Below are 55956 nucleotides of genomic sequence, written 5' to 3'. Positions count from 1 at the left end.
TGAACATCTCCGTGATCTGGTCGTACTCGCGTCCGTTCCGGGCACTGTGGATGAACTCGGCGCTGACCGGCCGCGGGCGTAGCCAGTTGTGGCGCATCACCGGGCAAGGGAGAGGGCCGCATGACGGCTGGGGAGAAGACGCCGGTGGAGCAGGCTCTGGGGCGCTCGTACACCACGGTCGACGGAGTCATGTTCAACGTCACGCGACTGTCCGTCGAGCACCACCCCGACCGCACAGTGACATTCGTGTTCGGGCTCACCGTGGAACGACCAGGGCACCCGGACGAATGCTGGGTGGTCACTCTTCCGTGGGACGACAAGTCCTTCTCGGACGTACTCGCCTCTCCCGCACCCCCTCCGGACCGGTTGCGGCAGATGGTCAACATCGTCCACGCCCTGCTGGAGGAGTGGTGGGCCACCAAGGCCCGCAACAGGCACTCCGCGAAGATGGGCCGGCGAATCTCCTGAGCGGCCACGTCCCGAGTGTGCCCGTGGCCCCGTGGGAGCGCCGGCCGGGGCGTACGGTCCGGGCGCTCCGGTAGGTGGTGCGCGGGTCGCCGGTCGCGTTCACGAGGAGGGCCGGCAGGTCGCTGCGGATCGTGGTCGGGCGCTCGCGCGGCGGGGCAGCGGGGCCGGTGAGCCTGCCGGGATTGGAGGTCGGTAAGAAGGTCGGCATGCGGCACCACGCTGGGCAGGGCTCGCCGCTCGATCACTCCGGCAGGCAGGTGCTTCGTACTGAGGCCAACCCGAGCGGACGGCCGGGAGCAGGCCCCCTCGACGGCCGGATGTCCCGTTGGCAGGAGCGGGCCACGGTACGAGAGGGCCCAGTGTGCGCGGACGACCGGGCGACGTGCCGCCGGGGAAATCCGTCGTACGGCCCGCGGTGTGAGTGCTCTCGTCCGCCGCTCCGGCCGGCCGGAATCTGGACAAGTCGAGAGAAAACCGGGCGCTGTCTGTCGCTGGTGGCGGGTATCGCATGCCAAGGACGCAGCGGCCGGATCCGCGCAGGCGCATACTGGAGGCGATGACTAAGCCAGCCGCAAAGCGCTATCTGCCGACCAGCCCCTTCAAGGTCCCGGTCACGCCACCTGTCAGCGAGTTCGCCGTGGGGGACCGGGTCACGCACGACGTGTACGGCCTCGGCCAGGTGATCGGCATCGAGGACGGAATCGCGGTGCTCGTCGACTTCGGTTCCGTACAGAAGCGGATCATGAGTCCGTACTCCAAGATGAGCAAGCTGTAGGACCCCGTGCCCGTTCACGGCACGCCGACAGCCCTCCAGACCACGCACGAATACGAATGGGAGATCCCCCGTCGAATCGACCTCGCTGTTCTCCGCTCCTGAGGGAGCGCCCCGCACCGCCGACGCGGGTTCGCCGCCTCCTGCGACGAACCCCTTCCAGGCCCCGGACTTCGGGGAGGACGGCTCTCACGACGAGACTTTCCTCACCGACGACGCGAACGCGCCCGTCCCGGGCATGCGTGCGACCCATGGGCGCTGAGCACCCAAACCGCGGTCAGGGCCGTCCCTCGGCCCCGTGCCGGAGAGACCCCCAGGCCGTGAACCTGGGGGTCTCGTGCGCCCCGTCGCCGTCGCCTCGGGACCGGCGACAGCCGAAGCCGTGACCGCAGGCGCGGCCACAGCGACGGTGATGCGGCGGCCGTAGCCGCAGCGCGGGCATGGCCGAAGCGGCCGTGACCGTAGGCCGCGGTGCAGCCGAGCCGTTGCTCAGCCATGGCCGTTGCCGGGTAGCGCGGCCACAGCGGCTGAGCAGGTAGCCACCGCGGCGGTCGTACGCAGCGCCGGCCGTCCGCCGACTCGGTCCGTCCACCCCAGGTGTCCGCCTTCGCAGTGGCAGCGATCAGACGCACACCCGCGCATCGGCCCGCCCGCAGCCGCCGACGCCCTGCTACGCCCCCGGCGAGCACCCCCCTAGCACGCGCCCCGGCCCGCGCCTGCGGAGTCCGCGCCCCGCCGGCCCGCGCCCCGCGCGCTCCTCTCCGAGTACACCGAGCTGCGTCCGCCCGGGGAGAGTTTTCGGATGGTTTGCCCGCCCCCGGGCCGTGGTCGCCTCGCAACTCTCCGGTCACGGTGCTTCGTTGACAGGGAGCGCCGCCGGGCGTTGACTGGCGGGACGGTGGAGACCGGCCGGGCGGGCCATGAGCGTCGAGGCCCCGGGTCGGACCGGGCGCCGCGAGCCCGGCCTGACCCGGCCGAGGGGCCGGGTGGCACTCGGCCGACGCGACGCACAGGAAGTGGCACACGATGATGTACGACCAGGCACGCGCCCAGCAGCCCCCGGACAAGAACTCGGGAGCCGCCGCGCGCCGGACCCAGGGGCCGGACTCCCTGATCCCCGCCGAGGAGCGGGACCGGGTCTCCCAGCGCCTGCGCCAGGCCCTCCTCGACTTCGCGGAGACACCGCGCGAGGCGCTTGAAGACGCCGAGAGTGCCTTCGACGAGGTCACCGCACAGCTCGCGGACGCGCTGGCGGAACGGCGGCGGGCGCTGCGGGCGGGCTGGCAGGACCAGGACGCCCAGGCGCAGGCGGAGGAATTCCGGAACGCGCTGCGGCAGTACCGGGAGATCACGGAGCGACTGCTGCGCCTGTGAGGCGGCGGCGGGCTGCGAGGACCGGCACCGTCCCGTTCGTACGGGCCCCGGTCGTACCGGTCGCAGTACGATTGACGCGGGTGGCGCACGCTCACGTGCGACTGCCCGGAAGGGCGACTCCGGCGTGTCCCGCCGGAGTCGTTTACGCGGCGGGTGCGCGGTTCATGTGGCCCCCGAACCGCACACGGGCCGGACCGGCGCTCCGCTCAGGGAGGACACCGGCGGGCGCACCCGGCGGCAGCGCGGCGCGGCCCGGCCGCGGCTTTGCGGGTCAGTCGGTCAGGCCGGGGAGGCGCTCCGAGTCGCTGACGAAGGCCAGGGCCAGATCGGCCAGGCGGCGGTTGTGCGCACGTGCGTAGCTGCGCAGTGCGGTGAACGCCTGTTCCATGTCGACGCCCTGCCGTTCCGCCAGCTTCCCCTTGGCCTGTTCGATCAGCACGCGGCTGTTCAGTGCCGTCTGGAGCTGCTCGTTCAGGGCGGTGCTGCGGTGTGCGGAGCGGTGTTGCAGCAGGCTGATGGTGGCGACGTCGGCCAGGGCCTGGGCGAGGGACGTGGCGGCCGGATCGTAGGGGCCCGGGGTGGCGCGGAACAGGTTCAGCGCGCCGACGACCTCGTCCCGCAGCCGCATCGGCAGCGCCTGGACCGCCCCGAACCCGCAGAGACGGGCCGCCTCGGTGAAGTGCGGCCAGCGGTCGGCCTGCGCCGACAGGTCGGGCACCGAGACCGGCGAGCCGGAGCGGAAGCAGTCTAGGCAGGGCCCTTCGTCGCTCTGCAGCTGGAACAGTTCCAGGAGGCGCACCTGTTCGTCGGAGGCGGCCATCACGCGGAGGGTGCCGTCGAGGTCCGCCAGCAGTACGCCGGCGGCGCTCGCGTCGAGCATGCTCACGCAGCGGTCGGTCACCAGGCGGAGGAAGTCCATCAGGTCGAAGTCGGCGACCAGGTTGTCGGCCAACTCGACGAAGGTCCTGGCGAGGAGCCGCTCATCCATCGTGCACACCTTCTGTCGGAATCGGTCCGCCGGGGAGGGGCGGGACGTACGGAGAGGCAGCCATGGCCGTCCGTCCCCGGGCGTCAGTCGTCACCATCGGGCCCACCCGCTTCCGGCCCCGGTGCCGGCCTCGGTCCCGGTTCAGAATGCGGCCCCGGTCTTGGCTCCGGTCCCGGATGCGGCCCCGGTCTTGGCTCCGGTTCCGGTTCCCTATGCGGCTCCGGACCCGCGCCCGGACTCGTGTCGTACGACTGCCCGTCCGGGGTCATGTGCAACCGGTGGGCCAGTACGTCGGACGCGACCTCGGCGAGTCGGCGCCCGTTCGCGTACGCATGGGCCCTCAGTCGTACGAACGCCTCCTCGATGCCGACACCGAGCTGGACGGTGAGCATGCCGCTCGCCTGGTCGATCGCCGCACGGTACGCGCCGAGGTCCTCCAGGCGCCCGTCCCACGAAGGCCCTCCGCCGGACGGGACGCCCGGCTCCCCGGCCCCGCTGTGCAGCAGCACCAGCGTGGCGGCGTCGGCGAAGGCCAGCGCGTCGGCGAGTTCCTCCGCGTCCAGTTCGACGGGGGCCGCCGCGTAGAGGTCGAGCACCCCGGGACTGATCGCCCCGATCTGCAGCGGCAGGGCGAAGACGGCACCGGCTCCCGCGTCGACGGCCGAGACCGCGAACACCGGCCAGCGGGCGCGGACTTCCTCGGCACGCAGATCCGGGGCCAGTACGCAGACGCCGAGCGCGAAGGCGTCCAGGCACGGACCTTCACCGAGCGTCAGCTGCAGTTCCTCCAGCTGCTCGCTCACCTCGTCGGTGCTGCACAGCGGATGACAGGCCTCGGTGTCCGACATCGCCGACACCCCGGCACCGCCGACCGGGAGAGCGGCCACCGCCGCGGTGCACACGTCGACGACAGCGACCCGCGCGCCACGTATGGCCGCCTGTTCGGCCACGAGCGAAGTGATCCGTGCCGTCCGTCCGGCGTTCATCAGTCAGGGGCTCGAGCCGTACGGCGAGCGCGTGACGAAGGGAGCATGACGCCTCGGTTCGCGGGAGGACGCGTCCGGTGACCGGACGTCAGGTCCGCTCCCCGTCGGCATCGTGTCCAACTGGAGTTGTGCCGCCGGGGTCTGGGACGTCCACACCAGCAGCATAGACCGCGCGGGGACGGGCCGAGCCGCCGCAGCCGCCCCTCTCTGACTCCGACGCCCGGTTTACCCCGCGGGCCCGCACTGCCACGATGCCGAGTCCGGGGGGTGTCCGCCCGCGGCGGGGGAGGTTCGTATGACCGAGGTGTACTTGCGCAGACTGTCCCGGTGGCAGGCCGAGCAGCAGCGGGACGGTGTCGCGGACGTGCACGTGGCGGCGTACCGCGGTGCCGCGGGTGCCGAGTACCGCGACCGTCAGAGTTTTCTGCGGGAGTTCGAACAGCACGTGCGGCAGCGGGACTTCGACATGGTGGTCGCCGACACGAACGGCCTGGTGGGCTGCGCCTACGGCCACCGGATCGACCGCACCGGCGACTGGTGGTCGGGCTTCCGCGGCGGCCTGCCGCCGGACATCGAGGAACTCACCGCCTCGGGACGGACGTTCCTGCTGGCCGAGCTGATGGTCGTGCCGGGCCTGCGGCGCCGCGGGATCGCGACCCGGCTGGCCGAGCGGCTGCTGGCGCGCCTCGACACCGACCTGGTCGTCGCGACCGTGGACCGGCCGGACGAGAACGGCCACGCGAACGCGGCGGCCAGGACCCTGCACACCTGGGGCTGGTCGAGGCTCGGCGAGGTCGGCCCGCCCGCCGTGCCGACCGCCGGAATCGGCGCCGGTAGCGGACCCCACGGCGGGGGCCGGCCCGGCAGCGGCGTGGGTCCCGGCCACCACCAGACGGTCACCCGGGAGGTCTGGATCCGCAGACCACCGCGCTGAGCGGCCACCGCCCGCGGGCACGAAGGGCACGTTCGCCGGGTCAATGGGCGCCGGCCGCCGCGGCCGTCATCAGCGGTTCGGCGTCCGCCGCGTCGGCCTCCGGAGGCACGACCAGCAGGTCCCAGCGGCCCCGGCCTGGGCTGAGCAGACAGACGGTGTGCGTGCCGTGCGTGCGCGCGGACCGGCGCACTCGTACGACGTGGTTGGCGACGAGCATCCGGCCCGGACCCGCCGACCACATGGCCGTGTCCACGGTGACGCCGGTGATGTGTCCCCAAGCGGCGGGCAAAACGCTGAGCAGCAGCGGCAGTTCGGCCAGGAGATCGCGCGAGCGGGGCCACCATGCCCCGTCGATGGGGCGCGGCGAGGTGCTGGGCGGTGCCAGCCGGAGGCGGGCGGCGGGCTGGGCGGGCACGGGCTGGAGGGCGGTGGCCATGGAGGCGCTCCTGTCTGGGGCACGCCTCGGGCGTGCCATGGGCTCGGGTACGGCGTGCCTCGGGGCGGGCCGGGCGAGCGGGGCGGAGCGGTCGAACCGGTCGACAGCCACGCCTCCCCGACCTCGAGGCGCGTGGTCCGGCCGGGGTCTCGGGCTGTCCTCGCGTACGGGTGTGCGCTGCGTGATCGCGTGGAGCGGCAGGGAGAGTGGATCGCGTGGAGCGGCAGGGAGAGTGGGGCGACCGTCGGGTGACGACCTCACTCCGCTCGGCGCCGGGTGCCGAGCCGGTTGCCACGCAGGGCACAGGGGTTGTCCGGTCCGGTGCCCGAAAGGGGCTGTCCTACACGTCGCTCGGTGCGCGCGACGCGTCGACTGCGCGCGGCCGTACGGCAGTTGGCGTACGCGGTGGACCAGCGGCCTGAGCGGTACTCGCCCCGGGGGAAGGGAGGTCCGGCGTCGTCGTGAGCCGAGGACGAGACCGGTCCGATCACCGGCGTACGACGAGTCCTCGGCCTCCTCACCCTACTCCGCCTGCCGGACGCCGGGCCTGGACGACCACCGCGTGGACGCCCCTTCCGCCCGCGGCACGGCACTCGCGCGCATCTCGCTGAATATCGTTCGCCAATCGCCAGAAGTCGAACAGCGATGGTCACTTGACGATCTCATTCGGGCAGATCGAGAGGAGCACGGCTCGCCCTCCGTCAGAGCCATACGCTGGTTCTGCGGCAGCCCGTGCCCCCGGCCCTCTCCGCAGTTCCGTTCCGCGCAACCGAGCCCCTGCGCAAGGCGAGGTTCCTCCCGTGGGGGACGGGCCGGACCGATGGGGAAAGAGGAGTTGGGGCGATGGCCGCTCAACCCGACCTGTTCGACGAGTGCCGCATGATCCGGGCCTGCGGCGAGCTGGACCTGACGACCACCCCGGACCTCGCCCATGATCTGGAGGACGCCCGGCAGGGCATCGGACGCCTCTTCCTCATCGTCGACCTGCGCAGGGTGACGTTCATGGACGGCAGCGTCCTGGACCCGCTGTGCTCGGCCTGGGAGGACTGCCGGGGACGACGGGGCTGGGCACGCGTCGTCTACACCCGGCCGGGACTGGGGCTGGTCCTGAGGGCGGGCGCGCTCCAGGCGCGTTTCCCCCGGTACGCGAGCGCCCAGAACGCCTGGCGGGGCGTGCCCGCCGACTGCCTGCGCGGCGGGCCACGGCCCTGGGACACCGGGGCGGCGGGCGTCGGGTGAGGGGCCCGCGGTCGGGAGGGACTGGGGACTGCCGACGTCGGGTGATGTTTGCAGATGCCAGGTTTTCGCGCCTATGTTGGCGCGTATGCAGTCGTACACCATCGGACAGGCGGCCCGTCTGCTCGGCGTGAGCCCGGACACCGCACGGCGCTGGGCGGACGCCGGCCGTGTGGCCACCCACCGGGACGCGGGCGGCAGGCGGCTCGTCGACGGCCGGGATCTCGCGGCGTTCTCGGTCGAGCTCGCCCGGACCGGGGACGACGAGGAGAACGTCGCCCACACCTCCGTACGCAACGCCTTCCCCGGCATCGTCACGGCGGTGAAGCTCGGGGATGTCGCGGCGCAGGTGGAGATCCAGGCCGGACCGCACCGGCTGGTCTCCCTGCTCACGCGCGAGGCCGTGGAGGAACTGGGCCTCGAGGTCGGCATGGAGGCCACGGCCCGCGTGAAGTCCACCAGCGTGCACATCGACCGCGCGTAGCTGCCGCCGTGGTGACCGCGCGTAGCGGCGCCCGAGATGACCGCGGGTAGCGACCGTCGCGTGCCGGACGGGACGAACGGCGGAGTCGTAGAAACGCACATGCGCGTATTCAGCTCCGATCCGACAGCTCATGCGATGCGACAGGAGACTTATGACTCGGATCTGCGGAAGTATGATCGGTGTATGCCCGGCTGACTCGTTCAGCGCCGGGCGCGGCAGCTGCCCCGAGGAGTGCACCGTGATGACCCGTTCCGCGCGCCGGACGCGCCGCATTCGCCGGACCCTGCGGGTGGCGGGTGCGGGAGCCGCCGTACTGCTGAGCGTGAGCGCCTGCTCCTCGGGCACCGGCTCGGGCTCCGGGGACGGCGGCGGGGCCCCGGAGTCCCGGAAGATCTCCGGGACGGTGACCGTTTTCGCCGCCGCCTCGCTGAAGGAGAGCTTCACGACGCTGGGCAGGCAGTTCGAGAAGGCCCACCCCGGTACGGACGTGGCCTTCAACTTCGGCGGCAGCGACACGCTGGCCGCCGGAATCACCGGCGGCGCACCGGCCGATGTGTTCGCCGCCGCCAGTCCCAGGACGATGGCACTCGTCACGGACCACGAGGACGCCGCCGGCACCCCGGTCACCTTCGCCCGCAACCAGCTGGAGATCGCGGCCCTGCCGGGCAACCCCGACGAGGTCTCCTCCCTGAAGGACCTCACCCGGCCCGGCCTCAAGGTCGTGCTGTGCGACAAGACCGTGCCGTGCGGCGCCGCCGCGCAGAAGGCGCTGGACACCGCCGGCCTGAAGCTCACCCCGGTCTCCTACGAGCAGGACGTCAAGAGCGCCCTGACCAAGGTGGAGCTGAAGGAGGCCGACGCCGCGGTCGTCTACAGGACCGATGTGAAGGCGGCGGGTGACAAGGTGGAGGGCGTGGAGTTCCCCGAGTCGGCCGAGGCCGTCAACGACTATCCGATCGCGCTGCTCGAGAACGCGCGCGAGGACGCCGCGGCGAAGGCGTTCATCGAGCTGGTGCGGTCCGCCGACGGTCTGCGGGTACTGACCTCGGCCGGGTTCCTGGCGCCGTGACCCGGGCGGGGCGCGGGACGGCCGGGACCGGGACGCTGGGCCGGGCCCCGCTCGCGCTGCTCCTGCCCGCCCTCGTCGGTCTGACGTTCCTGCTGCTGCCGCTGGTGGCCCTGCTCGTACGGGCCCCGTGGCGCAGTCTCCCGGACCAGCTGACCAGCCCGGAGGTCTGGCAGGCCCTCCAGCTGTCCCTGATCTCCGCGACCGCGGCCACCGCGGTGAGCCTGCTGCTGGGGGTGCCGCTGGCCTGGCTCCTCGCGCGGACCGACTTCCCCGGACGCGGGTTCGTACGGGCGCTGGTGACGCTGCCCCTCGTCCTGCCGCCGGTGGTGGGCGGTGTCGCGCTGCTGCTGGCGCTCGGCCGCAACGGCGTCGTCGGGCAGTGGCTGGACTCGGCCTTCGGGATCACGCTGCCGTTCACCACGGCGGGGGTGGTGGTCGCCGAGACGTTCGTGGCGATGCCGTTCCTCGTGATCAGCGTGGAGGGCACCCTGCGGGCGGCCGACCCGCGGTACGAGGAGGCGGCGGCCACGCTGGGCGCGTCCCGCTTCACCGCGTTCCGCCGGGTGACGCTGCCGTTGATCGCGCCCGGGATCGCGGCGGGGTCCGTACTGGCGTGGGCCCGCGCGCTCGGCGAGTTCGGCGCGACGATCACGTTCGCCGGCAACTTTCCCGGCCGTACGCAGACCATGCCGCTGGCCGTCTACCTCGCCCTGCAGAACGAACCGGCCGCGGCGATCGCACTGAGCCTGGTGCTGCTGGCGGTGTCGATCGCCGTCCTCGCGGGCCTGCGGGACCGCTGGATGACGACCACATGACCACCCCCCGACCTCACCGCCACCGAACGGCCACCACATGACCGACGCCGAACCCACGAGGGACGCGGACCCCGCCGGGGACGGGACCCCCGCCGCCTCCGGCACGCCCAACTCCGGTAGGTCTGAAGCCGGTGCGGCCGACGCCGGTAGGTCAAAAGCCGGCGCGGCTGACGCCGGCACGCCCAACACCCGTACGGCCGCCGAGGAGACCGCCCGCGGTGAGGGCGCCGCACCCGGTCTCGACGCACGTCTTGTCGTGGAGCGCGGGGACTTCCGGCTCGACGTGGCGCTGCGGGCCGCGCCCGGTGACGTCGTCGCGCTGCTCGGGCCGAACGGGGCCGGGAAGACCACCTCGCTGCGGGCACTGGCCGGGCTCACCCCGCTCTCCGACGGCGGCCGGCTGCGTCTGGACGGGGTGCCGCTGGACCGGACGCCGCCCGAGTCCCGTCCGGTGGGCGTCGTCTTCCAGGACTATCTGCTCTTCCCGCACCTGTCCGCCCTGGACAACGTCGCGTTCGGGCCGCGCTGCCAGGGCGTCCCGAAGGCGGCGGCCCGGGCGCAGGCCGCCGTGTGGCTGGAGCGGATGGGGCTCGCCGACCATGCCGGCGCCAGGCCGCGCCGGCTCTCGGGCGGCCAGGCCCAGCGCGTCGCCCTCGCCCGCGCCCTGGCGACCGGCCCCCGGCTGCTGCTCCTGGACGAGCCGCTCGCCGCGCTCGACGCCCGAACCCGGCTCGACGTCCGGGCCCAGCTGCGGCGTCATCTCGCCGACTTCGAGGCCGTCGCCGTCCTCGTCACGCACGATCCGCTGGACGCGATGGTGCTGGCGGACCGGCTGGTCGTCGTCGAGCACGGTCAGGTGGTGCAGGAGGGCACCCCCTCCGACATCGCGCGCCACCCCCGGACGGACTACATCGCCCAGCTGGTCGGCCTCAACCTCTACCGGGGCCGGGCCGACGGCCACACCGTGCGCCTCGACGCGGGCCCGGAGATCATCACGACCGAAAACCTGTCAGGTCCCGTCTTCGTGGCCTTCCCGCCCGTGGCGGTCACGCTCCACCGGGACCGCCCGACCGGCTCCAGCGCCCGGAACCTGTGGCAGTGCCGGGTCACCGGTCTGGAGACGCACGGCGACCAGATCCGCGCGGACCTCACCGGGGAACTTCCCCTCGCCGCCGACCTGACCGCCGTCGCCGCCGCCGAACTCGGCCTGCATCCCGGCGCCCCGGTCTGGGCGACCGTCAAGGCCACCCAGACGCACGCCTATCCGGCCTGACCGCCGGGCTCAGGGCGCGACGAAGGCGTACATCCCGGCGACGGGCCGCGGCCGCCAGGTGCGGGCGTAGGGCGGGGGGCGGCCGTCGGGCGCGGCCAGCGCGGCGACCGGCATCCGCCGCGCGGCCCGCTCGACGCCCGCCCGGGTGATGTTGGCGTTGTGGCCGGTGACGTTGGCGGAGGAACACCCGGCGTAGAAGGCGACGGGGATGGCCTCCTCGCCGGTGAGCAGGCACGGCGGCCGTACGCCGATCCGGTGCAGCTCGGCCGCCGTACGGGCCCAGTCCCGGTGCGCGGCGGTCGTGCGCGCGACGGCGCGCTCCAGCACCGCGTACTGCACGGCCAGATGCCCGGCGAGACCGAGTGCTACCAGCGTCGCGGTCACCGGCCGCACGGCCCGGTCCGGTGCGGTGATCAGGTGGACGAGCCCGTCGGCGACGGGGATCGCGAGCAGGGCGTAGACGGGGAGCAGGAAGCGCGGCGCGGCGTATCCGATCATGAAGAGGTAGGGGACCCCGGCGGTCGCGGCGCAGACGAGCGGCAGCAGCGTGCCCGGCGTCCGCCCGGCCCGGACGGCGACGACGAGACCGAGCGCGGCGAGCAGCGGCAGGACGAACCACCACAGCACCACCGCCGTGCTGGGCAGGGGGCCGTCGCACGGGCGGCACAGGGCCTGCCCGTCCAGGCTGCGCAGCTGGTCCAGGACGGCGATGTTCCAGCCGAGGCCGCCCTGGATGTCGGCGGCCTCGGCCAGCCGCGCGCCCAGCCCGCCGAAACCGGTGTACGCCTCGACGACCCACTGGCCCGCCCCGGCGGCAAGCCCGGCTCCGAGTGCCGCCGACAACCTCCACCTCCGGACGCACACCGCCCAGATGAGCAGGGGTGCGGCCGTCCACACGGCGTCGGTGGGCCGCATCCACGCCATCAGCGCGACGCTCGCCGCCACGCCCCACGGCGCGGCCCGGTCGAGGCGGCCCGCGCGGGCCCGCAGGAAGAGGCCGACGGCCGCGAGGGCGCCGACCGCGACCCAGTAGTTGGGCATGGCCTGAGGGCCGTAGAACAGGGTCACCCACAGCGTCGCGAACAGCGCGCCCGCCAGGGCGAGGACCCGCGGCGGGAACAGTCCGCGCCAGGCACGCAGGGCCAGGAACAGCCCGAGCCCCGACAGCACTGCCAGATGGACCCGCAGCAGCGCGGTGGACGACGACCAGGTGGCGACCGGCGCCACCAGCAGGGACACCCCGCGGGCGCGCGGCGCGCTGAAGAAGGCCGCCGGACGGTGGGCGGTGACCTGGCTGACGTACACCACCTCGTCCCAGCCGAGGCCCATCCAGGGGTGTACGAGGATCAGCTGGGCGAGGGTGAAGCCGCCCGCGACGAGGGCCGGCCAGCCGCGGCCCGCCGTCGGCGGCCGTGCGGCGGCGGGCCCCGGTGACGGCGCCCGCCGCCCGGTGCCGAAGGTCCGGACGCCCAGGGTCCTCGCCTCGTCCACCCTTCACCACCCCTGCCGGCCAGAACGCACGGATCTCCCGAAACACCGACAAATTACCCCGCTCTGTGCGGTCGTGCCGGGTGAGTCCGGCCGACCGGCCGCCCGGCCGACGGGTCGCGGGCCGCACGGGCGCCGGCCACCGCCGGGGACCGGGAAGGGCCCGGCGCCCGATGAGCGGGAGCGCCGGGCCCTTGGGGCGGGGACGGGGAACGCGGGGCAGGGAGCGGGAACGCGTGGGTCAGGAGCGGGACTTGGCCGTGCGGCGACGGGTGGCCACGGCGATGGCGGCACCGGCGGCGAGCAGGGCCGCGGCTCCGCCCGCGATCGGGAGGGTGTTGCCGCCGCCGGTCTCGGCGAGGTCACCCGCCGGGGTGGACTCGCCGCCGTTCGGGGTGGGCGCCGCGGCCGTGGTGGACTCCGCCGCGGACGGCGTGGACTCCGTCTCCGGCGCCGACGGGGTCGTGGACGCGGGCGGGGCCGACGCGGGGGCCGTCGACGCCGGGGGCGTGGAGGCGGGCGGGGTGGTGGCCGGCGTGTCCGGCGTCTGGGACGTGCAGTCCTTCGTGCCGCCGTTCCACGCGGCGATCAGCTTGTCCTTGATGACCGGGCGGTCGGGCCCCTGCGGCACGTCACCGTGCTCGAAGCCGTCGTTCGCGTCGGCCCTGCCGTCGAACCTGACCTTGCCCCGGTACAGGTCGACCTGCGCGAAGCAGCCCGCGTCCGGCACCGAGATGTCCAGCGAGTCCGTCTCACCCTGCTTGACCGTGACCGTGTCGAAGTCGTGGAAGACCTGGACACCGGACGTCTTGAAGGTCGCGCCGTGCGTCCGGTACGCGGCGAGCGACGCGGTGCACGTCGTCGCGTCCTGTGCGGTCCGCACCTTGATGTGGACCTTGCCGTCCTCGGTGGGCCGCAGGTTCAGGTCGTCGACCCGGACCGAGTCGGCGAACTCGGTGCCGTCCAGGGAGAACTGGCAGCGATCCGTCTCGGTCACCGTGCCGGGACCCTGCCCGGACGTGTAGGCGCGACCGGACTTCTCCCAGCCGTCGCCGCCCGGCGTGCCGGAGGCCCACGCGCTGGTCGTGCCGGCGGAGAGGGCGACGACGACGGCGCCCGTCCCCAGCAGGCAGCGCATCGTGACACGTCTCGCTATGGACATGCGGATCCCATCGTGAGTTGCGAGACCCGGACGACGGCAGCGGGCAGCACGAAGCAGGCCGGAGGCCGGCCGCACCGGGGATCGCGGGTGGTGGAAACACCGGGCTCACTGGTCACGTGTGCCGCAGTGCGAGCACATCGTCGATCACCGCGTGATCACTGTCAACCTTGTTGAACGCGCATGTACTTCACGCGTCATCACCTGAGGTCCGCACAGGGAACCGATTGTTCCGGGGCTCGCGCGCTCCGGACGCTCCCCCGTGCGGGCGTTCCGTTGCTCCGGTGGGCGGGCACACCGGGCCGCGCGGTCAGCGGAAACACGCCGACGGTGCGTCACGTCGGTGGTTCGTGGTCAACGGGCCCTGCGCGCGGGAAACTGCACCGCTGCACGCGGGCACGGACCGATCGGGGAAAGCCGTCGACGCACCGGCCGCCGCGTGGGCGGCCGCCGCGTGGGCGGCCGCCGCGTCCGTACCGGCGGAGGTCGCTGCTCGGGTTACGCCGTCTCGGTCCAGCCGGGCGCCGCGGGGGCGGCCGGTGCGGCGGCGGGGCGGCAGGTGAATCCCAGCCGGGTGAGCGCGCGGGCGACCTCGGACTCGGTGAAGTCGCGGCGGTCCTGCCTGGTGATCACTTCCCCGACCTGCTTGACGGGGTACGTGTGCGAGCCGACGGTCACGGACGCGCCGGTGACGGGCTCGGGCCGGACACTCGCCATGGAGTGCTCCACCTCGCTCTTGATGAGATCGAAGGGGAATCGGGCGATCACACAACGCATGGTGCCTCCGCGGGGCGAAATTCGGTGCTGATCCGGACACCGGAACGGAACCGGCGGGATGGGACCGACGCCGGAATGCCGCACTCGGAAAGGCCCGGCAAACGAAAAAGCGGGTGGCCGGGACCCGCACCCCTTGGTGCAGGTCCCGGCCACCCGAAACGCTTCAGCCGACCCGGGGGTCAGGCGTCAGCCGTGTCCCAGATCAGGCGGGGACGATGTTCTCGGCCTGCGGGCCCTTCTGGCCCTGCGTGACGTCGAAGGTCACCTTCTGGCCTTCCTGGAGCTCACGGAAGCCCTGGGTGGCGATGTTCGAGTAGTGGGCGAAGACGTCAGCGCCGCCGCCGTCCTGCTCGATGAAGCCGAAGCCCTTTTCAGCGTTGAACCACTTCACGGTACCAGTAGCCATGTCAAATCTCCTTACGGGAGCAGTGCTCGAAGGCCCGCACTGTGCGGACCCGCGGTCGCCGCGATGATTGCCCCGTCCGGAGATAAAACACCGGAATGCAGAAGCGAACCGCCCAGTATTGACCGGAAGGTTGCGCTCCAAGACTTTGGGAACCACAACTGCAACTGAAATCGACAGTAGCACGGCAGCAGCCGAGGAGGGCGGACCACTATGTCACCCCGTCCGGACAAATAACAAAACCTATCGGCGCATCCCGTCGATTTCTGCTTTCGTCGCGACAGATATTCAGCGCGCCTCGCCGGAGGCGCGCCCGCGGTCCCCAGTTGCCGCAACGCCGAGCGCGGTGCGGGAAGTGCGGGACCGGACACGGGGCCGGGTTCCGGCGGTGTAGCCCACGTCACTCGTACATCACCCGTACGGACCGGCGCGGTGGTGGGTGCGCACGGGGAGTGGTGCCTTGAGGCAGACGGGCACGACCGGTACCCGGGGCGTCCGGGGCGTCCGGACCGGGCGGTCCGTCCGCCCGGGACGCCCCGCCCGTCCGCCCGGGACGCAACCGCCCGGAACCGCGCTGGAGGTACCGCCATGCACCGACTTCCCCGCGTTCTCGCCGCCGCCCTGGCAGCGGGCGCCCTGCTGACCTGCGCGGCCTGCTCGGCGGGCGGCGGCACCGGCAGGGGCGGCGGTACGTACGCGGGAGCGGGTGACCCGGCGGTCTCCGCGTCACCCGCCGGGAAGAAGGATCCCGCGGCTCCCGCCGCCGCGGGCGCGCTCACCGACGTGCAGGCCGCGAACGCGCGGCTGGTCCTCGGCGACCTCGGCACACGGTGGGCGCCCACCGAGGGCGCCGCGACCTGGCACGACGCCCTCCTCAAGGGCGCCGTCGACGAGCCGGACTGCCGGCGGCTCCTCGACGGCCTGTACGAGGACAACCTGCTGGGCGAGCCCTCCGGCGGGCGGGCGGTCGCCGGATTCGACGACACCGAGAACGGTGCCCAGCTGCGCCACGTCGTCGCGGCGTACGGGCGGGGCCACCTGGACACCGCCATGGACTGGCTGCGGGGCCTGCCTGCGCGGTGCGGCGAGTTCACCGCCACGGACGGCAAGGGCGCCGGGAGGGCGGTCCAGGTCGCCGACCTGCCCGTCCCCGGGCTGGGCGACGCGCGCCAGGGCCTGCGGATGACCGTGGCCGGGGACGTCGAGCAGATCCCCGCCACGCTCACCCTGGACGTCGTGGCGGTACGCGTCGGTGACAGTGCCCTGGTGCTCACCGACGGCGGCCTCTACGGCACCGACGACGCGTCCACCCGGCAGGCCGCCGAACGCGGCACCCAGCGACTGAAGGACGTGCTGGCCGCGCGGTCGGCCGGGGCGCCGTCCACGCGTCAGCGCTGACGCCTCCGCCGGTCCCGGGGGCCTCCGCCGTCCCCGGGGGGCCACCGAGCCCCCGCGTTACTCGCGGTGGAACCGCTTCCGGTGCGCCAGCACCTCGCGGGCCGCCGACCCCGCCGTACGGCTGTGGGCGAACGCGTACCCGCGCAGCCTGGCCAGCGCGTCGTCGGGGCCGATGCCGAGCTGGGCCATGATCATGCCGATGGCCTGGTGGATCTCGTCGTGGTCCGGGGTCAGCCGGCTCAGCCACGAGTCCTCGCGGACCGCCGTCCACTCCCCGCGGGGCAGTGACATCAGGGCGACCGTCACGACTCCGGCCACGAGGTGCCCGGTGTTCAGCTCGCGCCGGGTCGGCTCGCCCGGGGAGTCGCGGTAGAGGTCGAGTGTGCCGACGCACACCTCGTTGTCGCCCAGTGGAAGCGAGTACACCGCCTGGACGCCCTCACCGGTGGCCTGCTCGGCGAACACCGGCCAGCGGCCGGCGTCGGCACCGCCCGTCAGGTCGCGGGCGATGACGGCGGCGCCGGCCGAGGCGGCGTCCAGGCAGGGGCCCTCGCCCAATGTGCCCTGTACGTCCGCGACCCGGGCGGCCGTCTCGTCGCTCGCGCCCAGCCGCACGGGCAGTCCGTCGCTGCGCAGCGACATGCTCGCGCCGCTGACCGGGAGCAGCGCGACCGCCGCCGCGCACAGCCGCCCCGGAAGCTCCTCGAGCGGCACGTCCCAGACGGCGTCGGCGATCGCCACGGCGACCTCGAAGTCGGCGTCCGCGGACTCTCCGGCCGAGGCCGCCCCGAAGTCCGGCGCGGCACCCGGCCGCCGACCGGGGTGCCCACCCGGGTAGGATCCGGCTTCCGGACCTTCTTGGCGGGACGGGGGCGCCGACTCGGACCCCGGGCCCGGAGCCGACTCGGGGGGCGGCTTCAGGAGTGACTCGGACGCCGGGTCCAGGGGTGACTCGGGGGGCAGGTCCAGGAACGACTCGGACGCCGGGTCCAGGGGTGACTCGGGCAGCGGGTCCAGGAACGTCCAGGCCTGTGACCCCGGATCGGAGCCGGTGCCCGGCGTCGCTCCCCCGGCCGTGTTCCTGCCGTCGTCGTGGGTCCCGCCGCCGGGGTCCATGTCTCCCCCGGGTTCCGGGCCGGGCCGGGAGGGCGCGCGTGCCCCGCGCTCGGCGCCGGGACCGGGACCGGGACCGGGACCGGGACCGGGGGATGCTCCGGTCCCCTCGCCGTAGGGGTCGCCGCCCCACTGCCGGTCACGGACGTCGGGACTCTCGCCGTGGAGGTCGTCACCCTGGTGCCTGTGACGGACGTCCGGGGAGTCGTCGCCGGAATCCGACGCGCCGCAACCGTCCTTGCTCGACCGCACGACCACCGCCTCCTTCCGCCCTGTACACCGACCAGCCACGTCTCGTGGAGTGCGTGTCTGCGTACGGGTACCCACCGGCACAGATCCAAGCCGGACGGATGCGGGGCGCGCGACCGGAGATGCACGGACCCCGGCCGGACGTCTCCGACGTGTGTCTTCGCGCTGACCGGACCGCACGGCGGAGACCTGCCTGCCTACCCGGCGATAGCGGCCTCCGCGGGCTGCCGGGTGCGCTGCGGGCGGCTGTCCAGGTGGGCGATGACGTGGGCGTGGAAACGGTCGACGGCTTCGTCGACGCTGCGGATGAAACCGGATTCGGCACTGCCCCGGGTGTTGCCCATGCCGCGGAACAGGGAGAGCCGGAACCCGGTGATCTGCGCGCCGTTCTTGGGAACGATGTCCGCGGGCTCGGGACGCAGACGCTCCAGCGTGCCGCGCGGCCCGCCCGTCTGTCCCTCGACGAGGGTCTCGATGTGCAGGTCGGCCGGGGCGGCGGCGAGTTGCCGTACGAGGCGCTTGGCCCAGTTGAGGGGATACCCCTGTTCCGGTGCGGCGATCTCGATGGACGTACGCAGCCTGCCCGTTCGCAGGTCCGCGCAGAGCGCGAGGATGCCGGGCGTGCCCTCGATCCGGAGTTCGGCGTCGAGCCTGCCGTCCAGGCAGAGGCGGTCGGCCAGAGCCGCCCGGCGCACCCGTGGCTCGGTCCCCCGCTTCGTGCGCTGCACCGGGAGCACCTTCTGTCCGAGCTCGCCGCCGAGCCGCAGACACACCTGGCGGACCAGCCGTTCCCAGCTCTCGACCACCTCCGTGGCCCGCGGGTCGCCCTGGCACAAGGTCTCGCCGTCGATGCCGTTGCGCACCGGCACCCAGGCCGGGCCCATGTTCTGGAAGCCGTGGCAGCCGGAGTTGTCGTGCTGGAGGTAGTGCAGGAGTTCCTCGAGGAGCCAGGCGTGGGCGGCATTGCCCAGTCCTTCGTGCCGGATCAACATCTGTGCCTGATGCGCCACTTCCGCCCAGGACAGATGCCGGCAGGCCACCTTGTTCTTGCGACGGCCGTCCAGCTTCACGTCGACCAGCGGACTGCCGTCCAGCTCCACGTCGTTGGAGAGCGTGATCACCGCCTCGTATCCGCGCCGGGCGGCGATGTCGGCATACGCCTGCACTTGTTCGGGCTTGAGGGCGTTCCCATTGGTCTTCGTCTCGACCAGCGCGGTCCACAGCTTGCCCGCGCGCTCGACCCGGATGACGCCGTCCGGCCGTCTCGGTGACTCACCGTGCGGAAGCGAGACCTCGGTGAACGTCTCCATGCGTCCGGCGGGCGCCCCGAATCCGGCGGTCAGGCGCCGTCCGAACTCGGGTACCTGCGCCATCACGGACAGCAGTACGGACGTCGCCCGTGTCTCCCGCTCCCGGTCGCTCTTGAGAGCGGCGGCCGGAAAGAGCCGCGCCGTCCGCCACGCGTCGTTCTCCGCCAGGGATGTTCTGGCCACCTTGGGCAGGGTGACCTTCTTCTTCGCGGTACGCGGACGGCCGGGCCTCTTCTTCACGGTCTCCGTCGGTCCGCTCACCGGCTGCGCGGGAACGGTCACCGCCATGACCGGGGTCTCGGACTCGACGACGGCCACCGCCGCCTCCGGCGTGACGTCCTCCTCCGGTTCCGACGCGTCGTCGATGTCGACCCCGAAGTCCGCGGCCAGGCCGGCCAGGCCCGACTCGTAGCCCTGCCCGATCGCCCGGAACTTCCAGTCCCCGGATCTCCGGTAGAGCTCGCCGAACAGCAGCGCGCTGACCCGGCCCGCGTCCTCGACGGAGTACCGCAGGAGGTCGCCCCCGGAGCCGTCGGCCAGTGTCAGGCGCACGTCGTGCAGGTCGCCGAACCCCGCCCCCTGGTAGCGGCTGGCCGCCACCACGATCTGCTCGACGTCCGGCGGAATCGCGGTCAGGTCGAACGTGATGCGGTCCTCGTTGCCGTCCGCCGTGGGCGCCTTGCCCAGGAGCTGCACGCTGCCGTCGGCCGCGGCAGGGTTGTTGTAGAAGTAGAAGTCGGCATCACCGCGCACCTTGCCGTTCCCGCCCAGCAGCAGTACGGAGACGTCCGCGTCGCCCTCCCCGGTCGGGCTGCTCCAGCTCAGGCTCACCATCACCGAGCGGATGTCGTCACCCAGGGACGCCAGTCCGATGTTGGCGCCCTTGACCATCTCGTGCATGAGGCCCCCCAGATGCACAGCCGCGAAGGATGCCCCCGCTGACCTCTTGTCCGTAGCTGAATGTGACGCGCTTCACACACTGCGCATCGGGGGAACCTTAGCGCGCGTCCGGTCGGCGCGTGGTGGTCGTAGCGGATTCTTTCCAGCGGCATATCCGAGCGGTTGCCGGTGAACCGGCCGGCGCTCGGGAACCTAGAGCGGTGGTGGGGCCGGGGCTGCGCCCAGGGTTGTGGTGCCGGGGGACGTGCGGTGGCCCAGGCCTGTGCGGTACGCGTCGAGCGCCGCCTCGATGCGGCCGGTGCGGCGGAGCAGGTCGCCGAGGAGCCGGCACAGGTCGGCCAGGTCGCCCGCCGCGCCGGCCCGCTCCAGCAGGCTCATGGCGCGGACGTAGTGCTCCTCGGCCGCCTCCGTGTCGCGGGCGTCCTCGGCGATGATGCCGAGGAGACGGTGGGCGCCCGCCGAGTGCACGGCGCCGCGCTCGGAGCTGAGGTCCCCCAGCACCTCGCGCAGCAGCGCGGCCGCCTCCCGTGACTTGCCGCGCCGGTGCAGCACGTCGGCCAGTTCGACGTTGACCTGGCTGGTGTAGAGGGCGGCCCGCTTCGCGGACAGCATGGTCTGCGCCTGCCTCAACTCGGACTCGGCTCGCTCCAGTTCGCCGTTCTGTGCGTACAGGTAGCCGCGCATCCAGTGGCAGTTGGCCAGTTCGGTACGGATCTGGAGCTGGCGGTAGAGCTCGGCGGCCTTGGCCAGGGACGCGTCGGCCTCGGCGGTCCGGCCCTCGGCGAGCAGCGTGCGGGCGACGGAGCGGTGCATGCGGGCGACCAGCGCGGGGTCGCCGGCCCGCGGTGCGAGGGCGAGGGCGAACTCGGCGGCCTGGGCGGCCCGGGCGTGGGCGCCCATGTCCATGTACGGGGCTATGACACCCGTGTAGAGGAGCAGGAGCGCGTCGGGGTCGTGCAGTCCGTTGCGGTTCAGTTCGTCGAGCGTGGACTCGAACAGGTAGCAGGCGTAGCGGAGTTCGCCCGCGAGGTAGTGGGAGACGGCCCGGCCGCGCAGGGCCGGGACCCGCTGCGGCAGCGGGGCGTCCCCCAGGCGCTGCTCGGACTGTTCGAAGCGGGTGCGGGCGACCTCCAGGTCCCCTGTCTCCAGGGCGCATTCGCCGAGTCCCAGCAGGGCGGCGGCCTGTTCGGCGACGAGCCCGTGCGTCTGCGCCTCGGCGAGCAGCGTGCCGTACTGCTCGGCGGCCACCTCCGCCTCGCCGGTCGCCAGGGTCCGCCGCGCGTCCGTCAGGCGGAGCCGCAGGCCCGTGGCGAGGTGGGCGGGGCGGCCCGTGGCCAGTTCGTCGTACGCCACGCCGAGACGTCCGGCGATGTGCCGCAGCGCCGGTTCCGAGGCGCGGACCCGGCCGGCCTCCAGGGTGGAGATGTAGGCGGGCGTGTACGCCGGTTCCGCCAGCTGCTTCTGTGTCAGACCGCGTTTCATCCGCAGCTGCTGCACCCTGCGCCCGATGATTCCCGGGTCGTCGCGCTCCGCCATGAATTAAGCATGCCATTGCGGCGCGTTACGCCGAGCAGGGTTCCTGCATTCGCACAACTCCCCTGATGCGCCTTGCCCTTGGCCTGTGAATGGCTCTACGTTAAGTGGTGTATTAAACGTGCTTAATATGCCGCTGTTGTGAGGTCGCCGTGCTCCGACGCCTGTCCGACCGCCACGTCCGCGGCTTCGGCGCCGGGGTCGTCGCCGTGGCCGCGCTGGTGACCGCCGCGAACGCCGGTCCGGCCAGGGCCGACGGTCCCCCGGCGGCGCCGCACACCGCCCGGGTGCCGGATGCCGCCCGGGTGCCGGATGCCGCCCGGGTGCCGGATGCCGCCCGGGTGCCGGATGCCTCCCACGCGCCGGGCACCGCCCACGCGTCGGCGTCGCGGACGCCCTGACCCACCGGGCCCCGGGGGGACTTCACCGGGCCCGGGGGGACTTCCCGCACACCTCTGCCGTACGCACCCGGCGCCCCCTGCGCTGACGCCGTGACCGCTGCCGCCGCACGCACCGCGCTGGACGTCACCGCCGATCTCCCGGTCCCGGCCCCGGAGGACCTCTACCGGGACCTGCACCGCCACCCGGAGCTGTCGCTGCGCAAGCACCGCACGACGGCGACACTCGCCGGACGGCTGCGCGCGGCCGGGTACGAGACGGCCGAGGGCATCGGCACGACCGGCGTGGCCGGGCTGCTGCGCAACGGGGACGGGCCGACCGTCCTGCTGCGCGCCGGCATGGACGCGCTCCCCGTCACCGAGGAGACCGGACTGCCGTACGCCTCCGAGCACCACGGCGTCATGCACGCCTGCGGTCACGATCTGCACGTGACCTGGCTGACCGGCGCGGCGGAGGCGCTCGCCGCGGGCCGCGACACCTGGTCCGGCACGCTCCTGGTCGTCGGCCGGCCCGCCGAGGAGAGCGGCGAGGGCGCGGCCCCCGGCCCGACCCACTCCCCCTGTGCGCCCCGGTCTTACGGAGTGGTGACGTGCGGCGCGCGGTCCGGGACGCCGGGACGCCGCGCCCCTAGCGTGGGCGGCATGCGGGTACTGGTCACCGGCGGAGCCGGGTTCATCGGGTCGGAGATCGTCGCGGCGCTGGGCGCCCGGGGGCACGAGGCGGTCGTGTACGACCTGCGGGAGGGCCGGGACGTGCGCGACGGGGCGGCCGTGGCGGACGCCCTGTCCGGGGTGGACGCGGTGTGCCATCAGGCGGCGCTGGTCGGCCTCGGCGACGGTTTCTCCGACGCCGCGGAGTACGTCTCGCGCAACGACCTCGGCACGGCGGTGCTGCTCACGGCCATGGCCGGCGCGGGCGTACGGCGGCTGGTGCTCGCCGGTTCGATGGTCGTGTACGGGGAGGGCCGCTACGACTGCCCGCGCCACGGGGTGGTGCGCCCGGGCCCCCGTGCGGAGGCCGACCTGACCGCCGGCCGCTTCGAGCCGACGTGCCCGGTGTGCGGCGACGACCTGGCTCCGGGGCTGGTCGCCGAGGACGCCCCCGCGGACCCCCGCAACGTGTACGCGACGACCAAGCTGGCGCAGGAGCACCTGGCGGCGGCGTGGGCCCGGAGCACCGGAGGCGGGGCGGTGTCGCTGCGCTACCACAACGTCTACGGCCCCGGCATGCCCCGCGACACCCCGTACGCGGGCGTCGCCGCGCTCTTCCGTTCGGCGCTCGCCCGGGGCGAGTCCCCGCGGGTCTTCGAGGACGGCGGCCAGCGGCGGGACTTCGTCCAGGTACGGGACGTGGCGGCGGCCAACGTGCGCGCGCTGGAGGCCGGTTCGCCCGACGGCACGTTCACCGCGTACAACACGGGGAGCGGGGATCCGCACACCGTCGGCGAACTGGCCCTCGCCCTCGCCCGGGCCCACGGCGGCCCCGACCCCGTGGTCACCGGCGAGTACCGCCTGGGCGACGTCCGCCACATCACGGCGGACTCGGCCCGGCTGCGGGCCGACCTGGGCTGGAAGCCGGAGGTCTCCTTCGAGGAGGGCATGCGGGAGTTCGCCGGTCAGGGGTAGCCCCTGCCGGGGGCACCGCACGGGTCAGCGCGCGAGCTGCGCGGAGCGGAGTTCGTCCAGGTGCTGCTGGATGTGCCGCAGCGCGCCCTCCCGGCGGCCCGGCACGCGACCGCGCAAGTCGGCCAGGGCGGCGGCCAGTTCACCGGCCCGGGCCGCGTCCTCGATACGGCCCCACTGGTGGTGGGCGCGGTCGGCGGCCGACTCCACGGCGGGCGCGTCCGGGGACTGTCCGGCGCCCAGCCGTGCGGTGGCGACCGCGAGCCAGGCCCGGCAGCTGTGCACGGGGTCCCCGGCGAACATCGCCAGATCGGCCCGCACCTCCATCCAGTGCAACGCCTGCTCGGACCCGGGGCCGTGGGCACGTACGGCCGTCCGCTCCCACTGGGCGGCCAGCGCGTCCGCTTCCCCGTGCCGGCCCGCCTGCACGGCCGCGGTGATCGCCGCGTGCGGGTCGGGAGCCGCCGGCGCCCTGCCCTCCGCCGCCAGGACGACACCGGGCGCGTCGCCCTCCGCAAGAGCCCGTGTCAGCGCCTGCTGGTGCAGCTGCGCGGGCTCGGGGCGGTGGCCGCTGCGCAGGATCGTGGCCAGGGACTTCATGTACCCCGGGGCCGCCACCGTGCGGCGGGGCGGCGGCGGCGCGATCCGCCCGTAGAGGCTCACGCCCGGGCCCGCGGTGAGCGGCTGGGACGCCAGCGCCTGCCAGGCCTCCGGGTCCGCGTGCAGGTCGGCGAAGAGGGTGGTCGTGCCCGGCGGGCGCAGGCGCAGCTCCTCACGGATCCAGTGCCAGGGGAACGCCGTGTAGCGGACCGTGGCGGGGGTGGTGCGGGCCAGCGCGAGGTGCGGCAGCCGTTGCCTGCGGTCGAGTTGGAGCTGGCCGGTGAGATAGACCGTCAGCGGGCCCGAGGACGTCGCCGCGGCGCGCAGCCGGGTCAGGACGGACTGGGGCTCCAGCGGGTCCGCCAGCTCCACCACGTTCGCCGTGTCGGCGCCGGACAGCACGGCGGGCGCCACGGCCGCGAGGACGGGGAGCACGGACACCGCGTCCACCAGGCACCCCTTGCCCACCGGCGAGGCCGCGAGCAGCAGCACGGTTCCGGGCATCGTTCCCTCCCCCATCGATCACCTACGGCAGCACCGTAACCGCTGCGCGTGCGAAGAGGGGATCGCACGGGGGCGGGAAGTGCCCCCGCCCGCCCGTCGCGTGCGCCGTCCTACGCCCGCGACTCCGCTGCCGGGAGCGGTGCCGCCGGCGCCGGGAGCGTCACCTCGAAGCGGCAGCCGCCGGAGACGTTGCGCACGGCGGCGCGGCCCCGGTGGGCCTCCACGATGCCCCGCACGATGGCGAGGCCGAGACCCGCGCCGGCCGGGGGAGTACGGGCGTGGGTGCCGCGCCAGCCCGTGTCGAAGACGCGGGACAGGTCCTCCTCGGGGATGCCGCCGCAGCCGTCCGTGACGGAGAGGACGACCCCTTCGGGTGAGCGCTCCGCGGCCACCGCGACCGTCCCGTCGGCGGGGGTCCGGCGGATCGCGTTGACCAGGAGATTGCCCAGCACGCGGCTCATCTCCTTGCCGTCCACCTCCACCGGCAGCGGTTCGACGCGGTCCCCCACCAGCCGTACGCCGTGCTCGCGGGCCAGCGGGTCCGCACCCGCGAGGGCGTCGCCGACGAGGTCGTACAGGGAGATCCGGGAGGGCGAGAGGGCGAGGGTTCCGGCGTGGATGCGGGACAGTTCGAACAGGTCGCCGACCATGCCGTTCAGTCGCTCGACCTCGGTACGGATCTGGCGCAGATAGCGGGCGGGGTCGGCGGCGACCCCGTCCTCCAGCGCCTCCGACATCGCCCGCAGCCCGGCCAGCGGGGTGCGCAGGTCGTGCGAGATCCACGCGACGAGTTCCCGCCGCGATGTCTCCAGGGCGCGCTCGCGCTCGCGGGACGCGGCGAGTTTGCTGCTCGTGGTCTGCAACTCGCGGCTCAAAGCGGCGAGTTCGGCGGTGGCCGCGCCGTCGGGGGCGGCGAAGGCACCGCCGTCGCCGAAGGAGCGGGCGGCGAGGGTGAGGGCCCGGCTGCGGCCGACGACCCAGCGGCCGAGCAGCAGCGCGGTGGCGAGCGAGACGACGGCCGCCATCGCCACGACGGTCGTCACCACCGTCAGGTCGTGCGGGGACAGGAACATCGCCCACGCGACGGCGAGGGTCCCCGCGAGCATCGCGGTCACGGCGACTGCGGCGACCACCGCGAGGGACGCGGTGAGCGAGCGCCGCCGGATCAGCCGGAGCACGCCCGCCCCGAACAGCCCGGCGGCGGCGGCCCCGAGGAAGGCGAAGAGGGCGATGAGCAGCATGTCGCGCATGGCTTACGGCTCCTGCGGGGGCGCGGCGGGGACGGGTCCGCCGGGGGTGCGGGCGTTCGGGGGGCGTACGTCGGGGACGGAGGCGTCTGGACGGGGCACGTCGGGGACGGGGGCGGGCGGGACGGGTTTCCCGGGGGCGGGGGCGGCCGGGTCGGGTCCGCCGGTGCCCGGGGCCGGTCCACCGGTGCCCGGGGCCGGTCCGCCAGTGGCCGGGGCGGGTTCTCCGCGGGCCGGGGCGGGTTCGCCGATGCCCGGGGCGGGTTCTCCGCGGGCCGGGGCGGGTTCCCCCGTGTCCTGGGGGTTCACCGGGACGGCGGGGCCCTCGAAGCGGTAGCCCACCCCCCACACCGTGTGGATCAGGCGGGGGCGGGCGGGGTCGTCCTCGACCTTGCCGCGCAGGCGGCGGACGTGGACCGTGACGGTCGACAGGTCACCGAAGTCCCAGCCCCAGACCTCGCGCATCAGCTCCTCCCGCCCGAACGCCCGGCCGGGATTCCGCAGGAAGAACGCCAGCAGGTCGAACTCCCTTACGGTGAGCGCGAGTTCGGAGTCGCCCTTGGTGGCGCGGCGGGCTCCGGGGTCGACGGTGAGACCGCCGGACCGCAGCGGGCGCACCCCCGCGGCCGGCCCGGTGCGGCGCAGTACGGACTCCACGCGCAGCACCAGCTCACGCGGGCTGAAGGGCTTGGTGACGTAGTCGTCGGCGCCCACCTCCAGGCCGAGGATGCGGTCGTCCTCGTCCCCGCGGGCGGTGAGCATGACGACGGGCACCGGCCCGCGCGCCCGGAGCCGCCGGCACACCTCCAGGCCGTCCATCCCCGGGAGCATCAGGTCGAGCACCACGAGGTCGGGCCGGTGCGCGGCGGCCCGGGCGAGCGCCTCGGGGCCGTCACCCGCCCGGTCCACGGCGTAACCCGCGCGGTCCAGGTAACCGGACACGATCTCGGCCACGGTGGGGTCGTCGTCGACGACGAGGACCCGCGCGCCCCGGCCGGGACCCGGTGACTCGTACGGCTGCTGCTCCATGCCGCCAGCGTCGCACCGCGCGGGTCCGGGCGCCGCCCCCGAGCGGCCCGGACGCACGGACGTCCGTGTTTCGTAAGGAGCCGGAGTCCGCTTCGCCCCATTTGCGTTCGTAGGGTGAAACCCGTGACGACCTCTCCCGCACCGGAACCGGAAACGGCACCAGCCACGGACACGGCACCCGTCGACGTGGTCCTGCCCTGTCTGAACGAGGCCGAGGCCCTCCCCTGGGTCCTCGCCCGCATCCCGCCCGGCTGGCGCGCACTGGTCGTGGACAACGGCTCCACCGACGGTTCCGCGGACCTCGCCCGCGCACTCGGCGCGAGCGTCGTCCACGAGGAGCGCCGCGGCTTCGGCGCCGCCTGCCACGCGGGGCTCACCGCGGCCACGGCGGACGTCGTGTGCTTCTGCGACTGCGACGCCTCGCTCGACCCGTCATTGCTCGTGCCGTTCGTCCACGAGGTCCTGGACGGCCGCGCCGACCTGGTCCTCGGCAGGCGGCGCCCGCGGGGCCGGGGCGCCTGGCCGGCGCACGCCCGTGCGGGCAACCTCGTCCTGTCCCGGATGCTGCGCCGCCGCACCGGCCTGCGCCTGCACGACCTCGGCCCGCTGCGCGCCGCCCGCCGCGCCCCGCTGCTCGCCCTCGGACTCACCGACCGGCGCAGCGGCTACCCCCTGCAGATGGTCGTCCGCGCCGCCGACGCCGGCTGGCGCGTCACCGAGCACGACGTGCCGTATCTGCCCCGCAGCGGCGCCTCCAAGGTGACCGGCACCTGGCGCGGCACCTGGCAGGCGGTCCGCGACATGAGCCGGGTGCTCGCCGAACCGGCGCCGGCGCCTGCCCCGGTGCCCCTTGCCGAGGGAGGCGGCGCCCGGTGAACACCGCCCGCGCCACCACCCTGCTGGTCATCGCCAAGGAGCCGCGTCCCGGCCGGGTGAAGACACGGCTCACCCCGCCGTTCACCCCACAGGAGGCGGCGGCGCTCGCCGGGGCCGCGCTCGCCGACACCCTGCACGCGGTGCTGGCCGCCCCGGCGCGGCGCCGCGTCCTGGTGCTGGACGGCACGCCCGGCCCCTGGCTGCCGCCCGGCTTCGACGTCGTACCGCAGTGCGCCGGCGGCCTCGACGAGCGCCTCGCCGACGCGTTCGCGGGCTGCGCAGGACCGGCCCTGCTGATCGGCATGGACACCCCCCAGGTGACACCCGGTCTCCTCACCGTCGACTGGCGGAGCACCGACGCCTGCTTCGGCCCGGCCGCGGACGGCGGCTTCTGGGCGCTGGGCATGGCCGAACCGGACCCGGAACTGGTGCGCGGCGTCCCGATGTCGACGGCGGTCACCGGCGCCGTGCAGCGGGACCGGCTCACCGCGGCCGGTCTGCGGGTACGGGACCTGCCGGTGCTGCGGGACGTCGACACGGCGCCCGACGCGGCGCGGGTCGCGGCCTGCGCACCGGACGGGCGCTTCGCCGCGGAACTGGCCCGGCTGACCGCGGGCGCCGGCCGATGAGCGCACCGGCCGGCAGCGCCGCGCCCGCCTGGTGCGCCGACCCCTACGCCGAGGCGCTGCGCGCCGGCCGCGGCCCGCTCTTCCTGCACCGCAGCGACGGCTGGCTGCTGCCGCTGGAGGTGGAGCGGTGGTGCGCGGAGGCCGACACGGTGGATCTGGAGGTGCTGCGGCGGTGCGAGGGCGCCGTCCTCGACGTGGGCTGCGGGCCCGGGCGGCTCGTCGCCGAGCTCGCGGCGCGCGGCTGCCCGGCGCTCGGTGTCGACGTCAGCGAGGCCGCCGTCGCGCACGCCCTGCGGATCGGCGGGCAGGCCCTGCTGCGGTCCGTGTTCGACCCGCTGCCGGGCGAGGGCCGCTGGGGCACCGCGCTCCTCATCGACGGGAACGTGGGCATCGGCGGCGAACCGGGCGCCCTGCTGCGCCGGATCGCCCGGCTCCTCGCCCCCGGTGGGCTGCTGATCGCCGAGAGCGCGCCCGTGGACGTCGACGAACGGGTCCACGTGCGGGTCGCCGACGGCCGCGGCGCGGCCGGCACCCCCTTCCCCTGGGCCCGCCTCGGCACTCCGGCCCTGCTGCGGCACGCCCGCCGCGCGGGTTTCCGGCCGGAGGCTCAGTGGACCGCGGGCGGGCGTTCCTTCGCCGCCCTGCGCCGGCGCGACGCCTTCGACGTCCGCAGGACGAGCAGGACCGCCGAGCCCGTGAACAGCACCGCGGTGATCAGCAGCCACCGGGCGAGGAACCCGTCGCCCGACAGGCTCGTGGCGGACGCGTAGCGGCCCGCGACCCGCCCGCTGACCAGCGGGAACCACACCAGCAGGAGCAGCCCCGACAGCGCCGCCGGGACGCGGACGTGAGCACGCCACTCCCGGCGGCCGGCCGCGCCGAGCGCCCCGCCGACGGCCCGGTCCGCCGCCACGTACAGCGGCAGCAGCACCAGGTCGTGCAGCAGCGCCGCGCCCACGAACCACACCGCCACCCCGAGCCAGTCGTCGGCGAGCAGCCGCACCGCCGCGTAGGCGGCGAGTGTGAACGAGCAGCCGAGCAGCAGGAGTTGCGGCGGGCTGCCGACGGGGAACCGCCGGGGGGTGCGCATCACAGGTCTCCGAACGTCATCCGGGCCACCCACTTGGTGTTGTGCACGCCGGGCGCCGCCGGGACGATGACGCGCGCGGGGTGGCCGTGGTCGGGGGTCAGGGGCTCGCCGTTGACGTACAGCGCGAGCAGGGAACGCGGGTCGGCGACCTGGTTGGCGCGCAGGGCCGCCCTGCGGAACGCGCCGTGACGCTGGAGGGACTCCACGAGTACGTCCGCGCCGTCCCCGTGGCCGACCAGCGCGGCCAGGTCGCGCAGCCGTACGCCGCGCCACGACTGGTCGGACGTCGACCAGCCCTCCACGCAGGCGATGGGCAGGGCCGCGCCGTGCTGCGGGAGCCGCAGGAGGGCGGCGCGGCTCAGCCGGACGGTCCCGGTGCGGCCGGTGACGACCAGCCGCCAGGCCTCCTCGGTCGTCTCCGCGGCGTCGATGCCGACCGCCGCGGCCGTCTTGTTGACCTGGAACGCGGCGGCTCCGGAGGCCGGTTCGGGGCCGCCGTGGGGTGCGAGTACGGCGCTCTCGCGCAACGGCCCGTCGAAGTTGCGGCCGGCCGTCGTGACGAGGAGGAGCAGCGAGCCGCCGCCGACCAGGCCGAGGGCGCCGCGCCGGGAGACGGTGGGGGAGGCGGGGTCCGGTGACACCAGCCCCTGCCCGGACACGGCGGTCGCCGAGGGTGTCAACTCCGGTGTGGCCGGGGGAGTGTCGCCCCCGGCGGGCGGTGTTTCACGTGAAACATCTGCCCCCGTCGATCCCGTCCCCGTCGATCCCGTCCCCGTCGATCCCGTCCCCGTCGACCCCGTCCCCGTCGACCCCGTCCCCGTCGACCCCGTCCCCGTCGACCCCGTCCCCGTCGACCCCGTCCGCGGATGCCGCAGGTTGCGTACCGCCGCCGGGACCCGCAGCACCGCGTGCGTGACGAACGCGGCGAAGAACACCCACGCGCCGTAGAAGTGGAGCGGATAGAAGGAGCCGGGGAAGACGTAGTCGAGCTGGATGTTCAGGACGCCCGTCGTGAACTCGAACAGGGCGCCGCCGACGAGCAGGAGCAGCGAGATCCGCTCCAGGCCGTGCGCGAGCGACCGCGCCGGGGGCAGCGTGAACAGCTTCGGCACGACCGACCAGAGTTTCGCCAGGAGTACGGGGATCAGGACCAGGCCGAGCGTGACGTGCACGCCCTGCGTGAGGCGGTACAGCCAGACGGGGTCCGTCGGCCACGGGAAGAGGTAGAGGCCGAGCAGACCCTTGTCGGGGGTCTTGTCGTTCACCGGGGACAGGCCGGGGTTGTAGGCGGCGTACGAGAGCAGTCCCGTCACGAACAGTGCCGTGATCCCGGCGAGCAGGACGACACCGAGCACCGAGGTGAACCAGGGCCCGCGCAGGGGGCTGCGCCAGAAGCCGGGCGAGGCGGGCGACGACGGCGAGCCGGGGGAGAACACGCGGCGGACACGGGCGACGGGGGAGACGCGGGAGGCAAAGGGCTGAGGGTCGCGCATGTCCCGACCGTAGGACGGCACCCGCCCGCAGGAGGGGGCTTGAACCGATGACGAAACGCTGACGTCCACGCGTGGAGGAACCCGGTGCGGGGTGCCCCCGCCTAGCGTGCCGGTGTGACCCGTGATCTCCTGCGTGACCTGGCCGCCGTCCTGGCGGCGGCGCTGCTCGTCGTGGCGGCCGTGCTGGTCGGTGCCGCCATCGAGCGCGAGGACGGCACCCTGCACGTCGGCTGGCCGCCGCTGTACGCGTACTGGGAGCCGCATCTGGGGCCCGGCACCCCGGCCGCGCTCGTGGTGGCCGCCGCCGTCGTGGCGTACGGGCCGCGGCTCGCCGCCCGCCTGCCGTGGCGGGCACTGCTCGGTGCCGCGTGGGGGACGGCGACGGCGTGGACGTTCTCACTCGCACTCGTCGACGGCTGGCACCGCGGGGTCGCCCGGCGCCTGACCACCAGGTACGAGTACCTGCGGGCCGTCGACCGCTTCGACGACATCCCGGGCACCCTGCGGGACTTCACCCACCACATCCTGCTGCACTCCCCCGGCCACTGGCCGCCGCACGTCGCCGGGCATCCCCCGGCGGCGACCCTCACGTTCGTCCTGCTGGACCGTGTCGGACTGGGCGGCGGGGCGTGGGCCGGGGTCTGGTGCGTCACGGTCGGGGCGTCGGCCTGCACGGCGGTGCTGGTGACCGTCCGCGCCATGGCCGGGGAGGTCCTCGCCCGGCGTGCGGCGCCCTTCCTCGTCCTCGCGCCGGCCGCCGTGTGGGCGGGCACCTCCGCCGACGGCTACTTCGCGGCGGTCGCGGCCTGGGCGGTGGCGCTGCTGGCCCTCGCGGTGACGGGGCACCGGCCGAGGTCCGCCGCGCTCGGCTCCGGTCTCCTCTTCGGACTGACCGGTTACCTCTCGTACGGGCTCACACTGACCGCGGTGATCGCCGGGGCGGTGCTGCTGCTCGGGCGGCGGCGGGTGCGGGTCCTGCCGTTCCTGGCCGCGGGCGCCGTCGTCGTGCCGCTGGCGTTCACCCTGCTGGGCTTCGACTGGTGGGAGGCGTACCGCCTGCTGGTGGTGCGCTACCACCAGGGGGCGGGCGGCATCCGGCCGTACGGCTACTGGGTGTGGGCGAACCTCGCGTGCACGGTGCTGATGGTGGGCCCCGCCACGGTCGCAGGCCTGCGCCGCGCCACCGCCGCGGCCGGCCACCCGACCCGCGGCGGCCCGGCGTCCGGGTGGCCTCGGCCGGGCGGTGACGGGCGGCTCGCCGTCCTAATGCTCGCCGCGCTGCTCGCGCTGCTCGTCGCCGACCTGTCAGGGATGAGCAAGGCGGAGACCGAGCGGATCTGGTTGCCGTTCGCCGTCTGGCTGTCCGCCGCGGGGGCGTTCCTGACGCGTCCCCGCGGCTGGCTCGCCGCGCAGGCCGTCCTCGCGCTGCTCGTCAACCACCTGCTGCTGACCGGCTGGTGAGCGCCGTCGGCCGGCGGACGGCGAAGATCGTCGTGTCGTCCTCCAGGCGCCCGCCACTGTGCCGCAGCGTGCCGTCGCGGACCAGCCGGACGAGCCGCCGGGGTTCGACGGTGCGCGGATCGGCGGTCAGGGCGGCGGCGACCCGGTCGACGAGCGGGAAGAAGACGTCGTCGCCGTCCCGGGCCTCCGTCACCCCGTCGGTGACGAGGAGCAGCGTCTCGCCGGGCGCGAGCGGCACCCGCAGCACGGGCGGCAGCCCGCCCGCCAACTCGCCGAGCCCCAGTGGGAGTCCGTCACCCGGCGGAAGGGAGCGCACCCCTCCGGGGGCGACCACGAGCGGCGGTTCGTGGCCGAAGTTGACGACCTCCACCTCGTCCGGGGCGTCCTCGCGGAAGCCGACCAGGACGCCGGTGGCGAAGCGGTCGCCGTCGGCCCGTCCGACCGCGTCGCAGTAGCGGACGTGCCGCAGCATCCGTACCTCCAGCCGCGCGGCGACCGTGCCGAGGGCGGCCTCGTGGTACGCCGACTCGCGGAACGTGCCGAGCATCGCGGAGGCCGTCTCCACCGCCCCCAGCCCTTTGCCCTGGACGTCCCCGAGCAGGACGCGGGTGCCGTGGGGGCCCGGCTGGATGTCGTAGAAGTCGCCGCCGACCCGGGCCTCGACGTCCGCCGAGAGGTACACGGCCGCGTGGTCGAGGCCGCCCCAGCCCGGCGGCAGCGGGCGCAGCACCGCCCGCCGGGTGGCCTCCGCGATGTCCCGCATGTGCACCATGCGCCGCTCGCCGCGCACCCGTACCGCGCAGGCCAGCGTCGCCAGGACCCCGCCCGCGGTGACCAGGATGAAGTCGGGCAGCCCGGTCTGGTACTGGTGCGGCCAGGACGTGTCCACGACGACGTAGGTGACCACCGCGAGGGCGGCGAAGACGGCGGTGCCCCACACTCCGCAGATCGCCGCGGCGATCCCCGGCACCAGCACGATCCAGGAGATGATCCGGAACTCGCCCGAGGTGTTCCAGTCGAGCACCGCGATGCCGAGGAGCAGCAGCAGGGGCGGGACCCAGGCGACGCTGCGGCCACGGATCCGCAGGAGCCGCTGGCGGGCGGCCGGGTCCGGCTCCCGGCGGGCGCCGGGCAGCCGGTCGAGCACGGCCCGGCGGCCCCGCTCCGGCCCGTGCCGCGCGGCCCGCTCCGTCCCGCGCCGACTGCTCACCCTGCCCGCACCCGCCCGGTCAGTACGCGACCGAGATCCGGGCACGGGGGTGTGCGCCCTGCTCCAGTTCGTCGACGAAGGCGACGGCGTAGTCCTCGGCGCTGATACGGCTGTTGCCGTGCTCGTCGGTGAGCAGTTCGTCGCCGCCGAGGCGGTAGTGGCGGGTACGGGCACCGGGGGAGATCTCGGCGGCCGGGGAGAGGCACGTCCAGTCGAGGTCGTCGACGGTGCGGTAGAAGGCTAGGACGTCGCGGTGGGCGCGGGCCTCGGGGAGGAACGCCGCCGGGAAACCGGGCTGGTCGGCGAGGGCCCGGCCGGGCGAGACCTCCAGGCTGCCCGCGCCCCCGACGACCAGGAGCCGCGCCACCCGGGCCTCGCGGGTGCCGCGCACCAGGGACTCGTTGAGCGCGAGGAACGGCTTGCGCGGGTCGGAGCCGTCCCGGGGCGGCACGCACGCCGAGGCGACCGCGTCGGCGCCCGCGGCCAGCGCGGCGACCTTCGCCGGGTCCGCCGCGTCCGCGGCGGTGGCCGTCACTCCGGGGATCGGGGACTGCCCGGACCGGCTCACGGCAGTGACGTGGTGGCCGCGCGCCGACGCCTCCGTCGCGATGCGGCTGCCGACCATGCCTGTCGCGCCGAAGAGTACGAGCTTCATGACGCCCAGCGAAACACGGTGCCGGGAGGCCCGCATCCCGACTTGCCAGCCCCCCTGGGCGGGGTGTGCCCTGGAAGTCGGGGGCGAGGAGAGAGAGGAGTGTTCCCATGGCTCAAGCGGCACCCACGTCAGGGGCACCACACACGCAGGGCAGGGCCGGGCGGAGCCCCGGCACCGACCGCACCTCGCGCCGGCCGGACGTCTTCGGCGCGCGCGCCCACATCGCCGTTCCCGTGCTGCTCGGTCTGGTCTACGGGTTCTGGGCGGCGCAGATCAGGCGTGATGCCGGGGCCGTCACCGCCTGGAACGTGATCTTCGGCATCGTCTGCGCGATCGCGTTCACGGCGCTGTGGTTCGGTATCCGTGCGACGGCGCCCCGGCTGCGGCGGGAGCCGCACGCGCTGCTGTGGGCGGTCTTCGCCGGCGTCTCGATCGGGTTCCTGCACAGCCAGTCGCACTCCACGCTCCTGTGGTCCGTGCTGATGGCCGTGGCGGTGACGGCGGGCGTCTTCGTCGCGATGTTCTACCGCTACTACACGCACGAGGACGCGCAGGGCCGCCCGGACCCGCGCTGAGTCCCCGGAGCGGTTACGGCCCTGCGGGGGGCCGGAACCGCTCCGGTTGCCCAGGGCCTGCACCGGCCGTGAGAACACCCAACACCCGGGGCCGTCACCGGCCGTGAGAGAGGCCCCGTGAGAGAGGCCCCGGCGGAATCAATCCGCCGGGGCCTCCCGGGCGTGCGTTCAGGGCCTGCGTTCGGGGCTCCCTCCCGGCCGCTGTCTATCCGGACGAGGAGACCGAGACGCTCCAGCTCCAGGAGCCCGAGGCGCTGAAGCTCCAGTAGCCGGAGCCCGAGGCGTGGTCGTCGTCCGAGGGGTCGTACGCGGGGTTGCAGTGCCATGACGGGTTCCCGGACCGGTCCTTCCAGCCGGGACAGGGATCCGAGCAGCTCGGCACTCCCCGGTCGCCGATGTCGACGAAGGCGGCGCTCGCCCAGGCCCGGGCTCCGGCGAGCCAGAACCAGTACGGGTTGCCGGAGACGCTCTGTCCCTTCACCGCGCACTGGACGCGGTCCTCGCTCCCCGGCGGCAGCTTGCCGACGAGGGCCGAGGAACTGGTGGGCAGCTGTCTGAGGTTGAGGTCGCCGCTCGAGACGACGGTGCCCCACACGGGGCCGTCCGAGCCGCTGCTTGCAGGGTGGTTCGACGGGGCCGCCGCCGTCGAGGTGCCCGCCACCGCGACGGTGAGGACACCGCCGGTGAACAGGGCCGCGGCACAGGTCCGCAGGACCGGGGTGGTGCGCATGATCGGCCTCCTTTCCCCGCCTCCAGGTAACACCCGTTCGGCGGAGGCCTCCACCGGAGCCCGGAATCACGGGGTTTTCGGAGGTGCTCCGCCCCGGGGGACCCCCAGCTCCCCCGAAGGGCTTGTCATATGCGCCCATATGCACTCAAACCGCTCGCACCAGGCGCCGTCGGGGACTGTCCTGACGGGGTGTCCCAACGTGCCCGGAGCGCCCTGTCGGCCGTGCTGATCGTCCTCGCCTGCCTGCTCGCACCGGCCGGCGCCCTCGCCTCGTGGGCGACGTACGAGATCGGCGACGGCGGCCGGTACGAGGCCGTGACGGCGCCGCTCGCCACCGACCCGGCGGTCCGCGAGGCGATCGCCGCGGCCACCACGGACGGCATCATGCGCGAGGTCGAGGTGACCCCGCGGCTGCGCTCGCCGGTGCGCTCCTTCGTGCACTCGGCCGTGCGCTCCTTCACCAGGACGCCGGCCTTCCACGTCGCGTGGGACACCGCCAACCAGGCCGCCTACGACGCCGTGATGCGGGCGCTGCGCGACGACGACGAGCGGACCGTCACGCTCGACGTCGCCCCCGTCGCGGCGCAGGTCAAGCGTCAGCTCACCGCCGACCACGTGCCGTTCGCCCACCGCATTCCGGTCGGGCACGCCGAGATCACGGTGCTGCGCTCCGCCGAACTGGCCCGGCTACGGAAGGGGTTCCACGTGCTCGAGATCGCCGGTTTCTGGCTGCCGGCCGTGACCGTCGCGCTGGCGGTGGCGGGTGTGCTCGTCGCGGTGTGCCGCCGGCGGGCGGTGGTGGCGACGGGACTCGGTACGGCCCTCGGGGCCGCGCTGCTCGCCGTCGCCGTCGCCGTCGGCCGCCGGATGACCCTGTCGGGGCTGCCCGCCGACGTGTCCCACGCGGCGGCGGGCGCGATCTACGACACGCTCACCGGCACGCTGCGCACGGTCTCCTGGCTGCTGCTGGCGTTCGGCCTCGCCCTCGCGCTGGGCGCGCTGCTCACGGAGCGGATCGCGCGACTTCGGCGAGTGTCCGCAGGGCCCGCGCCAGTTCCGGCGGAGGAACCGACGCGAGTCCGAGCCTGACGGCGTCCGCGGCGGTGGCGATCTGCGGGACGCCCGCCCGCCCGGCGGCCGGTCCGCTCCGGCTCCCGGCCACGTGGAAGGCCGGCCCCGGGGTGACCGCGATGCCGTGCCGCGCCGCCGCCGCGGTGAACGTGTCCGCGCGCCAGGGCGCCGGGAGCCGCCACCAGACGTAGTACGCCCGCGGGTCCGCCCGCACCGCGAAGCCGTCCAGGTGCCGGGCGGCGAGCCGCTGCCGCCGCTCCGCGTCCGCCCGCTTGGCGGTCACCAGGCGGTCCACCGTGCCGGCGCCGGTCCAGCGCACCACGGCCTCCAGTGCGAACCGGGCCGCCGTCCACCCCCCGGACCGCAGCGCCCGCGCCACCTGCTCCTGCCGCCCCTCGGGCACGACGAGGAACCCGGCCGTGAGCCCAGGCGCGACCCGTTTGGAGAGCCCGTCGACGACATGGGTGCGCTCCGGGGCGAACGCGGCGAGCAGCTCCTCGCCCTCGTGCAGGAAGGACCAGATGCGGTCCTCGACGACCGGCAGATCCAACTGCCGCACTGTGGCAGCGAGTTCAGCCCGCCTTCCGGTCCCCGCCGTCAGCGAGGTCGGGTTGTGCAGGGTCGGCTGGACGTAGACCGCGGAGAGCGGAGAGCCGCGGTGCGCGGCGGCCAGCGCGTCCGGGCGCAGCCCCTCCTCGTCCATGGCCAGCGGCACCAGCACGATGCCCAGCCGCGCCGCGATGTCCTTGACCAGCGGATACGTCAGGGACTCGACGCCGACGCGGCCACCCGGGCGCACCAGGGAGGCGAGCGCCCCGGCGACGGCCTGCCGGGCGTTGCCGGCGAAGAGGAGCCGGGAGGGCGCGGGGCTCCAGCCCGGGGTGGCGAGGAGCGCGGCGGCGGCCTCGCGGGCGGCCGCCGTCCCCTCCGCGGACGCCGTCCGCAGGGACTCCGCCAGCGTCTCGGGGCGCAGGAGCGGCGCGAGACCCGCGGCGAGCAGCTCCGACTGGCCGGGCGCGGACGGGTAGTTGAGTTCCAGGTTGACCGGTGCGAGAGCCGACGGCTCGGCCAGGGCGCGGCCCGAGGGCACCGGCGCGGCCCGTACGAACGTGCCGCGTCCGACCTCGCCGACCACCAGACCGCGCCGCACGAGTTCGCCGTACACCCGCCCGGCCGTCGAGACGGCGATGCGGCGGCGCCGCGCGAAGGCCCGCTGGGTGGGCAGTTGTTCGCCCGGCGCGAGGCGCCCGGCGGCGATGTCGTCCGCGATCCGGTCGGCGATCCGCCGGTAGTCCCCCACGCGCCCGCCCTCCCGCATTGCACCGAGGGCAAAGATCTTATTGCACCGAGGAGTTGGGGAACCTAGGGTCGGACTCATGGCACCCTTCCTCGCATACGAGGACAAAGGCACCGACTCGTCTCGTCTGCCCCTCGTCCTGGTCCACGGCCACCCCTTCGACCGCACCATGTGGAGTCCGCAGATCGCCGCGTTCTCGCCGGCCCGCCGGGTGATCGCCCCGGACCTGCGCGGCTACGGCGCCTCCCCGGTCGTTCCCGGCGTCACCCCGCTCGGCGTGTTCGCCGAGGACATCGCGGCTCTCCTGGACGAGCTGGAGGTGGCCGAGTTCGTGCTCGGCGGGCTCTCCATGGGCGGCCAGATCGTCATGGAGTGCTACCGGCGCTTCCCCGAGCGCATCCGGGGGCTGGTCCTCGCCGACACGTTCCCGGCCGCGGAGACACCGGAGGGCCGGAAGGCGCGCGACGACATGGCGGACCGCCTCCTGAGCGAGGGCATGCGCGGGTACGCCGACGAGGTGCTGCACCGGATGGTCGCGCCGTACGCGGACGCCGGGGCCGCGGCGCACGTCCACCGCATGATGACCGCGACCAGCCCCGAGGGTGCGGCGGCCGCCCTGCGCGGCCGTGCGCTGCGCCCCGACTACCGGGAACTGCTCACCCGCGTCACCGTCCCGGCCCTCGTCGTCGTCGGCGCCGACGACACGTACACACCGGTCTCCGACGCCGAGGCGATGCACGCGGCGCTCCCCGACGCCACGCTCCGGATCGTCGAGTCGGCGGCCCACCTGCCCAACCTGGAACGCCCGGCGGAGTTCAACGAGGCCCTGGCCGCCTTCCTGGCCCGGCTGGACGACTGACGCCCGCCGGCCTTCCGGGCGCGGCCGGCGTTCCAGCGACCCGCGGGCGCCGCCGCCGGCTGGGGTGACGCCCCCCGCCGCCGGCGGCCGGTTCACCCGTTCGGCTCACACCGGCTGCGAGCGGGTGCGCCCGGGGCGAAGCTGCGAGGAAACCGTCCACAGGAGGCCCACCATGTCCCAGCACGCCGCGGCGACGCCCCAGGCCCACCGCTCCAGCCATTCGTCATGGGCGACGGGAGGCACGGTCTTCGCCGGAATCCTGATGATGGTCGGCGGCATCCTCAGCATCCTGAACGGCATCGCGGGGATCGCCAAGGACGACGTCTACCAGCGCATCGGCTCCTACGTGTACGAGTTCGACCTCACCACGTGGGGCTGGATCCACCTCATCATCGGCATCCTGGTCGCGGTCACCGGCTACGGCGTCCTCAAGGGCATGTCGTGGGCGCGCGGTGTGGCCATCGGCCTGGCCGCCCTCTACATCATCGAGTACTTCATGTTCCTGCCGTACGCGCCCGTCTGGTCCCTCATCTCCATCGCGATCGCCGGGTTCGTCATCTGGGCCCTCGCGACGTCGGACCGCTCGCACACCCCCTGACCGCCGCACCGCCGGACCCCGTGCGGCAGCACTCCCCCGGTGCGCCCGCCCCCGGGGTCCGGACGGGCGGGCTGCTGCCGGCCGGGGTGAGCGTGGTCGTCGGCCGCCGGCGGCCGACCGCGACGGGAGCACTCCCTGGCGGCGGGACCGCCCCGCCATAATGGGCGGATGCCCCGCCAGTTGCCCACCGGCCTCACCCCTCCCGACTGGCTGGTCAGGAACCTGCGGTCCGAGCGGGCACCCGTCAACCGGGCCGCCGTCGCCCGCGCCGCCCTCGCCATGGCGCTGCCCCTCGCGATCGGACTCGCCGCGGGCCGTCCCGCCTACGGCGCGCTCGCCTCCATGGGCGCCCTCTCCGGAGTCATCGGCGACACCGCCGACGCCTACCGGATGCGGATCCTGAACATCGCGGTCCCGCAGCTCTTCGGCGCCCTCGGCGTCACGGTCGGCGCGGCGGTGTACGGGCACGGCTGGTTCGCCGTCGCCGCCGTCACCTGCGTCGCGCTCGTCTCCGGGATGATCTCGACGATCGGCGCCGTCGCGTCCGTGTCGGGACTGCTGCTGCTGCTCAACGCCGTGGTCGGCGCGGGCCTGCCGATGCCGGGCGCCTGGTGGCTGGCGCCCCTGCTGATGACCGGCGGCGGGCTGCTCGTCCTCGTCCTGGCCCTGCTCGCCTGGCCGTTGCGGTCCGGAGTGCCGGAGCGGGCCGCCGTCGCCACCACCTACCGCAAGGTGGCGGACCTGCTCGCGGCCTGCGGCACCGCGCGGTACGACGACGCCCGGCACGCCGTCACCCTCTCCCTCAACCAGTCCTACGACCTCGTCGTCGCCCGGCGCGCCCGCCAGCACGGCCGCAGTCCCGAACTCGTCCGGCTGCTCGCCCAGCTGAACGCCGCCACCCCCGTCGTCGAGGCCGCACCCGCCGCCCACCAGGCCGGACAGCCCCTCGCCGACGAGATCCCCACCGCCGCCCGACACCTCGCGGACGCCGTCGAGACCGGCTACCGCGGACCCGTGGGACTGCGCCTGCCCGTCCCCACGACCGAGACCACGCGCGCCGTCGACCACGCCCTGCGCCACGCGGCCGACGTCGTCACCGACCGCTCGGCCGGGACGGGGGAGCAGCGCACGCCCGACGACCGCCTCGGCCGGCCGGCCGCACTGCGCGCCCGGGCCGCCGGCGCCGCCCGCGGCGTGCTGCTGTCCGCCGCCTCCTGGCGCTACGGACTGCGCCTCGCCCTGTGTGTCGGGCTCGCCCAGGCCCTCGTCTCGCTCGTCCCGGTACCCCGCTCGTACTGGGTCGCCCTCACCATCACCTTCGTGATGAAACCCGACTTCGGCTCGGTCTTCTCCCGCGCGCTGCTGCGCGCCCTCGGCACGGTGGCCGGGCTGGTCGTCTCCGTCGTGGTGCTCGCCGTGGTGCCGCGCGGCTGGTGGGACGTCGCCGTACTCCTGCTGCTGGCCCCGCTGATCCCCGCGCTCACCCCGCGCGGCTACGGCTACCAGACCGCGGCGATCACCCCGGTGATCCTGCTGCTGTCGGACGTCCTCAACCACCAGGGCACCGGCCTGCTGGTGCCGCGGCTGGTCGACTCCCTCATGGGGTGCGCGATCGCGCTCGTCGCCGGCTATCTGCTGTGGCCGGAGAGCTGGCACGTACGGGTCGGCGACCGGCTCGCGGACGCGGTGGCCGACACGGCCGGATACGTGGAGTGCGCGTTCGACGGCACCGCGGGTCCCCCCGACCGGGCCCGGCTGCGGCGCCGCCTCTACCGCGATCTGTCCGCGATCCGTACGGAGTTCCAGCGCGCCCTGACCGAACCGCCGCCGACCGGACGGCGGGCCGCGGCCTGGTGGCCGCTGGTCGTCGCCGTCGAGCGGATCGTCGACGCGACGACGGCGGCCCGGGTCCGGATCAGACAGGGCGCGCCGCCGCCCTCCGCCACCGAGATCACCCAGGTCGTCAGGCAGTTGCGGGAGTTGTCGGACGGGCTGCGGGAGAGCGTGGAGCTCGTCGGGGTCCGCACCGACCTCACCGGACCCGCCGGCAGCGTGCTCGAACCCCTGCGCCAGGAGGTCGCGGCGGCCCGGGCGATCGCGTCACCGCACTGAGGGCCGCCGCGACGACGGTGCCGACAGCGGTACGGACCGCCCGTGCAGGGGCGGTCCGTACCCGTGGGGGGTGACTGTCGGCACACGGGCCCGTCCGTTCGGCCGGGCCCGGGACTGCTGCACCGGGCAGGCCCCGGGGCCTGTCGCGGGGCAGACGGGACTGACTGCCCGACAGTCCCTAGCGGGCGTCCGCCTTGGCCAGCGCCTTGTCGAGCGCCTTCGCGAAGCCGTTCGCCCACAGCTGGTTGACCCGGGAACGCTCCGTCGCGTTCGGGTAGGCGTTGGTGCACGACGTGCCGGGGCCGCCGCCCGACATCAGCTCGCTGCACGGACCCGAGTAGTGGTCCGGCAGCCCGAGCACGTGCCCGGTCTCGTGGGCCGTCACCCGGGTGGAGTTGTACTGCCGGTTCTGCGCGTAGTCGAGGAAGATGTAGCCGCTGCCGTGTCCGTCGGTGGAGGCGTACGAGCCACGCGAGTCGTTGCCCTCGTAGTACCGGAAGTCCGCGTTCGAGCCCGACTGGAGCTTCACGTTCGACACGGAGCTGTTCCAGATCGAGGCACTGCGGGCTATCTGTGTCGCGAACGACGGGGCGCTGGAGGCGTTGTAGACGACGGTGACGGAGGCCGCGTTCGGGTTGGCGGCGCGCTTCTCCGCGACGGACTTGATGACCGCCTCGAAGAACGCCTGGTTGGCCCTGGCCTCCGCGGCGGAGCCGGTGTAGGCGGCGTACGGTGCGGGAGCGGGTGCCGCGGCGGCCGGGACCGCGCCGAGACCGGCGGCGGTGACACCGAGACCGGCCGCCGCGGCGAGCAGGGGACGGGACAGGCGCAGGGAGACTCTCATCCGGTGACTCCTCGGGTGGGGGGTGAAGTCGTCAACGGTGAGTGTCGGCGTCCGTACGCCCGCTGTGATGATGGCAATGGCCGATAGGACCCGGCTATCGGCACCCGTCCGGCCGTGCAACTCGGCGCTTTTGCTTGCGGTTTGTACATCTGGTGCGACGCCTGCTTCCGCTTTAGGCTCCCGGGGCATGGACCTCGAGGTGAGGCATCTCCGCGCCCTGTGCGCCATAGCCGACACCGGCAGCCTGCACCGTGCCGCGCGTCAGCTCGGCGTGGCACAGCCCTCGTTGAGCACCCAGCTGCGCCGGATCGAGCAGGAGCTGGGCGGCGCCCTGTTCGTCCGCGAACCCACCGGCTGCCGTCCCACCCCGCTCGGCCGCCTCGTCCTGCTGCGCGCCCGGCCGCTGGTGACCGAAATGCGCTCCCTGGTCGCCGAGGCCAGGGCCGCCACCGCCGACGGCCAGCAGCTGCGCGTCGGCTCCACCGCGAGCCGGGCCCTCGCGGGCTGGCTGCGCCGGATGCGCGACCGCCGGCAGGAGCCCGTCCTGCACATGAACGTCTCCCCGAACGCCCTGCTCCGCATGGTCGCCGACGGCCAGCTCGACGTCGCCTTCGTGCACGAGGTCGAGGGCTCCCCGCTGCGCGTCCCGGAGGGGCTGCGGCTGCGGGTCCTCATCGAACGCGAGCCCCAGTTCGTCTCCCTGCCCGCGGACCACCCGGCGGCCGGCCGGCCGCTGGTGCGCCTCGCCGACCTGGCCGGGGACCGCTGGATGGTCGACCCCACGGTGGACGGCGAGTGGGACGCCGTCCACCGGATGCTGCGCGCCGCCGGACTCAGCCCCCGCGTCCTGCACGGCGACTACCACACGGCCGCCGCCCTGGTGGCGACCGGCGACGTCGTCACGGTCTGCCAGCCCACCTCGCCGTCCCGCCCGGAGGCTGCCGTACGCCGCATCGAGGGCGACCCGCTCGGCGTACGGCTGCTGCTCGCGGCCCGCACGGACGCGGTGGTCGACGCCGTCTACCCCGCGCTCGCGGAGGCCTACTGGGAGACGGCGCTGCTGGCACCGGCGTACCGGGAGTGGCTGGAACGCGAGCGCGACGAACGCAGGGCCTTCACCCCCACCCGCTGACATCCGGCCACCCCCGCGGGCGCCGTCCCCCGGCCCGCTCAGACCCCGATGTCGCAGCCGTCCGCGCGCCACACCGCGACCACGGCCGGCCGGACGATCTTCCCCGGGCCGTCGGGCCAGGTGCTCGCCGGCTTCTCGACGGACGCTCCGTCGATCTCGCCCGGGTGCTGGACGGCGACGAGCACGCGCCGGTCCTGGACGAGCGGGCCGCAGGTCTCCGCGCCGGTCGGCACGGTCAGGAACTGCTTCAGCTCACCGCGCCGCTCGCCGCGCGTCGCGACGCCGAACAGGCCGTCGTGCGAGCCGAGCTGGTTGCCGTCCGTGGAGATCCACAGGTTGCCGTGCGGGTCGAAGGCCACGTTGTCGGGGCACGAGATCGGGCTGACCCGGTCCTTCGGGAAGCCCGCGAAGTAGGTGGCCGGGTCGGCGGGGTCGCCCGCGACGAGGAACAGCGACCAGGCGAAGCTCGTGCTCTCGGCGCGGCCCCGGCGCTCGGTGAGTTCCAGGATGTGCCCGTGCTTGTTGGCGTTGCGGGGGTTGGCCTCGTCGGCCGCCGCGTAGCCGTTCTTGCCGCGGTTGGAGTTGTTGGTCAGCGCCACGTACACCTTGCCGGTGTGCGGGGAGGGCTGGATGTCCTCGGGCCGGTCCATCTTGGTCGCGCCCGCCTTGTCGCCGGCGAGCCGCGTGAAGACGAACACCTCCTCCGCCGTCATGCCCTCGACGTGCGACACCGCGCCGTCGGCGGTCGCCGTGGCCAGCGGGATCCACGTACCGCTGCCGTCGAACTCGCCGTCGGACGGGAGGGCGCCGGTGCCGTCGATGTCGGCCGCCGGGGAGTCGCCGGTCAGCCGGGCGACGTACAGCGTGCCCTCGTCGAGCAGGGACAGGTTGTGCTCGCGCACGGCCCGGCTGCTGCCCTTGCGCATCCGCTTGCTGCCGACGAACTTGTAGAAGTAGTCGAAGCGCTCGTCGTCGCCGGTGTAGACGACCGGGCGGCCGTCGTCGGTCAGGCGGACGGTGGCGGCCTCGTGCTTGAAGCGGCCGAGGGCGGTGTGCTTGCGGGGCGTGGAGTCGGGGTCGTACGGGTCGAACTCGACGACGTATCCGAAGCGGTGCACCTCGTTCGGCTCCTGGGCGAGGTCGAACCGCTTGTCGAAGCGCTCCCACTTGCGCTCGGTCGTCCCGGTGCCGATGCCGTACCGCTTGTCGGTGTCCCTGCTGCCGCGCGCGAAGTACTGGTTGAAGTTCTCCTCGCCGTGCAGCGTGGTGCCCCAGGGGGTGGTGCCGCCGGAGCAGTTGTTGAGGGTGCCGAGGACCTTGCGGCCGGTCGGGTCGGCGGACGTGCGCAGCAGGGCGGAGCCCGCGGCGGGGCCGGTGAGCCGGAACTCGGTGGTGGCGGTGACCCGGCGGTTGAGGTGGTGCCGGGTCACCGGGGTGAGCCGCCCGGTCCGTCGGTCCTCCTCGACCACGACCGCGGACAGCCCGTGGGCCGCCCAGGCGACCTCGACCTGGTCACGGGTGGGGTTCTCGGGGTCGTACCCCCGGAACATGAGCACCTCGTCGGTGTACTCGTGGTTCGCGACGAGCAGCTGCCGGCCGCGCTCGCCCGGCAGCGGCAGCAGGGCGAGGAAGTCGTTGTTGTAGCCGAACTGACCGGCCTGGGCCGCGGCGCTCTGGTGCTCCGGGTCGAAGGCGGGGGCACCGCGCAGGATGGGTTCGCCCCAGCGGATCACGACGTTCTGGCGGTAGCCGTCGGGTACGACCACGGCGTCGGTGGTGTTGGGGGCGACGGGCCGGAAACGCAGCCCGCGTGCACCTTTGCTCCCGCCCGCCCCGGCCGCCGTGACCGCCTCGGCCGCGGACGCCTGCGGGGCGCCGGGGCCCGCGACGGCCGTGCCCGCCGCCGTGGCGACGGTCACGACGGCCGCCGCCCGCATCACCGACCGGCGGCTGAGCGCGTCGGCGATGACGTCGCCGACGTAGGCGTTCGCGCTGGTGTTGGGCACCGCGTGGAAGCAGGCGTCGCCGCAGCGGAACCGGCAGGTAAGGGCGGACCGGCCGCCGGGATGCGAGCCGGACGATCCGATCAACGGCAGCAGCTTGCGCACTTTGTCTCCCCAGATGTTCCCTTGGTGTCAGCGTGACGCTAGGTGGCCGCGGGTGCGGAGACGGGGACGCGAGATGAAGCCGGGGTGAACCGCTGCTATCCACGGGGGTGTTGGCGGCGGCGCCTGCGGGGCGCCGGGAGCGGCCCGGCCGGGGGCGCGCCACCCCGTGTCCCCGCGTCCGGACCCCGGCCAAGATCACCTGCTGCGGCCGCTAACCTTACGTGTCCGTCCTGGCCAGGGATTTACGGGCATCAACTCACGCGAAGGGTTGCGCACATGGGCATTCTCACTCTCCTGCGGAATGCGTTCGGCCGCTCACGCAAGGGTCGTGACGCCGACGCGGAGCCTTCGCAGGAGGCGACGGCGGCCACGGTTCCGGCTCCGGCGTCCGAACCGGACGCCCCGGTTTCGACTCCGGCCCCGGCTCCGGCGAGCGAGCCGGCCGCCTCCGGGACACCGAAGGAGGCCACGTCCTCCGCCGAGGTGCCCGCACCGTCGACCGAGCCTGACCCGTCCGTGGTGGACGACCTGGTCTCGGCCGCGTTCGACAACGTCACGGTCCCCAAGCCCCGCCGCACGGAGCCCGAGGCCGAGCAGACCCCGGAGCCGGAACCGACGGAGCCCCCGAAGCCGGAGGCCGCTCGCAAGTCGGAGGCTGCTCCCGAGACGGAGGCCAAGGCGGAGCCCACGCCGGCCCCGAAGACGGAGGCCAAGGCGGAGACGACCCCGGCCCCGGAACCGGAGGCCACGCCGGAACCGACGGCGGACCCGGAGCCGAAGGCCGAGGCGGACCCGGAGCCGAAGGCCGAGGCGGAGGCCGCTTCGGAACCGGCGGCGGAAGCCAAGGCAGAGGCGGTGGCGGAGGCCGCTCCGGAGCCGAAGGCGGAAGCCGAGGCGAAGCCCGAGCCGGAGACCAAGGCGGAGCCCACCCCGGAGCCGGAGCCCAAGGCGAAGGCGGATCCTGAGGCCGAAGCCGCTCCGGAGCCGGAGTCCGAGCCCCAGCCCGAGCCGAAGGCCAAGGCGAAGCCGAAGGCCGCCGCCAAGGCGGACGAGCCGGCAGCCGCCGACGGCGAGAAGGCCCCACAGGAGACCCCCGCACCCGACGACGAAACCCGCACGGGTGGTGCGGGCGGGAACGACAAGGCCGAAGGCGCAGCCGAGGCCACCCCGAAGCCGAAGGCCGCCGCCAAGGCGGACGAGCCGGCAGCCGCCGACGGCGAGAAGGCCCCACAGGAGGCCCCCGCACCCGACGACGAAACCCGCACGGGTGGTGCGGGCGGGAACGACAAGGCCGAAGGCGAAGCCGAGGCCAAGCCCACCCCCGAACCGAAGCCGAAGGCACAGACCAAGCCGAAGGCGAAGCCGACGCCGAAGGCGGAGACGCAGCCCGAGCCGAAGGCGAAGCCCGAGTCGGAGCCGAAGGCGGAGAAGGCACCCGAGCCCAAGTCGGAGAAGGCGGAGCCGAAGGCGGAGCCCTCCGCCAAGCCGGCCCCCCAGGGCCGACCCGCCGTCCCCCTCACCAGGGTGAAGGCGGACGCCCCCACCCTGGTACCCCCGTACAAGGAAGCCGGCACCGCACTCAAGAAGCGGGACCTCACCGGCACCAGGGCAAAGATCTACCTCGTCCTGGACCGCTCCGGCTCCATGCGCCCGTACTACAAGGACGGCTCCGCCCAGGCCCTGGGCGAACAGGTCCTCGCCCTCGCCGCCCACCTCGACAAGAACGCCACGGTCAACGTCGTCTTCTTCTCCACGGAGCTGGACGGCACCGGCGAGCTGACCCTCCCCGAGTTCGAGGGCAGGATCGACGAGCTGCACGCGGACCTCGGTCACATGGGCCGCACCAGCTACCACGCGGCGATCGAGGAGGTCGTGGCGCACTACGAGAAGTCGGGCACGAAGGACCCGGCCCTGGTCGTCTTCCAGACGGACGGCGCCCCCGACGCCAAGGGCCCCGCCACCCAGGCCCTCGCGGACGCGGCGAAGCTCCCTCTCTTCTTCTCGTTCGTCGCCTTCGGCGAGCACGAGGCGAAGGGCTTCGACTACCTCCGCAAGCTGAAGGCGGACAACGCCGCCTTCTTCCACGCGGGCCCCGCCCCGCGCGAGCTGACGGACGCCGAGGTCTACGAGGGCGTCCTGGCGAACTGGCGCCCGTAACGTCACGGCTCCCGGCCGCCCGCTTCCCACCCCGTAAAACGGGAGGCGGGCGGCCCACCCGTGTCGGCTACGATTTCAAGGTTCGTACGACGGCCCGGCGGTGCAGCCGGAATCGACATCCGTCACCGCACGTAGCGACTTGGGAGCAGCCCGCGATGGCTCGACACCTCATCACCAGCGCCCTTCCGTACATCAACGGGATCAAGCACCTGGGCAACATGGTGGGGTCCATGCTCCCGGCGGACGTGTACGCCCGCTACCTGCGCCAGCGCGGTCACGACGTCCTCTACATCTGCGCGACGGACGAGCACGGCACCCCGGCCGAGCTGGCCGCGAAGGAGCGGGGCCTGCCGGTCGACGAGTTCTGCGCGCAGGCGCACGACGCGCAGAAGGCGGTCTACGACGGGTTCGCGCTGGCCTTCGACCACTTCGGCCGCAGCTCCTCCCCGCAGAACGCGGAGCTGACGCAGCACTTCGCCCGCCGCCTGCACGAGAACGGGTTCATCGAGGAGCGTGCGATCCGCCAGGTGTACTCGCCGGCGGACGGCCGCTTCCTGCCCGACCGCTACGTCGAGGGCACCTGCCCGCACTGCGGCTACGACAAGGCGCGCGGCGACCAGTGCGAGAACTGCACACGGGTGCTCGACCCGACCGACCTGATCAACCCGCGTTCCGCGATCTCCGGTTCGACGGACCTGGAGGTCCGCGAGACCAAGCACCTCTTCCTCCTCCAGTCGAAGCTCCAGCACGAGGTGGAGGCCTGGATCGACGGCGCCTCCGAGGACTGGCCGCAGCTGGCGTCCTCCATCGCCCGCAAGTGGCTGACCGAGGGTCTGCACGACCGCGCGATCACCCGTGACCTGGACTGGGGTGTCCCGGTCCCGGCGGACACGTGGCCGGAGCTGGCCGCCGAGGGCAAGGTCTTCTACGTCTGGTTCGACGCCCCGATCGAGTACATCGGCGCGACGAAGGAGTGGGCGGACGCGGCCCCCGGCGAGAACCGCGACTGGAAGTCCTGGTGGTACGAGCCGGACGGCGCGGCCGACGTGCGCTACACGGAGTTCATGGCCAAGGACAACGTCCCCTTCCACACCGTGATGTTCCCGGCGACCGAGCTGGGCGTCCGCGAGCCGTGGAAGAAGGTCGACTACGTCAAGGCCTTCAACTGGCTGACGTACTACGGCGGGAAGTTCTCCACGTCCCAGAAGCGGGGCGTCTTCACCGACCACGCCCTGGAGATCCTCCCGGCGGACTACTGGCGCTACTTCCTGATCGCCAACGCCCCGGAGTCGGACGACTCGTCGTTCACGTGGGAACACTTCACCGCCACGGTGAACAAGGACCTGGCGGACACCCTCGGCAACTTCGTCAACCGCGTCCTGTCCTTCTCGAAGAAGCGCTTCGGCGAGGAGGTCCCGGCGGGCGCCCAGCCCGGCGAGGCGGAGGCGAAGCTGGGCGAGGAGATCGCGCGTCTGCTCGCCGAGTACGAGGAGCAGATGGAGTCGCTCCAGTTCCGTAAGGCCGCCGCCGCGCTGCGCGCGCTGTGGTCGGCGGGCAACTCCTACCTGGAGGAGAAGGCCCCCTGGCTGGAGATCAAGACCGACCAGGACGGCGCGGCCCTGACGCTGCGCACGGCGATGAACCTGATCCACCTGTACGCGGTGGTCTCGGAGCCCTTCATCCCGGCCTCCTCCAAGGCGATGCGCTCGGCGTTCGCGCTGCCGGACGACACGGCCACGTGGGTCAGCCCCGAGGAGGCCCGCGCCCTCGCCTCCGTCCCGGCGGGCACCCCCTTCACGGTCCCGCCGGTCCTCTTCGCCAAGATCACGGACGAGGACCTGGAGACGTACAAGGAGCGCTTCGGCGGCGGGCCGGCCGCGTAACCCGATGCGTCCCGGCGCAACCTCCGAAGGTCCACGGGCGTCCCCCCGCTTACAAGCACCGACTGAGTGGGGGACCCGTCCATGGCACTGTTCGGCAACGCGCACACCATCGACTCGGCGACGGCCCAGCAGGACTACGCGCGACTGCTGGGCCAGGGCGAGCGGGTGCACGCGGCGTTCCTGCTGATACGAGACACCATCCTGTTCACCGACCGCCGCATGATCCTGATCGACAAGCAGGGGCTCACGGGCAAGAAGGTGGAGTACCACTCCGTCCCGTACCGCAGCATCACGCACTTCGCGGTGGAGACGGCCGGCCACTTCGATCTCGACGCCGAACTCAAGATCTGGATCTCCGGCACCCCGACGCCCATCCAGAAGACCTTCACCAAGGGCGTCGACATCTACGAGGTCCAGGCGATCCTGACGCAGTTCGCCGCCAGGTAGCGGTACCCGTCCCGCCCGGGGAAACGGAGATTTTCCCGGGCCCGGACGTCAGTGTTCCGAGGCGTAGGCCACGAAGTCCGCCCAGGCGTCCGGCGTGAGCGCCAGACGGGGGCCCTCGACATCCTTGGAATCGCGGACGTGCACGGTGCCGGGGGTGAGAGCGAGTTCCACACAGGAGTTGCCGTCGGTGCCACTGCTGTAGCTGCTCTTGAACCACACCAGTTCGGAGGCGTCCCCGGCGGAGGCCTTGCGGATCATGTTTCTCCCAGCAGTGTCTCGATGAAAGCCAGCGACTCCCTCGGGGGGAGGGCCTGTGCCCGGATCGTTCCATACCGCAGTTCGAGGATACGAAGCTGCTTCGGATCGGCGATCGGGCGCCCGTTGAACGCCCCGTCGGAGCGTCCCACCGCCGTACCGTCCGGAAACTTCAGCAACTCGATCTTGCCATCCACACCTGGGTGAGCATCCGTGTTCGTCGGCATGACCTGAAGAGTGACGTTGTTCAACCGCCCCACCTCCAGCAGACGTTCGAGCTGCCTTCGCCACACCATTGTGCCCCCGACCTGCCGGCGAAGCGGCGCCTCTTCCAGCACGAAGTGGATGGACGGAGCCTGGTCGCGTTCGAAGACAGACTGCCGTGCCAGCCGTGCGGCGACCATGCGTTCCACGTCGTCCGCGGAGTAGGGCGGCTGCGCCGCTTCCATCAGGGCTCGGGCGTGCTCCGGCGTCTGCAGAAGCCCGTGGACGCTGTTGCACTCGTACACCCCGATCTCTACCGCCTGAGCCTCCAACTTGCCCAGCTCCCGCACCCTCTTCGGATACCGGACCTTCTTCACGTCCTCCCAGGCGGCGGCGATGAGTCCGCCGGCGCCCAGCACCTCGTCGGCTCTGTCCAGGTACTCCTGCCGGGGGATGCGTTTCCCACCCTCGACTTTGTAGACAAGGTCCTCCCCGTACCCGACCGCCTCTCCGAACTCGGCGGCCCGCATCCCCACCGTCTCCCGCCGCAGCTTCAACTGCCGCCCCACCGTGGCGAGTACGGCCACGCCCCACTCGTCGTCCGGGTCGACCTCCCACCCCGGCTCATCGACCTCGCTCCAGAGCCGCCGCACCTCTCCGTCGACTGACATACCGCGCCTCTCCGTCGTACCGCCATGCCGCAACGCCCCTACCCGCAAGCCGCTTTCCGACGGTCCGGACAACGGCCGACAAGCCCCGGACAGTCACCGTGCGTACCGGCGATGTCACTGTTCACGGTAGGCACGAGCAGGCAGGCTCAGTGACGTGAACCAGGAAAAGTCCACCCAACTCCACCCGCGCAACGATCACTTCAGCGTGCTGTTGTCCCATGCTCCGCGACACCCGGCTCGCCCGGCTGCTCGCCGCGCGCTGGATGCGCACCCGGGACCTGCCCCACCACGTCGGCGAGGCCGCCGAACACCTCGTCGCCGTCGTCCTGGCGCGGGGCGAGCCACCAGACTTCGGCCGCGTGTGGTCCGGTGATTTCGGCGGCTTTCCCAGGACCCGTGAGAGGAAAGAAACCGCACCAAGCCCCCCTCCCGCCCACAGCACACGCTCACTCGCGCGAGTGAACATCACCAACTGAGCTGGATCCATGGCAGGTTGCCTGCCCTACGCTCTGCGCAGCACGGCACAACGACGCCGGACATGCAACGGCCCTCGCCGGGACTGGCATCCCGATGCGAGGGCCTGACCACCAAGGAAGAAAGCACCTTCCCGATGGACACCCAAAACACTAGCGTGCGCCCGCACGCCCAGTCGCGTATGAGCGGGAAAACCACCCGCACCGGCGCACTCACGCGAACGCACATACGCACCCCGGCGGCGTCACCCACGACAACACCCGGCACACCACCCGCTTCACGGTGATCGGCAACCACTTGGCTCAGCACCCGGACCTGTCGCTCATGCCGATCGGACTGGCCTGCCACATCCAGTCCCTCCCGCCGGCGCGGCCATCGACATCGAGACCCTCGCCGCCCGCTTCCCCCGACCCGTATCGCCACCGGTCTGCGCGAACTCGAAGCCCACGGCTACCTGCGCCGCACCCGCGAACGCACGCCGACCGGCCGGATCGTCACCCGCACCGTCTCCTGCAACCAACCCGGCCGCCACCGCGCCGGGTCCGAAGGGACACCACACAAGCTCCCGGCCCGCCGTGCAGACGACGCCCCACGGCGAAACCCCCGCGCCGCGCGGCCCTCCCCGCCGTACCGAAGCCCGCGTACACCTCCCGCGCCGTCCTGCGGGCGGCCACCGAAGTCCTCGTCGGCCTCTGCCCACCGACCCCATCAGGCGGTGAGCCAGGAGGGCGACCGGGTGGACCAGGGGCTCCGATGGCAGGTCGCCGGTCAGTGCGTGGCGTACGGCGGTGGGAGTCAGGTCCCGTTCCCGCCAGGCGGCGACGCCGGGGACGAGGTGTTCGGCGTCCGTTGCGGAGAGGAGGAGGCGGGTCAAACTGCCGCCCCTGCCTCCGTTCCGCACCCCCGAGCCGCCACCAGCCGTCCGGTATCCCATGCGGAACTGCGACACCTGCGACCGCGCTACCGCGGCCCCGACCCACACCACTGCGGCGACCGCCGTGCCCTCACCCGCCACTGAGCCCAAGGAACCGAATGGTCAGCTCACCCCACGAAGCGATGCACCGCATCTTCCAGCACGACACCCGGCTTTTCAGTCGCGTCTCGAAGGTCCTCGGATTCGATTTCCCCACTCCCGACAGCATCACGGTCCTGCCCACCGACCTCACCGAAAACAACCCCGTGGAACGCCGGGTGGACACCCTCCTGCGCCTCGACAACGCGGAACACGGCGCCTTTCTCCTCGCCATCGAAGCGCAGGGCAAGAAGGACCCGACCAAGCCCGCGAGCTGGGCGTACTACACCGCATACCTGTGGACCAAATACCGGTTACCCACAGCTCTCATGGTCGTGGTCCAGGACCATTCAACCGGCGAATGGGCTCAGCAACCGGTGGCCAGCGGGCCGCCCCAGATGCCGACCCTCGTCCTCAGGCCCGTCGTGGCGGGCCCGCACAACATGCCTGTCATCACCGACCCGGCCGAGGCCCGTGACGACCTCGTGCTGGCCACCCTCGCCGCGATCACACACGCGGGTGATCCGGACATCGGTGCCATACTGGAAGCGCTGTCCACCGCCCTGCGGGGTGTTTCCGAAGACATCGCCGGCCCGATCATCGAATTCACCGCCCAGGGCCTGGGCAAGCGCCCGGCCCAGCAGATCTGGAGGAAACTGGTGGCTGTGGACCTCTCCTTCTACAAGTCGGACCTCTCGCAAGAACTCCGCGCGGAAGGCGAGGCGCGGCGTGCTGCCGAGGACATCCTGGAAGTACTGGACGTACGCGGCCTCGACGTCCCCCGAACGGTTCGTGAGCGCATCGTCGGCTGTGCCGATCCCGAGACCCTGCGTCGCTGGCACCGACGTGCCGTCACCGCCCCGACGGCCGAAGAGATCTTCGAGGACGAGTAGCCACGGTCGGCGGAAGGACCTCCCCTTTGCTCCGGGAGCCGGAAACCCACCCCGGCGCTGACATGTCCGCGCCCGCCCGTATGGTTTCGCCATGGCAGTCCCCCAGGTCATCCCGATCGCCTACGAGCCCAAGCACCGCACCGAGACCATCGGCCGGTACGCGGACGGCCAGTTCCTGGCGTCGATCACTTACGCCTTCCCCGAAGGGTTCCGTCCCGACGACGGCTGGGAGGAGCACAAGCGCCTCTACGTGGCGCTGCACACCTTCGACGCCGAGGGGCGCTACCGCGACTCGGAGATCTGGTGTGCGGGCACCTGGGCCGAGCAGCAGCGCGCCCCGCACGGGGAGGGCTCGGTCCTCGCCCAGGCCCGGGCCCACCGGGGCAAGCTGCTGCGGAGCCTGCCCCGGCGCGCGTACACGGACATCGCGATCCGCCCCTTCCGGCTGACCGTCGACGGCGTGCTGTTCGGGCTGCTCACCGGCGAGGACGCCGGGGAGGGATGGGCCGAGCTCTATCCGGACCGCCTCGGCTTCGGCGCCCCCTGGGACGGCCGCTACGACACCTGAGGTCCCGCCCGCCCGGGGCTCGCACCGCGGGCACCCCGGGCACCCCGGGCACCCCGGGCGTCCCCGGGCGGGTCAGCCGGCCGAGGCCGACGCGGACGCACCCGGCTGAGTGTCGGTGCTGTCGTGGGTCTCGTCCGGGGCGACGCCCATCGTCAGGGACGCGGTGACCCCCTTGGCGATGGCGTTCTTCCGGTACCTCAGTTTCAGGAGGCCGCCCGCGGTCCCGTTGCCCGGGTAGATGGTGTCCTCGGTCAGGGTCGTGCGGGCCGCGGTGTTCGCGGAGTACGGGGCGACCTCCGCCGACGCCAGGACCGCCTCCTCGGAGAAGAACAGCTGGCCGGTGTGGCAGGTGTGGCCGCCCTCGTAGCCGGCGTCCGTCCAGGCGCCGTCGACGTGGACCTTCACATGGATGTGGACGCAGCGGCCCCGGTACCAGCCGGGGAAGACGGTCCTGAAGGTGACGTGACCGTGCTTGTCGGTCCGCCAGGTGCCCCGCAGATACCGCTCGTCGTCGGTCGGCTCGGTGTGCCCGCCGCCGCCCGGGCCGCCGGAGGGGCCGCCGGACGGGGGCTCCCCCGTCGGCGTACCGGACGGGGCGCCGGTGGGGGCGCCCGACGGGGCACCGCCGCCCCCGCCGCCCCCGCTGCCCATGGACTCGTAGCCGGAGTAGACGCCCAGCGCCGTGCAGTGCCAGATGTCGACGGCCGCGTCCTTCACCGGCCGGCAGGTGTCCGCGTCGATCACCTTGAGCCCGAGGGTCAGCGGGATACCCTCCTGGTCCTCGGTGATGTCCTGGCGGATCTTGTCCGCGTCGATGTAGTAGGGGCCCTCGGTGGTCTCCGAGGTGAGCGTGTAGCACGCCTCCGACGCCTTGTCCCCGCCGGACGGGCCGCCGGCCTTGGTCCCGTCCGCGAAGGCGGTCACGGCGAGGCCCCCGCCCGCGCCCACGGCCGCGACGGCCGCGCCGCCCGCGACGACGACCTTGCGCCGCGTCAGATCCCTTTTGTGTGCCGGTCGTTGGTTCTCAGTCATGGGCGGGGACGCTAGGGACGGCACCTGTGAGCAGCATAGGTGCGGACTGTGGTTTTCCGTGTCCACGCGAAAGTGGCCCGGAACCGACCTCGGTTCCGGGCCACCTCCACGCGTCGGCGGTTACTTCGGCTGCGGCTTCCGCACGGAGAGGTGCAGCTCGCGCAGCCGGGTCTCGTCGAGCTCCGTCGGCGCGCCCATCATCAGGTCCTGCGCGTTGCCGTTGAGCGGGAACGCGATGGTCTCGCGGATGTTGGGCTCGTCAGCGAGGAGCATGACGATGCGGTCGACGCCCGGGGCGATACCGCCGTGCGGCGGGGCACCGAAGCGGAACGCGCGGAGCATGCCGGCGAACTGCTCCTCGACCGTGTCCCGGTCGTAGCCCGCGATCTCGAAGGCCTTGAGCATGATCTCGGGCTCGTGGTTCCGGATCGCACCGGACGACAGCTCGACGCCGTTGCAGACGATGTCGTACTGCCAGCCCAGGATGTCCAGCGGGTCCTGGGTCCGGAGGGCCTCCAGGCCGCCCTGCGGCATCGAGAACGGGTTGTGCGAGAAGTCGATCTTCCCGGTGTCCTCGTCCTTCTCGTACATCGGGAAGTCGACGATCCAGCAGAAGCGGAAGACGTTCTCCTCGAAGTGCCCGGCGCGCTTGGCGGCCTCGACCCGCACCGCGCCCATGATCTTCGAGACCTCGTCGAACTCGCCCGCGCCGAAGAAGACGGCGTGACCGGCGGAGAGGGAGAGCCGCTTCGTCAGTTCCGCGACGTTGTCCTCGGTCAGGAACTTGGCGATCGGGCCGGTCAGCGAGCCGTCCTCGGCCACGCGCACCCACGCCAGGCCCTTCGCGCCCTGCTCGACCGCGTAGTCACCGAGGCCGTCGAAGAACTTCCGGGACTGGCCGGCGACGTCCGGCACCGGCAGGGCACGGACGTGCTTGCCCGCGAAGGCCTTGAACTCCGAGCCCTCGAAGACGTCGGTGATGTCGACGAGCTCCAGCCGGGCGCGCAGGTCCGGCTTGTCGGAGCCGTACTTCAGCATCGACTCGCGGAACGGG

The 55956-nt window shown here is 73.5% G+C and carries 51 protein-coding genes and 2 pseudogenes (1 of these 53 running past the window's edge); 29 read left to right on the top strand and 24 right to left on the bottom strand.

Translation table 11 applies throughout. From position 1 onward, the window contains the following. Positions 1-120 precede the first annotated feature (120 nt). The 3 genes from ACFYP4_RS14160 to ACFYP4_RS14150 all read left to right on the top strand — a co-directional run bounded on the left by ACFYP4_RS14160 (position 121) and on the right by ACFYP4_RS14150 (position 2614). Positions 121-468, top strand: a complete 348-nt coding sequence (locus ACFYP4_RS14160) for a hypothetical protein (RefSeq protein ID WP_358850807.1) — start codon at positions 121-123, stop codon at positions 466-468. Positions 469-1024: 556 nt separating this feature from the next. Further along, on the top strand, positions 1025-1243 hold the full coding sequence (locus tag ACFYP4_RS14155) for a hypothetical protein (protein ID WP_358850808.1): 219 nt from the start codon (positions 1025-1027) through the stop codon (positions 1241-1243). 1023 nt (positions 1244-2266) lie between these two features. Then, positions 2267-2614 carry a hypothetical protein gene (locus ACFYP4_RS14150; protein ID WP_358850809.1) on the top strand — a complete coding sequence of 116 codons (348 nt, stop codon included), beginning with the start codon at positions 2267-2269 and terminating at the stop codon, positions 2612-2614. A 271-nt stretch (positions 2615-2885) separates the two neighbouring features. Here ACFYP4_RS14150 and ACFYP4_RS14145 read toward each other — a convergent pair whose 3' ends face one another. Together ACFYP4_RS14145 and ACFYP4_RS14140 are read right to left on the bottom strand one after the other, a co-directional pair. After that, positions 2886-3602 (bottom strand): GAF and ANTAR domain-containing protein, encoded by a 717-nt coding sequence (locus ACFYP4_RS14145; protein ID WP_358850810.1) that lies wholly within the window; start codon positions 3600-3602, stop codon positions 2886-2888. A gap of 83 nt (positions 3603-3685) precedes the next feature. Then, positions 3686-4588 (bottom strand): GAF and ANTAR domain-containing protein, encoded by a 903-nt coding sequence (locus ACFYP4_RS14140; protein WP_358850811.1) that lies wholly within the window; start codon positions 4586-4588, stop codon positions 3686-3688. A 295-nt stretch (positions 4589-4883) separates the two neighbouring features. Between ACFYP4_RS14140 and ACFYP4_RS14135 the strand changes: the two genes are divergently transcribed. Beyond that, positions 4884-5522 carry a GNAT family N-acetyltransferase gene (locus ACFYP4_RS14135; RefSeq protein WP_388785408.1) on the top strand — a complete coding sequence of 213 codons (639 nt, stop codon included), beginning with the start codon at positions 4884-4886 and terminating at the stop codon, positions 5520-5522. A gap of 40 nt (positions 5523-5562) precedes the next feature. On the opposite strand, the gene ACFYP4_RS14130 is transcribed toward ACFYP4_RS14135, so the two are convergent. Further along, on the bottom strand, positions 5563-5958 hold the full coding sequence (locus ACFYP4_RS14130; RefSeq protein ID WP_388785406.1) for a DUF5994 family protein: 396 nt from the start codon (positions 5956-5958) through the stop codon (positions 5563-5565). Between the two features lie 843 nt (positions 5959-6801). On the opposite strand from ACFYP4_RS14130, the gene ACFYP4_RS14125 reads away from it, so the two are divergent. The 5 genes from ACFYP4_RS14125 (at position 6802) to ACFYP4_RS14105 (ending at position 10835) form a co-directional block, all read left to right on the top strand. Further along, entirely contained in the window at positions 6802-7197 is a 396-nt protein-coding gene (locus ACFYP4_RS14125) for an STAS domain-containing protein (RefSeq protein WP_358850813.1), read from the top strand. 85 nt (positions 7198-7282) lie between these two features. Continuing rightward, positions 7283-7678 (top strand): helix-turn-helix transcriptional regulator, encoded by a 396-nt coding sequence (locus ACFYP4_RS14120; protein WP_358850814.1) that lies wholly within the window; start codon positions 7283-7285, stop codon positions 7676-7678. 241 nt (positions 7679-7919) lie between these two features. Beyond that, positions 7920-8747: a molybdate ABC transporter substrate-binding protein gene (gene modA, locus ACFYP4_RS14115; RefSeq protein WP_358850815.1), complete on the top strand. Its 828-nt coding sequence runs from the start codon at positions 7920-7922 to the stop codon at positions 8745-8747. Next, positions 8744-9562, top strand: coding sequence for an ABC transporter permease (locus ACFYP4_RS14110; RefSeq protein WP_358850816.1), 819 nt, complete (start codon positions 8744-8746; stop codon positions 9560-9562). Before modA ends, ACFYP4_RS14110 begins: the two co-directional genes overlap by 4 nt. Positions 9563-9599: 37 nt before the next feature. Further along, complete coding sequence (locus tag ACFYP4_RS14105) at positions 9600-10835, top strand: ABC transporter ATP-binding protein (RefSeq protein ID WP_388785403.1); 1236 nt, start codon at positions 9600-9602, stop codon at positions 10833-10835. Between the two features lie 9 nt (positions 10836-10844). On the opposite strand, the gene ACFYP4_RS14100 is transcribed toward ACFYP4_RS14105, so the two are convergent. From ACFYP4_RS14100 to ACFYP4_RS14085, 4 genes are all read right to left on the bottom strand, one after another. Next, positions 10845-12164: a hypothetical protein gene (locus ACFYP4_RS14100; protein WP_388785694.1), complete on the bottom strand. Its 1320-nt coding sequence runs from the start codon at positions 12162-12164 to the stop codon at positions 10845-10847. A 400-nt stretch (positions 12165-12564) separates the two neighbouring features. After that, positions 12565-13485 (bottom strand): LAETG motif-containing sortase-dependent surface protein, encoded by a 921-nt coding sequence (locus tag ACFYP4_RS14095; protein WP_358850818.1) that lies wholly within the window; start codon positions 13483-13485, stop codon positions 12565-12567. Positions 13486-13980: 495 nt separating this feature from the next. Continuing rightward, the gene (locus ACFYP4_RS14090; RefSeq protein ID WP_358850819.1) at positions 13981-14259 is read right to left on the bottom strand and encodes an SCO5918 family protein; all 279 of its coding nucleotides are present in this window, start codon (positions 14257-14259) and stop codon (positions 13981-13983) included. A gap of 202 nt (positions 14260-14461) precedes the next feature. Next, complete coding sequence (locus tag ACFYP4_RS14085) at positions 14462-14665, bottom strand: cold-shock protein (protein WP_010986199.1); 204 nt, start codon at positions 14663-14665, stop codon at positions 14462-14464. Between the two features lie 585 nt (positions 14666-15250). On the opposite strand from ACFYP4_RS14085, the gene ACFYP4_RS14080 reads away from it, so the two are divergent. Continuing rightward, positions 15251-16060, top strand: a complete 810-nt coding sequence (locus ACFYP4_RS14080) for a hypothetical protein (RefSeq protein WP_358850820.1) — start codon at positions 15251-15253, stop codon at positions 16058-16060. Positions 16061-16117: 57 nt separating this feature from the next. On the opposite strand, the gene ACFYP4_RS14075 is transcribed toward ACFYP4_RS14080, so the two are convergent. From ACFYP4_RS14075 to ACFYP4_RS14065, 3 genes are all read right to left on the bottom strand, one after another. Then, positions 16118-16801 carry an ANTAR domain-containing protein gene (locus tag ACFYP4_RS14075; protein WP_358850821.1) on the bottom strand — a complete coding sequence of 228 codons (684 nt, stop codon included), beginning with the start codon at positions 16799-16801 and terminating at the stop codon, positions 16118-16120. An 818-nt stretch (positions 16802-17619) separates the two neighbouring features. After that, complete coding sequence (locus ACFYP4_RS14070) at positions 17620-19632, bottom strand: TerD family protein (RefSeq protein ID WP_358850822.1); 2013 nt, start codon at positions 19630-19632, stop codon at positions 17620-17622. A gap of 192 nt (positions 19633-19824) precedes the next feature. Next, positions 19825-21168 carry a helix-turn-helix domain-containing protein gene (locus tag ACFYP4_RS14065; RefSeq protein ID WP_388785400.1) on the bottom strand — a complete coding sequence of 448 codons (1344 nt, stop codon included), beginning with the start codon at positions 21166-21168 and terminating at the stop codon, positions 19825-19827. Positions 21169-21317: 149 nt separating this feature from the next. On the opposite strand from ACFYP4_RS14065, the gene ACFYP4_RS14060 reads away from it, so the two are divergent. From ACFYP4_RS14060 to ACFYP4_RS14050, 3 genes and pseudogenes are all read left to right on the top strand, one after another. Then, positions 21318-21566, top strand: a complete 249-nt coding sequence (locus ACFYP4_RS14060; RefSeq protein WP_388785398.1) for a hypothetical protein — start codon at positions 21318-21320, stop codon at positions 21564-21566. Positions 21567-21656: 90 nt separating this feature from the next. Beyond that, positions 21657-22091 (top strand): annotated as a pseudogene (locus ACFYP4_RS14055) (M20/M25/M40 family metallo-hydrolase); the annotation flags it as partial. Between the two features lie 114 nt (positions 22092-22205). Continuing rightward, the gene (locus tag ACFYP4_RS14050) at positions 22206-23189 is read left to right on the top strand and encodes an NAD-dependent epimerase/dehydratase family protein (protein ID WP_388785692.1); all 984 of its coding nucleotides are present in this window, start codon (positions 22206-22208) and stop codon (positions 23187-23189) included. A 24-nt stretch (positions 23190-23213) separates the two neighbouring features. Here the strand turns inward: ACFYP4_RS14050 and ACFYP4_RS14045 are convergent, their stop codons facing one another. The 3 genes and pseudogenes from ACFYP4_RS14045 to ACFYP4_RS14035 form a co-directional block, all read right to left on the bottom strand. Then, positions 23214-24290, bottom strand: coding sequence for a hypothetical protein (locus tag ACFYP4_RS14045; RefSeq protein ID WP_358850825.1), 1077 nt, complete (start codon positions 24288-24290; stop codon positions 23214-23216). A gap of 110 nt (positions 24291-24400) precedes the next feature. Beyond that, the gene (locus tag ACFYP4_RS14040) at positions 24401-25540 is read right to left on the bottom strand and encodes a HAMP domain-containing sensor histidine kinase (RefSeq protein ID WP_358850826.1); all 1140 of its coding nucleotides are present in this window, start codon (positions 25538-25540) and stop codon (positions 24401-24403) included. A gap of 321 nt (positions 25541-25861) precedes the next feature. Then, positions 25862-26566: pseudogene (locus tag ACFYP4_RS14035) on the bottom strand (response regulator transcription factor); the annotation flags it as partial. A gap of 114 nt (positions 26567-26680) precedes the next feature. Here ACFYP4_RS14035 and ACFYP4_RS14030 point away from each other — a divergent pair. The 3 genes from ACFYP4_RS14030 to ACFYP4_RS14020 are packed head-to-tail and all read left to right on the top strand — an operon-like array spanning position 26681 to position 28841. Next, a complete protein-coding gene (locus tag ACFYP4_RS14030; protein WP_388785395.1) occupies positions 26681-27442 on the top strand; it encodes a glycosyltransferase family 2 protein in 762 nt (253 codons plus the stop codon). Beyond that, the gene (locus tag ACFYP4_RS14025) at positions 27439-28071 is read left to right on the top strand and encodes a DUF2064 domain-containing protein (protein ID WP_358850829.1); all 633 of its coding nucleotides are present in this window, start codon (positions 27439-27441) and stop codon (positions 28069-28071) included. The genes ACFYP4_RS14030 and ACFYP4_RS14025 overlap by 4 nt, the downstream gene beginning before the upstream one ends. Continuing rightward, the gene (locus ACFYP4_RS14020; protein ID WP_388785393.1) at positions 28068-28841 is read left to right on the top strand and encodes a class I SAM-dependent methyltransferase; all 774 of its coding nucleotides are present in this window, start codon (positions 28068-28070) and stop codon (positions 28839-28841) included. The genes ACFYP4_RS14025 and ACFYP4_RS14020 overlap by 4 nt, the downstream gene beginning before the upstream one ends. Before the next feature lie 319 nt (positions 28842-29160). Here ACFYP4_RS14020 and ACFYP4_RS14015 read toward each other — a convergent pair whose 3' ends face one another. Next, positions 29161-30654, bottom strand: coding sequence for a molybdopterin-dependent oxidoreductase (locus tag ACFYP4_RS14015; protein WP_388785391.1), 1494 nt, complete (start codon positions 30652-30654; stop codon positions 29161-29163). 114 nt (positions 30655-30768) lie between these two features. Between ACFYP4_RS14015 and ACFYP4_RS14010 the strand changes: the two genes are divergently transcribed. Then, positions 30769-32115 carry a hypothetical protein gene (locus ACFYP4_RS14010; protein ID WP_388785389.1) on the top strand — a complete coding sequence of 449 codons (1347 nt, stop codon included), beginning with the start codon at positions 30769-30771 and terminating at the stop codon, positions 32113-32115. Here the strand turns inward: ACFYP4_RS14010 and ACFYP4_RS14005 are convergent. Beyond that, positions 32087-33250 carry a PP2C family protein-serine/threonine phosphatase gene (locus tag ACFYP4_RS14005; protein ID WP_388785690.1) on the bottom strand — a complete coding sequence of 388 codons (1164 nt, stop codon included), beginning with the start codon at positions 33248-33250 and terminating at the stop codon, positions 32087-32089. The two genes, ACFYP4_RS14010 and ACFYP4_RS14005, sit on opposite strands and share 29 nt — an antisense overlap. A 94-nt stretch (positions 33251-33344) precedes the next feature. Next, positions 33345-33980 carry an NAD(P)H-binding protein gene (locus ACFYP4_RS14000; protein ID WP_358850833.1) on the bottom strand — a complete coding sequence of 212 codons (636 nt, stop codon included), beginning with the start codon at positions 33978-33980 and terminating at the stop codon, positions 33345-33347. A gap of 107 nt (positions 33981-34087) precedes the next feature. Between ACFYP4_RS14000 and ACFYP4_RS13995 the strand changes: the two genes are divergently transcribed. Beyond that, positions 34088-34555, top strand: coding sequence for a hypothetical protein (locus tag ACFYP4_RS13995; protein ID WP_358850834.1), 468 nt, complete (start codon positions 34088-34090; stop codon positions 34553-34555). A 205-nt stretch (positions 34556-34760) separates the two neighbouring features. On the opposite strand, the gene ACFYP4_RS13990 is transcribed toward ACFYP4_RS13995, so the two are convergent. Continuing rightward, a complete protein-coding gene (locus ACFYP4_RS13990) occupies positions 34761-35285 on the bottom strand; it encodes an SH3 domain-containing protein (RefSeq protein ID WP_358850835.1) in 525 nt (174 codons plus the stop codon). A gap of 189 nt (positions 35286-35474) precedes the next feature. On the opposite strand from ACFYP4_RS13990, the gene ACFYP4_RS13985 reads away from it, so the two are divergent. After that, the gene (locus ACFYP4_RS13985) at positions 35475-36374 is read left to right on the top strand and encodes a hypothetical protein (protein ID WP_388785386.1); all 900 of its coding nucleotides are present in this window, start codon (positions 35475-35477) and stop codon (positions 36372-36374) included. Here the strand turns inward: ACFYP4_RS13985 and ACFYP4_RS13980 are convergent. Continuing rightward, positions 36289-37656, bottom strand: a complete 1368-nt coding sequence (locus ACFYP4_RS13980; RefSeq protein WP_388785384.1) for a PLP-dependent aminotransferase family protein — start codon at positions 37654-37656, stop codon at positions 36289-36291. The genes ACFYP4_RS13985 and ACFYP4_RS13980 overlap by 86 nt on opposite strands. A 76-nt stretch (positions 37657-37732) precedes the next feature. Here ACFYP4_RS13980 and ACFYP4_RS13975 point away from each other — a divergent pair, with 76 nt between their 5' ends. From ACFYP4_RS13975 to ACFYP4_RS13965, 3 genes are all read left to right on the top strand, one after another. After that, the gene (locus tag ACFYP4_RS13975) at positions 37733-38512 is read left to right on the top strand and encodes an alpha/beta fold hydrolase (protein WP_388785382.1); all 780 of its coding nucleotides are present in this window, start codon (positions 37733-37735) and stop codon (positions 38510-38512) included. A 172-nt stretch (positions 38513-38684) separates the two neighbouring features. Next, the gene (locus tag ACFYP4_RS13970) at positions 38685-39110 is read left to right on the top strand and encodes a hypothetical protein (RefSeq protein WP_358850839.1); all 426 of its coding nucleotides are present in this window, start codon (positions 38685-38687) and stop codon (positions 39108-39110) included. A 168-nt stretch (positions 39111-39278) separates the two neighbouring features. Then, entirely contained in the window at positions 39279-41222 is a 1944-nt protein-coding gene (locus tag ACFYP4_RS13965) for an FUSC family protein (RefSeq protein ID WP_388785380.1), read from the top strand. Positions 41223-41400: 178 nt separating this feature from the next. Here the strand turns inward: ACFYP4_RS13965 and snpA are convergent, their stop codons facing one another. Further along, on the bottom strand, positions 41401-42054 hold the full coding sequence (snpA, locus tag ACFYP4_RS13960; RefSeq protein ID WP_358850912.1) for a snapalysin: 654 nt from the start codon (positions 42052-42054) through the stop codon (positions 41401-41403). A gap of 199 nt (positions 42055-42253) precedes the next feature. Here snpA and ACFYP4_RS13955 point away from each other — a divergent pair, with 199 nt between their 5' ends. Continuing rightward, complete coding sequence (locus tag ACFYP4_RS13955; protein ID WP_358850841.1) at positions 42254-43198, top strand: LysR family transcriptional regulator; 945 nt, start codon at positions 42254-42256, stop codon at positions 43196-43198. Between the two features lie 38 nt (positions 43199-43236). On the opposite strand, the gene ACFYP4_RS13950 is transcribed toward ACFYP4_RS13955, so the two are convergent. After that, on the bottom strand, positions 43237-45306 hold the full coding sequence (locus ACFYP4_RS13950; protein ID WP_388785378.1) for a PhoX family protein: 2070 nt from the start codon (positions 45304-45306) through the stop codon (positions 43237-43239). A gap of 276 nt (positions 45307-45582) precedes the next feature. Here ACFYP4_RS13950 and ACFYP4_RS13945 point away from each other — a divergent pair, with 276 nt between their 5' ends. The 3 genes from ACFYP4_RS13945 (at position 45583) to ACFYP4_RS13935 (ending at position 49793) form a co-directional block, all read left to right on the top strand. Then, positions 45583-47463 (top strand): VWA domain-containing protein, encoded by a 1881-nt coding sequence (locus tag ACFYP4_RS13945; protein ID WP_388785376.1) that lies wholly within the window; start codon positions 45583-45585, stop codon positions 47461-47463. Positions 47464-47618: 155 nt separating this feature from the next. Further along, positions 47619-49346 carry a methionine--tRNA ligase gene (gene metG, locus ACFYP4_RS13940; protein ID WP_358850844.1) on the top strand — a complete coding sequence of 576 codons (1728 nt, stop codon included), beginning with the start codon at positions 47619-47621 and terminating at the stop codon, positions 49344-49346. An 81-nt stretch (positions 49347-49427) separates the two neighbouring features. Continuing rightward, positions 49428-49793, top strand: coding sequence for a PH domain-containing protein (locus ACFYP4_RS13935; protein ID WP_358850845.1), 366 nt, complete (start codon positions 49428-49430; stop codon positions 49791-49793). A 48-nt stretch (positions 49794-49841) separates the two neighbouring features. On the opposite strand, the gene ACFYP4_RS13930 is transcribed toward ACFYP4_RS13935, so the two are convergent. Beyond that, positions 49842-50051: a DUF397 domain-containing protein gene (locus tag ACFYP4_RS13930; RefSeq protein WP_358850846.1), complete on the bottom strand. Its 210-nt coding sequence runs from the start codon at positions 50049-50051 to the stop codon at positions 49842-49844. Further along, positions 50048-50923, bottom strand: coding sequence for a helix-turn-helix transcriptional regulator (locus tag ACFYP4_RS13925; protein WP_358850847.1), 876 nt, complete (start codon positions 50921-50923; stop codon positions 50048-50050). The genes ACFYP4_RS13930 and ACFYP4_RS13925 overlap by 4 nt, the downstream gene beginning before the upstream one ends. A 218-nt stretch (positions 50924-51141) precedes the next feature. Between ACFYP4_RS13925 and ACFYP4_RS13920 the strand changes: the two genes are divergently transcribed. The 3 genes from ACFYP4_RS13920 (at position 51142) to ACFYP4_RS13910 (ending at position 53870) form a co-directional block, all read left to right on the top strand. Next, positions 51142-51399, top strand: a complete 258-nt coding sequence (locus ACFYP4_RS13920) for a hypothetical protein (RefSeq protein WP_388785372.1) — start codon at positions 51142-51144, stop codon at positions 51397-51399. Between the two features lie 1030 nt (positions 51400-52429). Then, the gene (locus ACFYP4_RS13915; RefSeq protein ID WP_388785370.1) at positions 52430-53302 is read left to right on the top strand and encodes a hypothetical protein; all 873 of its coding nucleotides are present in this window, start codon (positions 52430-52432) and stop codon (positions 53300-53302) included. A gap of 91 nt (positions 53303-53393) precedes the next feature. Next, complete coding sequence (locus tag ACFYP4_RS13910; protein WP_358850849.1) at positions 53394-53870, top strand: hypothetical protein; 477 nt, start codon at positions 53394-53396, stop codon at positions 53868-53870. A gap of 72 nt (positions 53871-53942) precedes the next feature. On the opposite strand, the gene ACFYP4_RS13905 is transcribed toward ACFYP4_RS13910, so the two are convergent. Continuing rightward, positions 53943-54902: an intradiol ring-cleavage dioxygenase gene (locus ACFYP4_RS13905; protein WP_358850850.1), complete on the bottom strand. Its 960-nt coding sequence runs from the start codon at positions 54900-54902 to the stop codon at positions 53943-53945. 120 nt (positions 54903-55022) lie between these two features. Beyond that, a protein-coding gene (gene aspS, locus ACFYP4_RS13900) for an aspartate--tRNA ligase (protein WP_358850851.1) crosses the window boundary here: on the bottom strand, positions 55023-55956 show its 3' portion. The gene runs 830 nt beyond the window's last position; only the last 934 of its 1764 coding nucleotides appear in the window; the start codon falls outside the window, past its right edge; it ends in the stop codon at positions 55023-55025.

Origin of the sequence: Streptomyces sp. NPDC005551 (assembly GCF_042871785.1) — a bacterium.
In the GTDB taxonomy this organism is placed as follows: domain Bacteria; phylum Actinomycetota; class Actinomycetes; order Streptomycetales; family Streptomycetaceae; genus Streptomyces.
Note: the sequence above shows the minus strand (reverse complement) of the source record. Positions and strands in the feature narration are given on the sequence as shown.

Coding starts and splice junctions, on each gene's coding strand:
- ACFYP4_RS14160 (WP_358850807.1), top strand. CDS start 121: ATGACGGCTGGGGAGAAGACGCCGGTGGAGCAGGCTCTGGGGCGCTCG.
- ACFYP4_RS14155 (WP_358850808.1), top strand. CDS start 1,025: ATGACTAAGCCAGCCGCAAAGCGCTATCTGCCGACCAGCCCCTTCAAG.
- ACFYP4_RS14150 (WP_358850809.1), top strand. CDS start 2,267: ATGATGTACGACCAGGCACGCGCCCAGCAGCCCCCGGACAAGAACTCG.
- ACFYP4_RS14145 (WP_358850810.1), bottom strand. CDS start 3,602: ATGGATGAGCGGCTCCTCGCCAGGACCTTCGTCGAGTTGGCCGACAAC.
- ACFYP4_RS14140 (WP_358850811.1), bottom strand. CDS start 4,588: ATGAACGCCGGACGGACGGCACGGATCACTTCGCTCGTGGCCGAACAG.
- ACFYP4_RS14135 (WP_388785408.1), top strand. CDS start 4,884: ATGACCGAGGTGTACTTGCGCAGACTGTCCCGGTGGCAGGCCGAGCAG.
- ACFYP4_RS14130 (WP_388785406.1), bottom strand. CDS start 5,958: ATGGCCACCGCCCTCCAGCCCGTGCCCGCCCAGCCCGCCGCCCGCCTC.
- ACFYP4_RS14125 (WP_358850813.1), top strand. CDS start 6,802: ATGGCCGCTCAACCCGACCTGTTCGACGAGTGCCGCATGATCCGGGCC.
- ACFYP4_RS14120 (WP_358850814.1), top strand. CDS start 7,283: ATGCAGTCGTACACCATCGGACAGGCGGCCCGTCTGCTCGGCGTGAGC.
- modA (WP_358850815.1), top strand. CDS start 7,920: ATGACCCGTTCCGCGCGCCGGACGCGCCGCATTCGCCGGACCCTGCGG.
- ACFYP4_RS14105 (WP_388785403.1), top strand. CDS start 9,600: ATGACCGACGCCGAACCCACGAGGGACGCGGACCCCGCCGGGGACGGG.
- ACFYP4_RS14100 (WP_388785694.1), bottom strand. CDS start 12,164: ATGGGCCTCGGCTGGGACGAGGTGGTGTACGTCAGCCAGGTCACCGCC.
- ACFYP4_RS14095 (WP_358850818.1), bottom strand. CDS start 13,485: ATGTCCATAGCGAGACGTGTCACGATGCGCTGCCTGCTGGGGACGGGC.
- ACFYP4_RS14090 (WP_358850819.1), bottom strand. CDS start 14,259: ATGCGTTGTGTGATCGCCCGATTCCCCTTCGATCTCATCAAGAGCGAG.
- ACFYP4_RS14085 (WP_010986199.1), bottom strand. CDS start 14,665: ATGGCTACTGGTACCGTGAAGTGGTTCAACGCTGAAAAGGGCTTCGGC.
- ACFYP4_RS14080 (WP_358850820.1), top strand. CDS start 15,251: ATGCACCGACTTCCCCGCGTTCTCGCCGCCGCCCTGGCAGCGGGCGCC.
- ACFYP4_RS14070 (WP_358850822.1), bottom strand. CDS start 19,632: ATGCACGAGATGGTCAAGGGCGCCAACATCGGACTGGCGTCCCTGGGT.
- ACFYP4_RS14065 (WP_388785400.1), bottom strand. CDS start 21,168: ATGGCGGAGCGCGACGACCCGGGAATCATCGGGCGCAGGGTGCAGCAG.
- ACFYP4_RS14050 (WP_388785692.1), top strand. CDS start 22,206: ATGCGGGTACTGGTCACCGGCGGAGCCGGGTTCATCGGGTCGGAGATC.
- ACFYP4_RS14045 (WP_358850825.1), bottom strand. CDS start 24,290: ATGCCCGGAACCGTGCTGCTGCTCGCGGCCTCGCCGGTGGGCAAGGGG.
- ACFYP4_RS14040 (WP_358850826.1), bottom strand. CDS start 25,540: ATGCGCGACATGCTGCTCATCGCCCTCTTCGCCTTCCTCGGGGCCGCC.
- ACFYP4_RS14020 (WP_388785393.1), top strand. CDS start 28,068: ATGAGCGCACCGGCCGGCAGCGCCGCGCCCGCCTGGTGCGCCGACCCC.
- ACFYP4_RS14015 (WP_388785391.1), bottom strand. CDS start 30,654: ATGCGCGACCCTCAGCCCTTTGCCTCCCGCGTCTCCCCCGTCGCCCGT.
- ACFYP4_RS14000 (WP_358850833.1), bottom strand. CDS start 33,980: ATGAAGCTCGTACTCTTCGGCGCGACAGGCATGGTCGGCAGCCGCATC.
- ACFYP4_RS13995 (WP_358850834.1), top strand. CDS start 34,088: ATGGCTCAAGCGGCACCCACGTCAGGGGCACCACACACGCAGGGCAGG.
- ACFYP4_RS13990 (WP_358850835.1), bottom strand. CDS start 35,285: ATGCGCACCACCCCGGTCCTGCGGACCTGTGCCGCGGCCCTGTTCACC.
- ACFYP4_RS13975 (WP_388785382.1), top strand. CDS start 37,733: ATGGCACCCTTCCTCGCATACGAGGACAAAGGCACCGACTCGTCTCGT.
- ACFYP4_RS13970 (WP_358850839.1), top strand. CDS start 38,685: ATGTCCCAGCACGCCGCGGCGACGCCCCAGGCCCACCGCTCCAGCCAT.
- ACFYP4_RS13965 (WP_388785380.1), top strand. CDS start 39,279: ATGCCCCGCCAGTTGCCCACCGGCCTCACCCCTCCCGACTGGCTGGTC.
- ACFYP4_RS13955 (WP_358850841.1), top strand. CDS start 42,254: ATGGACCTCGAGGTGAGGCATCTCCGCGCCCTGTGCGCCATAGCCGAC.
- ACFYP4_RS13945 (WP_388785376.1), top strand. CDS start 45,583: ATGGGCATTCTCACTCTCCTGCGGAATGCGTTCGGCCGCTCACGCAAG.
- metG (WP_358850844.1), top strand. CDS start 47,619: ATGGCTCGACACCTCATCACCAGCGCCCTTCCGTACATCAACGGGATC.
- ACFYP4_RS13935 (WP_358850845.1), top strand. CDS start 49,428: ATGGCACTGTTCGGCAACGCGCACACCATCGACTCGGCGACGGCCCAG.
- ACFYP4_RS13930 (WP_358850846.1), bottom strand. CDS start 50,051: ATGATCCGCAAGGCCTCCGCCGGGGACGCCTCCGAACTGGTGTGGTTC.
- ACFYP4_RS13925 (WP_358850847.1), bottom strand. CDS start 50,923: ATGTCAGTCGACGGAGAGGTGCGGCGGCTCTGGAGCGAGGTCGATGAG.
- ACFYP4_RS13920 (WP_388785372.1), top strand. CDS start 51,142: ATGCTCCGCGACACCCGGCTCGCCCGGCTGCTCGCCGCGCGCTGGATG.
- ACFYP4_RS13915 (WP_388785370.1), top strand. CDS start 52,430: ATGGTCAGCTCACCCCACGAAGCGATGCACCGCATCTTCCAGCACGAC.
- ACFYP4_RS13910 (WP_358850849.1), top strand. CDS start 53,394: ATGGCAGTCCCCCAGGTCATCCCGATCGCCTACGAGCCCAAGCACCGC.
- ACFYP4_RS13905 (WP_358850850.1), bottom strand. CDS start 54,902: ATGACTGAGAACCAACGACCGGCACACAAAAGGGATCTGACGCGGCGC.